The organism is Cupriavidus necator A5-1 (genome assembly GCF_000744095.1).
In the GTDB taxonomy this organism is placed as follows: Bacteria; Pseudomonadota; Gammaproteobacteria; order Burkholderiales; family Burkholderiaceae; genus Cupriavidus; species Cupriavidus necator_A.
On sequence record NZ_JQLI01000001.1, the window covers coordinates 2,180,487 to 2,238,157 of the forward strand.

Consider the following 57,671-nt stretch of genomic DNA (forward strand, 5'->3'; position numbering starts at 1 on the left):
CCAGCAGGTCAGCGATTCGCTGACGGTGGCTTCGGCAGACCTGACTGCGCAGCAGACCATCACGGTCAACATCGTCGGTTCCAACGACCATGCCGCTATCACGGCGTCGGGCAGCGAGGACACGTCGGTGACCGAAGCGGGCGGCGCGGCCAACGGCGTTCTTGGCGATGCCTCCGCCAGCGGCGCGCTGACCGTCAGCGATGTCGATACCGGCGAAGCACACTTTACCGCGGTGCTACCGGGCAGCCTGGCCGGGAAATATGGCAGCTTCACGTTTGACAGCAATACCGGCGCCTGGAGCTATACGCTGGACAACAGCAAGGCTGACGCATTGACCGCTGGCCAGCAGGTCAGCGATTCGCTGACGGTGGTTTCGGCAGACCAGACCGCGCAGCAGACCATCACGGTCAACATCACCGGCGCCAACGACTACGCCGCCATCACGGCGTCGGGCAGCGAGGACACGTCGGTGACCGAAGCGGGCGGCGCGGCCAACGGCGTTCTTGGCGATGCCTCCGCCAGCGGCACGCTGACCGTCAGCGATGTCGATACCGGCGAAGCACACTTTACCGCGGTGCTACCGGGCAGCCTGGCCGGGAAATATGGCAGCTTCACGTTTGACAGCAATACCGGTGCGTGGACCTACACGCTGGACAACAGCAAGGCTGATGCATTGACCGCGGGCCAGCAGGTCAGCGATTCGCTGAAGGTGGCTTCGGCCGACCAGACCGCGCAGCAGACCATCACGGTCAACATCACCGGCGCGAACGACCACGCCACCATCGCGGCATCGGTCAGCGAGGACACCTCGCTGACCGAAGCTGGCGGGGCAGCCAATGCCAATGCCGGAGACGCCTCCGCCAGCGGCACGCTGACCGTCAGCGATGTCGATACCGGCGAAGCACACTTTGCTGCGGTGTCGCCGGCCAGTCTGGTCGGGCAGTACGGCACCTTTACGTTCGACTCCGGTTCCGGTACGTGGACCTACACCCTGGACAACAGCAAGGCTGATGGGCTGACCGCTGGTCAGCAGGCCAGTGATTCGCTGACGGTGGCTTCCGCCGACCTGACCGCGCACCGGACCATCACGGTCAACATCACCGGCGCCAACGACCACGCCGCCATCACGGCGTCGGGCAGCGAGGACACGTCGGTGACCGAAGCGGGCGGCGCGGCCAATGCGATCGCTGGCGACGTCTCCGCCAGCGGCACGCTGACAGTCAGCGATGTCGATAACGGCGAAGCGCACTTCGCTGCCGTGCCGCCGGACAGTCTGGTCGGGCAGTACGGCACCTTCACCTTCGACAGCAATACCGGGGCGTGGACCTATACGCTCGACAACAGTAAAGCTGACGCGCTGACCGCGGCGCAGCAAGTCAGCGATTCGCTGACCGTCTCATCGGCCGACCTGACCGCACAGCAAACCATCACGGTAAACATCGCTGGCGCTAACGACCATGCCACCATCACGGCGTCGGCGAGCGAAGATACCTCGGTGGCCGAAGCAGGCGGCGCAGGAAACGCCGTCCCTGGCGATGTGTCGGCCAGCGGCACGCTGATCGTCAGCGATATCGACAGGGGCGAAGCGCACTTTGCCGCCGTGGCGCCGGCAAGCCTGGCCGGGCAGTACGGAACTTTCACGTTCGACAGCAGTACCGGAGCGTGGACCTATACGCTGGACAACAGCAAGGCTGACGCGTTGACCGCGGGCCAACAGGCCAGCGATTCGCTGACGGTGGTTTCGGCAGACCAGACCGCGCAGCAGACCATCACGGTCAACATCACCGGCGCCAACGACCACGCCACCATCACGGCTTCGGGCAGCGAGGACACGTCGGTGACCGAATCGGGCGGCGCGGCCAATGCGATTGCTGGCGACGCCTCCGCCAGCGGCACGCTGACAGTCAGCGATGTCGATACCGGCGAAGCACACTTTACCACGGTGCTACCGGGCAGCCTGGCTGGGAAATATGGCAGCTTCACGTTCGACAGCAATACCGGCGCCTGGAGCTATACGCTGGACAACAGCAAGGCCAATGCATTGACCGCAGCCCAGCACGTCAGCGATTCACTGACGGTGGCTTCGTTCGACCATACCGCGCAGCAGACTATCACCGTCAACATCACCGGCGCAAATGACTACGCCACGATCACGTCGTCAGCCAGCGAGGACACCTCGGTGACCGAGGCCGGTGGGGCAGGAAATGCCATTCCCGGCGACCCTTCGGCCAGCGGCACGCTGATCGTCAGCGATATCGATAGCGGCGAAGCGCACTTTGCCACCGTGGCGCCGGCAAGCCTGGCCGGGCAGTATGGGACTTTCACGTTCGACAGCAGTACTGGCGCCTGGACCTACACGCTGGACAACAGCAAGGCCCAGTCCCTCGGCGCGGGCCAGCATGTGACCGACTCGCTGTCCGTGCAGTCGGCCGATCTCACCGCCACCCAGGCGATCACCGTCAACATCACCGGCACCAACGATGCTGCGGTGAACGCCGTGCCCCTGGCGCAGGTGGTCAACGAAGATACGCCATTGGTGTTCCGTACCGCCAACGGCAATGCACTCAGCATATCTGACGTGGACAACGCGAGCCACACCGTGACACTGAGCGCAAGCCACGGCGCGATCACGCTCAGCGGCGTTGCCGGGCTGCAGTTCCTGTCGGGCGACGGCACCGCGGACAGCACCATGACATTCACGGGCAGCGATGCGGCAATCAATGCTGCGCTGAATGGCATGAGCTTCCTTGGCGAGAAAGATTACGCAGGCACTGCATCGTTGCAGATGCAGACCAACGATGGCGCTTCGGTCGATACCGATACGGTGGCGATTGCGCTCAATCCCGTCAACGATGCGCCGGTGGCAGCAGGGGACGTTGTCTATGTATCGAATAGCACCAGCAACATCCTGATTCCGGTGAGCGCGCTGCTTGGCAATGATGTCGATATCGACGGACGAGCCTTGTCTATTACTGCGGTCGATTCCGCCTCCGGCACGGTTTCCGGCCTCAGGCTTGTCACTGAAAGCAATGGCACCTTCATCGAGTTCGACAGTGACAACAAGTCGACGTCGGGCAGCTTCAGCTATACCGTCTCCGACGGCGCAGGTGGCACCAGCACGGCGACGGTGACCGTCAACGTTATGGACAAGAACAGTTCTGCCGGCTTTTCGCTTGAGAATCTCAGTTACCAGGCGTCTTATCTGGATGGTGGCGGCAATTCCGACACCATGACTGGTGCCGGCGTGGGTGACGTCTTCATTGGCGGCGGCGCTGCCGACACCCTCAACGGCGGAACCGGCGACGACGTCTTGCGAGGGGGCGCCAGTAACGATGTCATTGACGGCGGGTTGGGCATCGACATGCTGGATTTCTCCGATGCAACCGGCGCGATCACGTTTAGCCTGACGCAGAGCAGTAGCGGGACCCAGGTCACTCTGGGTGGCGGGCTGGGTAAAGACACCTACAGCAATATTGAGGGGGTGATCGGGTCGGCCTACAACGATACGCTCACCGGCAGCTCCGCCAACGATATTATCCGCGCTGGCGCCGGCAACGACACCATCAATGGCGGTGCGGGCATCGACCTGCTGGATTTCTCCGATGCCACCGGGGCCGTGAATATTTCGCTGACACAGAGCAGCACAGACGCCACGGTGAACCTGAGCGCAGTCGGACTTGGCACGGATACCTACAGGAACATGGAAGGCGTGGTCGGCTCGGCCTTCAGCGACAATCTCATTGGCTCGAGTGGCAACGACGTGCTGCGTGGTGGCGCCGGCGACGACAACCTGGCTGGTGGCAGCGGCAACGATACCCTGATTGGCGGCGCCGGTGTCGACATTCTCACCGGCGGTGCAGGCAGCGATACCTTCGCCTTTCTCCGGGCCGACCCGGCCTCGGTGGACAAGATCACCGATTTTGACCGTGCGCCCGCGGCTGCGGGCGGCGATGTGTTGGATTTGTCTGATCTGCTCTCCGGCGTCACCGTTACCGCTGCCAATGCCGGGCAGTTCGTCCGCCTGTCGGAGGTCGATGGCAATACCGTGGTCAGCCTGGACCGCGATGGCAGTGGCACGGCCGCCGCATTCCAGGACGTTGCCGTGCTGCAGGGCGTGGTAGGGCTGGATCTCAACACGCTGTTGAGCAACGGCAATATCCACACGGTCTGAGGCGTACGGCCGGTGGCGGGTTCAGAAAGGAAACAGCAGCACGGCAGCAACCGGACTCCGGTGAAGTTAAAAACCATAATAAACGGGTAGCGCACCGCTTTCCGTATCGCGCAGGCAAGCCGATACGCGGCAGCGGGTGCGCCCGAGTGGGGGAAGCATGACAACGACAGGGTGCCGGCTGGCACACGTACTGCTATGGGCTGCCATGGTGGTGCCGCATCACGCGGCAGCCCAGGCGCTGCGCCAGGCAGTCGAGCAAGCCGTGCACACCAATCCCGAAGTGCTCGCGGCGGGCAGCCGCCGGCTGGCCGCGGACGAGGGGTTGACGCAGGCGCGCGCCGGCTACCTGCCGCGCGTCGATGTCAACGCCGCCACCGGCCGCGTCCGCCTGGACAGCCACAGCACGCGCCTGATGGGCCTGTCCGATGCTTCCTATGCCAGCCACGCGGCCGGCGTGACGATCTCGCAGATGCTGTTCGACGGCTTTGCCACCAGCAGCGACGTGGAGCGCCAGGGCGCACGGATCGACGGCGCGGCTTACCGGGTCGGTGCGACGGCCGAAGACATCGCGCTGCGCACGGTCGGCGTCTACGTGGAGGTGCTGCGCCGCCAGGAAACGGTAGCCATCGGCGTGGCCAATCTGGAAGCGCACCAGCACATCTACGACCAGATCCGGCTTGGCGCCGACAACGGGGTGCTGCGCCGTGCCGACCTGTACCAGGCCGAGAGCCGCCTGGCGCTGGCCAAGGCCAGCCTGCGGGCCGAGCAGGGCAGCCTGCAGGACGCGGTGACGGCGTTCCTGCGCGTGGTCGGCGCGACGCCGCAGGCATTGTCCAGGCCGGAATCGCTGTCGGCGGTATTGCCCGCCACCGAACGGGAGGCGCAGCAGGTGGCAAGCGCCAGCCATCCCGCGTTGGGTGCCGGGCAGGCCGATATCGCCGAAGCGCAGGCCGGCCGCTCGCTGGCCAAGGCGGCGCTGTGGCCGAGGCTGGATCTGGAGGTCGGCGTGGCGCGCGACCGTGACCGCGTGCTCGGCACCACCGACGAGCGCAGCGTGATGCTGCGCGTGCGCTACAACCTGTTCCGTGGCAATGCCGACAAGGCGCGCATCAATGAGGCCGGCTACCAGGTACAGGAAGCCGAACAGAACCTGGACCGGCTGCGCCGGCAGGTGCAGGAAAGCGTGTCCCAGGCCTATAACGCCTACCTGACCGCGCAGGACCGGCTGGCGAGCCTCGGGCAATACGTCGAGGCCAGCGATGCCACGCGCCTCAGCTACGGCAAGCAGTTCCGGATCGGGCAGCGCAGCCTGCTTGACCTGCTCAATGCCGAGAACGAGTACTTCAGCGCCCGCACCGCCTTCGTGACCGGCCAATACACCGAGCTGGCCAGCCAGTACCGCATCCTTGCCGGCATGGGCTTGCTGCTGGCGACGCTGCAGGTGCCGCTGCCCCGGGAGGGGATGATCCAGGTCGGCCAACGGACCGGGTCGACGGCCGGCCAGCGCTAGCGCGCGGCCGCCTGCCGCAGAAGCTTGCCTCAGCCCGGCACGCCCTCGCCCCGCATCCCCCGCAGGCGGTACTCGCCCGGGGCCACGCCCGTCCATTTCTTGAACGCGCGATGGAAGGTGCTCGGCTCCGAGAAGCCGAGCCGCAGCGCCACATCCTGCAGCGTCATGCCCGGCCGTTCCAGCATGCCGATGGCGACGTCGCGGCGCAGGCTGTCCTTGATGCTCTGGTAGCCGCGGCCTTCGTCGCGCAGCCGGCGGCGCAGGGTCTGCGGCGTCAGCCGCAGCAACTGGGCCATTTGCTCCAGCGAGGGCAGTTCGTCGTCCAGGTGCGAGCGCAGGTGCTGGCGGATGCGCTCGGCCAGGCAGCAGTTGTCGCGGTAGCGGATCAGCAGGTTGCGCGGGGTCTCGCACAGGAACTCGCGCAGGCTGGCGGCGTCCTGCATCACCGGCAGGCGCAGGCAGGCGGCGTCGAAATGCAGTGCGGTGACGGGCTGGCCGTAGTGCACGGCGGCCTTGAACACGCGCTCGGTGTCGGTGCCGCCCTGCGAGGGCGCGGCGCTCAGGTCGACGCGGCGCAGCGGGATATGCTGCGCCACCAGCCAGCTGACCAGCGCATAGCCATGGAAGACAAAGGTCGACTCGGCAAAGCTGCGGCAGGCCGAGGCCGGCACGCGCGGGTGCAGCTCCACCGTGGCGGTCTGGCCGTCGGCGCTCAGGTGCAGGCGCGGCGCGAAGGCGTCGACATGCAGCCGGTACAGGCGCATCCCGGTGCGGATGGCGTCTTCGAGCGTGGCGCAGTGGACCAGGCTGGCGCAGACCTGGGCGAACACGCCCGGCGTGACCGGCCGGTCCAGCAAGCCCCACAGCTCGTCGCGCGTGACGCGGCGCAGCGTGCGGATCAGCGCGGCGTACTGGCCCTGGGTAACGCGCGCGCTGGGCGAGGCCAGCAGGGCCGGCGAAATGCCGGCGCGGCGCAGCAGCGCGTCGATGTCCAGGCCGAGCCGCCGCGCGCCCAGCAGGATGTGGTCGACATGCTTGGTCGCGATGGTGTGGCGCGCCGGCGTGACCGTGGCGGGCGACGGCTCGGCAGGTCGAACCAGAGGCTTGTCCAGCGGGGCCGGCAGCGGACCGGCGATGTGCAGCTTACCCCGCACGGGCGGTCGGTGCGATGACAGGGCGGCGCTATGCATGGGTCTCCTGGTCGGGGTGACGCGCCGGCGCCAGGTAGGGCGCGGCGGTCATATTCGCGGGCTTGGCCGGTTTTTTTGCCACCTTAGCAAGCCGCGCGCGCACCGCACAATCGGGATTTGCCAAAGGCTGTCTTCCGCCTGAACGATTCGGCCAATCATTTTGGCGGGTCTGGTCATTGTCCAAGCACTGCAGCATCGCGCACTCTCCGGCTCATAACACGGACACCTGCGGGCAGCACTGCCCGCACGCCGACAAGAGAAGGCTGGCACGCACCGGCCAGGCGGGACGCAAAAAGGGGCCAGAGCCCCGCGCCCGCTTCCAGACACCAAAGGAGACAAGCCCATGCAGGAAAATCGTCGTAATGCATTGCGGCGCCTCAGCGCCGGGGTCATGACCGTAGCCGCCGCCGCGGCCGGGATGCTGGCCACAGGTGCCGCCTGGGCACAGGGCGAGTTCCCGTCGAAGCCGGTGCGCCTGGTGGTGCCATACCCGGCCGGCGGCGCCACTGACGTGCTGGCGCGCGCGCTGGCCGACGGCCTCGGCAAGGCCTGGAAGCGCCCGGTGGTGGTAGAGAACCGCCCCGGCGCCAGCAGCATGATCGGCTCCGAAGCGGTGGCCCGCGCCGAAGCCGACGGCCACACCGCGCTGCTGACCATTACCACGCTGGTGCAGGCGCCCAGCCTCTACAGCAAGCCGCCGTTCGACCCGGTCAAGGATCTTGTCGCGGTGTCAGAGCTGGGCACCACCAACCTGGTGTTTGCCGTGCACAGCTCGGTGCCGGCCAACAACCTGAAGGAATTCATCGAACTGGTCCGCTCCAGGCCCAAGCAGTTCTCCTACGGCTCCTACGGCACCGGCTCGAGCGGCCACCTGTATGGCGAGATCTTCAAGGAGTCGGCCAAGCTCGACATGGTGCACGTCTCGTACAAGGGCGAGGCGCCCGAGCTGAACGACCTGCTCGGCGGACAGGTGCCCGCCGCGATCATCTCGGTGATGGGCGCCAAGCCGCATAACGCCACCGGACGCCTGCGCGCGCTGGCGGTCACCGGCGGCGGCCGCTCGCCGCACCTGCCGGACGTGCCCACCTTCCGCGAAGCGGGCGTGGCCGGCATGGACGGGCAGGGCTGGTTCGGCCTGTTCTTGCCCGCCGCCACGCCGCGGCCCATCGTCGACAAGTTCTCGGCCGACGTCAACCGCATCCTCGCCCAGCCCGACGTGCGCAAGCGCATGAACGACCTGGGCATCGTGCTGACCGGCAGCACGCCCGATGCCTTCGCCCAGGTCGTCCAGGCCGACTACGCCCGCTGGGGCAAGGTCATCCGCGTCAACAACATCCGCCTGGATTGAGCCCTGATTGATTCACCTGCTGATCTGCCGCATATGAAGCCTGCTACAAGTCACCACCAGCCGTTCCGCTCTCCTGCCTGGCCCCCCGGCCTGCCGGCCACGCTGCATACGCCGCGCACCAGCCTGTTCTACAACGTCGAGGCCGCGGCGCGCCGCTATCCGGACAAGACCGCGATCCAGTATTTCGGTACCGCGATCACGTACGCGCAGCTCCAGGACGAGATCGAACGCATGGCGGGCTACCTGCAGCAGGCCTGCGGCATCCAGCCGGGCGACCGCGTGGTGCTGTTCAGCCAGAACTGCCCGCAGTACATCATTGCCTACTACGCGATCCTGCGCGCCGAGGGCGTGGTGGTGCCGGCCAACCCGATGTGGCTGGAGGCCGAACTGGCCCACGTGGTTGACGATAGCGGCGCGGTGGCCGCCTTTGCCGGCAGCGAGCTCTACCAGCGCATGGCGCCGCTGCACGGCCCGGCGCTGCGCCATGTGATCGTGCACGACTACGCCGGCATGCTGCGCGAGCACGGTGGCCTGCCGGTGCCGGACTGGCTGTGCGAGCCCGCGCCCGCGCTGCAGGCCGCGTCGTCTGGCGCGATGCCGGTGGCGTGGCACGCAGCGAGCGCGGCCGGGCATCGCCCGCTGCCGCACCAGGCCGGCTACGACACGCTGTGCATGCTGGCCTATACCTCCGGCACCACCGGCAACCCCAAGGGCTGCATGCATACCCACGGCACGCTGATGACCGCGGCGGTGGGCTCGCAGATCTGGCGCAGCAGCACGCCCGAGGCGGTGGTGCTGGCGGTGGCGCCGATGTTCCACCTGCTCGGCATGCAGAACTGCATGAACTCGCCGCTATATCTCGGCGCCACCGTGGTGCTGATGCCGCGCTGGGACCGCGCGCTGGCCGCCGACCTGATCGAGCGCTACCGCGTCTCGGTCTGGGGCGCGCCGCCGGCGATGCTGGTGGACTTCTTCGCGCAGCCCGACCTGGGCAGCCGCGACCTGTCGAGCCTGGCCTACCTCGGTGGCGGCGGCGCGGCCATGCCGGACGCGGTCGCCAACATGCTGCAGGAGCGCTTCAACCTGCCGTACGTCGAAGCCTATGGCATGACCGAGACCGCGTCGTTCCTGCTCTCCAACCCGCGCCACAAGCCCAAGCGCGAGTGCCTGGGCATCGCCACCTTTGGCGTCGATGCGCGCGTGATCGACCCGGAGACGCTGCAGGAACTGCTGCAGGGCCAGACCGGCGAGATCGTCGCCCACGGCGGCCAGGTGATGCTCGGCTACTGGGGCAACCCGGAGGCCAACGAGGCTTCGTTTATCGAGCTCGACGGCAAACGCTTCCTGCGCACCGGCGACCTGGGCTTCATGGACGAAGAGGGCTACTTCTTCATGCGCGATCGCCTCAAGCGCATGATCAACGCCTCCGGCTTCAAGGTGTGGCCGGCCGAGGTGGAGAACCTGCTGTACGCGCACCCTGCCATCCACGAGGCCTGCGTGATCGCCGCGCGCGACGAGCGCCGCGGCGAGACCGTCAAGGCCGTGGTGGCACTGCGCCCCGAAGCGCGCGGCACCGCCGGGGCCGATCCGGAAAGCATCATGGCCTGGTGCCGCGAGCGCCTGGCCGCGTACAAGGTGCCGCGCATCGTCGATCTTGTCGATGCGCTGCCCAAGTCCGCCACCGGCAAGATCCAGTGGCGCGCCCTGCAGGAACGCGAGATGCAGGCGGACAACCCGCGCGCCTGAGCCTCGCCGCGACATAAAGAAAGAAAGAGAGAGACAGCATGCAGCAGAGCAGACGCAACTGGCTGGCGCAGGCCGGCACCCTGGCCGGCGCGGCCGTCCTTGGCAGCGCGGGCACGGCCCTGGCGCAGCAGCCGTATCCGAGCAAGCCGATCCGCATGATCGTGCCGTACCCGGCCGGCGGCGGCACCGACACCGTGGGGCGCCTGATCGGCCAGCGCCTGGCCGAGAGCCTGGGCCAGCCGGTGGTGGTGGAGAACAAGCCCGGCGCCAGCGGCATGCTCGGCAACGACATGGTCGCCAAGGCGCCGGCCGACGGCTACACCATTCTGCTGGCGATCACCGCGCTGATCCAGTCACCCAGCCTGTACAAGCGCATGCCGTACGACGTGGCCAGGGACTTCACGCCGGTGTCGCTGATCGCCAAATCGTCGGACCTGTTCGTGGTGCCCAACCGCGTGCCGGCCAACAACTTGCGCGAGTTCCTGGCGCTGGCCAAGGCGGGCAAGCTCAGCTACGGCTCTTATGGCAACGGTACCTCGTCGCACCTGCATGGCGAGCTGCTCAAGCAGCAGGCCGGTATCGAGCTGACCCACATCCCGTACAAGGGCGCAGCGCCGCTGATCAGCGACCTGCTCGGCGGGCAGGTGGACTCGGCCTTCGTCGACGTGACCTCGGCCAACGCGCACCTGACCAGCAACAAGTTCAAGATCCTTGGCATCACCGGCAGCCAGCGCTATAAGGCGTTGCCCAATGTGCAGACCTTCACCGAACTCGGCTTGCCGGGCTTCGAGCCCAATGGCTGGTTCGGACTGTTCCTGCCGGGCGGCGCGCCCAAGGACGTGACCGCGAAGCTGGCGGCCGAGACCGCGCGCATCGTGCGCCTGCCCGAGGTGACGCAGAAGCTGGCCGGCATGGGCCTGCAACCGGTGGGGTCGACGCCGCAGGAGCTCGCCACGGTGGTCAGCGGCGACACGCCCAAGTGGGCCAAGATCGTGCGCGACGCCAACATCCAGCTCGACTGAGCCAGCCTTTCCGGAGTGCATCCATGGAATACATCCGCTTTGCCGTCGAGGATGGGATCGCCACCCTGACCCTCGACTTCCCCGCGCGCCGCAATGCGCTGTCCATCCCCATGCGCGGCGAGATCGGGGAAGTGATTCGGCAGGTACGTGCCGACGAAAACGTGCGCGCGCTGATCCTGACAGGCGCCGGCACGGAATTCTGCTCGGGCGGCGATATCAGCTCGATGCAGACCGAAATGAGCGCGCCGCAGGGGCGCCGCCGCCTGCAGCAGGCGCACGGCTGGCTGGAAGACCTGATCCAGCTCGATGTGCCGGTGATTGCCGCGGTCGACGGCGCCGCCTATGGCGCCGGCTTCAGTCTGGCGCTGACCGCCGACATCATCCTGGCGACACCCCGGGCGCGCTTCGGCCTGCCGTTCCTGCGCATGGGGCTGATCCCGGATTGTGGCGTGTTCTACACGCTGCCGCGGATTGTCGGCGTGCAGCGCGCCAAGGCACTGATGTTCTCGATGAAGGAGCTCAGTGCCGCGGAAGCGCAAAACCTTGGCATCGTCATGGAAATCGTGCCACAGGAAAGCCTGAGCGCGCGTGCGCAGGCGCTGGCGCGCGCTTTCACCGAAGCCTCGCCGGTGGCGGTCGGCCTGACCAAGCAGGCGTTGAACGCCTCGCTGAACCAGGACCTGCACACCATGCTGGCGATGGAAGCGGACGGGCAGGGCATCGCCTTCTCCACCGACTACCGGATGGAAGCCGCCAACCGCTTCATGGCCAAGCAACCGCTGCGCTATCGCTGGCCCGACTGACTGGACGCGCCGGCCGGTTGATGCATTGCAGCAGCCGGTCGGTTCGCCATCGCACCGTTTACGTATACAGGCATGCGGCCGGCAGGACCGGCTCCGCGGCCTTCCGACTCCTCGTTTACCCTTGCATCAGCACACCAATATGGGATCCCACGACCAGCACGCGGCGCCCGCCGCACGCCAGACCCCCTGGATGACCGAAGACCTGGCCATGTTCCAGGAAACCGTACGCCGCTTCGTCGAGCGCGAACTGGCGCCGAACGAGGCCCGCTGGGCCGAACAGGGCTATATCGACCGCGACATGTGGCGCCGCGCCGGCCAGGCCGGCATCCTGTGCGCCAGCCTCCCGGAGGAGTACGGCGGCGGCGGGGGCAGCTTTGCGCACGAGGCCGTGATCACGCGCGAGATGGCGCGCGCCATCTGCACCAGCCTGGGCAACAACGTGCACAGCGGCATCGTGGCACATTACGTGCTCAACTACGGCACCGAGGCGCAGAAGCGCAAATGGCTGCCACAGATGGCCAGCGGCCAGATGGTGGCCGCCATCGCCATGTCGGAACCTGGCGCGGGTTCCGACCTCAAATCGGTACGCACCCGCGCGGTGCGGGAACAGACCCAGAACGGAGACTGCTATCGCATAAACGGTGCAAAGACTTTTATTACGAACGGTTACCACGCCGACCTGGTTTGCCTGGTCGCCAAGACCGATCCGCAGGCCGGCTCGCGCGGCGTCTCGCTGATCATGATCGAGACGCGCGACCTGCCGGGCTTCCGCCGCGGGCGCATCCTGGAGAAGATCGGGCAGAAGGGCCAGGACACCGCCGAACTCTTCTTCGACGACGTGCTGGTGCCATGCGAGAACCTGCTCGGCGAGCAGGAGGGCCAGGGTTTTTATCAGCTCATGCAGCAGCTGCCGCAGGAGCGGATGATCATCGCCCTCGGCGCGACCGCGTCGATGCAGCGCGCGATCGAGCTCACCACTGAATATGTGCGCGAGCGCAAGGTGTTCGGCCAGCCGCTGGCGAACCTGCAGAACACGCGTTTTCGCCTGGCCGAATGCAAGACCGAGGCGACCATCGCCGCGACTTTCGTCGACGACTGCATGATGCGGCTGATGGCGGGCACGCTCGACGCCGCCACCGCGGCGATGGCGAAGTGGTGGTGCACGCAGAAGAACTGCGAGATCATCGACGAGTGCCTGCAGTTGCACGGCGGCTACGGCTATATGCTGGAATACCCGATCGCGCGAATGTACGCCAACGCACGTGTGGGCAAGATCTACGGCGGCTCCAACGAGATCATGAAGGAGCTGGTGGCGCGCACGCTCTGACGCGCTTCGCTATCAGCAGTGTCCGCGTGCTAGTGCGCGCAGAAGCAAATTCTGAAACTGAGCGAAAGCCGGCACCTGTGCCCGGCTTTTGTGCTTCCGGTTACAAAACCGGCTGTGCACGCTTGGCGGGAAAGGTGTAAGGTGTGTCACAAGCATAGTCAATGGCCCGTCGCGTGCGGGGGCGAAGCGCAGAGCGGAAATCAGCCAAAAGCTGACAGCGAAATCCGGCAGAAAATGCAGCACAGAAACAGCCGTTGCATGGATGCACGATTCGTCAACTCGGCCTCCACCATCGCCGTTATTTGACTATGATGAAGTAAAGACTTCGCAACATGACAGGTGGCCAGGCCGGGGTGGTGCACCGCCAAAGTTGGGGTGAAGTCTTTGGGGTAGAACTACCTTCGCCTCGGACGTGGACTCTGACGGGAGTGAGGTATGGACATTTTCGGCCACTACGCTACGCGCTTCGAAGCTCGCAAGGAAGAGGAATACACCATCCAGGAATACCTGGAAATCTGCAAGAAGGATCCTACTGCCTACGCGACCGCTGCCGAGCGCATGCTTGCCGCGATCGGCCAGCCTGAACTGGTGGATACCCATCATGACCCCAGGCTGTCCCGACTGTTCTTCAACAAGGTCATCCGCATCTATCCGGCCTTCCGCGATTTCTACGGCATGGAGGACACGATCGAGCAGATCGTCTCGTTCTTCAAGCACGCGGCGCAGGGCCTGGAAGAGCGCAAGCAGATCCTGTATCTGCTCGGGCCTCCTGGCGGCGGCAAGTCCTCGCTCGCGGAGAAGCTCAAGGCGTTGATGGAGCAGATCCCCATCTACGCGCTCAAGGGGTCGCCGATCCATGAGTCGCCGCTGGGCCTGTTCGCGCCGGAAGAAGACGGCAAGATCCTCGAAGAGGATTACGGCATTCCGATCCGCTACCTGAACACCATCGCCTCGCCTTGGGCGGTGAAGCGCCTGCATGAGTTCAACGGCGACATCACCAGGTTCCGCGTGGTCAAGCTGCGCCCGTCGGTGCTGTCGCAGATCGCGATCTCGAAGACCGAGCCGGGCGACGAGAATAACCAGGACATCTCGTCGCTGGTGGGCAAGGTGGACATCCGCAAGCTCGAGGACTTCCCGCAGGACGATCCGGACGCGTACTCGTATTCCGGCGGCCTGTGCCTGGCCAACCGCGGCCTGCTCGAGTTCGTCGAAATGTTCAAGGCCCCGATCAAGGTGCTGCACCCCCTGCTGACCGCGACGCAGGAAGGCAACTACAAGGGCACTGAAGGCTTCGGCGCGATCCCGTTCGATGGCATCATCCTGGCGCACTCGAACGAGGCGGAGTGGACGACCTTCAAGTCGGACAAGAACAACGAGGCATTCCTGGACCGTATCTACATCGTCAAGGTGCCATACGTGCTGCGCGTGTCCGACGAGGTGAAGATCTACGACAAGCTGCTGCGCTGCAGTTCGCTGTCGGCTGCGCCGTGTGCGCCCAACACGCTGAAGATGATGGCGCAGTTCGCGGTGCTCACTCGCATCAAGGAGCCCGAGAACTCGAACGTCTTCTCGAAGATGCGCGTCTATGACGGCGAGAGCCTGAAGGACGTGGACCCGAAGGCGAAGTCGTACCAGGAGTACCGCGACTATGCCGGCATCGACGAGGGCATGAACGGGCTGTCGACGCGCTTCGCGTTCAAGGTCCTGTCCAAGGTCTTCAACTTCGACAACACCGAAGTGGCGGCCAACCCGGTGCACCTGTTGTACGTGCTCGAACAGCAGATCGAGCGCGAGCAGTTCCCGCCGGAACAGGAAGCCAAGCTGCTCTCGCACATCAAGGAGTACCTGACCACGCCGTTCGTGGAGTTCATCGGCAAGGAGATCCAGACCGCGTACCTGGAGTCGTATTCCGAATATGGCCAGAACATCTTCGACCGCTATGTAGTGTTCGCCGACCTGTGGATCCAGGACCAGGAGTACCGAGATCCGAATACCGGTGAAATCCTCGACCGCAACGCGCTGAACGACGAGCTGGAGAAAGTGGAAAAACCCGCGGGTATCTCCAACCCGAAGGACTTCCGCAATGAGATCGTCAACTTCGTGCTGCGGGCGCGGGCCAACAACAGTGGCAAGAACCCGGTCTGGACCAGCTATGAAAAGCTGCGGATGGTGATCGAGAAGCGCATGTTCTCCACCACGGAGGACCTGCTGCCGGTGATCTCGTTCAACGCCAAGTCTTCTCGCGAAGACCAGGACAAGCACGAGAACTTCGTCAACCGCATGGTCGAGAAGGGGTACACGCCCAAGCAAGTGAGACTTCTGGTGGAGTGGTATCTGCGCGTAAGAAAATCATCGTAACGGCGCCGCGGAAACAGTCTCTCAACGAGGGCAACATATGGCTACGGTCATCGATCGGCGCGAGAACGGCGGCAACAAGAGTGCCGTCAACCAGCAACGCTTCATCAAACGCTACCGCGAACAGATACGGCAGGCGGTGGCAAAGGCGGTGTCCGGCCGGAAGATCATGGACATCGAGCAGAGCGGCCAGGTGTCCATTCCGGTCAAGGACATCTCCGAACCGATCTTCCACCACGGCGCGGGCGGGCGGCGCGAGTGGATTCACCCTGGCAACAAGAAGTTCGTCAAGGGTGATTCCTTCGACCGCCAGCAGCAGGGCGGTGGCGGGACCGGTTCGCGGGCCAGCGACAGCGGCGAGGGCGAGGACGATTTCGTCTTCACGCTGTCGCGTGAAGATTTCCTGAACTTCTTCTTCGAGGACATGGCGCTGCCGGACCTGGCCAAGCGCCACCTCGCCAAGATCGCCGAGGTGCGCAAGGTGCGCGCCGGCTATTCCATCGACGGCACGCCTTCCAACCTGTCGATCCTGCGCACCATGCGCAGCTCGATCGGGCGGCGCATCGCGTTGTCCAGCCCCTACCAGAAGCGCCTGCGCGAGCTGGAGCTGGCCTACGCCGAGGCGCTGGAAAAGGACGGCCCCTACGCCGAAGGCACGCTCGAGCTGATGGAGAGGATGCGGCACCTGCGTGCCTGCATCGACCGCGTGCCCTTTATCGAGAAGCTCGACCTGCGCTACAACAACCGTGTGCTCAAGAAGCGCCCGCAGGCCCAGGCGGTGATGTTCTGCCTGATGGACGTGTCTGGCTCGATGGACGAGAGCCGCAAGGACCTGGCCAAGCGCTTCTTCATGCTGCTGTACCTGTTCCTGAAGCGCAACTACGAGCGCATCGACGTGGTGTTTATCCGGCATCACACAGTGGCCAAGGAAGTCGAAGAGGAAGACTTCTTCCACTCGCGCGAGTCCGGTGGTACCGTGGTGTCCAGTGCGCTGAAGCTGATGGTGGAAGTGGTCCACGACCGCTATCCGCCCAGCCAGTGGAACATCTACTGCGCGCAGGCCTCCGACGGCGACAACTGGGCTGGCGATTCCGAACTGTGCGGACGCCTGCTGCGCGAGTCGATCCTGCCGCTGGTGCAGTACTACGCATACGTGGAAGTGGCGTCCGAGGAGCCGCAGAACCTCTGGGAAGAGTACCTGACGGTCAAGAACCAGTTCGACCACTTTGCGATGCAGCGCATCATCGGTGCGGACGAGATCTACCCGGTGCTGCACGACCTGTTCCAGAAGCGCGCGGCGTAGACTGGCATCGATGCAGGTCTTCCAGCCGGAAGGCCACAGTGAAGGCAATGGCGCGATAATTCGGCACGGTTGGCTGACCACGCGGCGCGGCGATGCCGTGCGCGCCGGACAGGTCTGCCGCCTTGCCCGGGCAACAAGGGGCGAAGATGGCTTATCTCTCCACGGGTTCGGAATGGACCTTCGAGCTGATCAACCGGTATGACCGCGAGATCGCCCGCATCGCCGGCGAATTCGGGCTGGATACCTATCCCAACCAGATCGAGATCATCACCGCCGAGCAGATGCTCGACGCCTACGCGTCGGCGGGGTTGCCGGTCGGCTACAACCACTGGTCCTACGGCAAGCACTTCCTGGCCTCCGAGCGCAGCTACCAGCGCGGCCATATGGGGTTGGCCTACGAGATCGTCATCAACTCCAACCCCTGCATCGCCTACCTGATGGAGGAGAACACCATGCCGATGCAGGCGCTGACGATCGCGCATGCCTGCTACGGCCATAACTCCTTCTTCAAGGGCAATTACCTGTTCCGCACCTGGACCAACGCGGACGCCATCGTCGACTACCTGCTGTTCGCCAAGAACTACGTGGCCGAGTGCGAGCAGCGTTACGGCGAACGGGAGGTGGAACTGCTGCTGGACTCTTGCCATGCCTTGCAGAACTACGGCGTGGACCGCTACAAGCGGCCCAAGAAGCTGTCCATCACCGAAGAAAAGGCGCGCCAGGCCGATCGCGAAAACTACCTGCAGATGCAGGTCAACGACTTGTGGCGCACGCTGCCCAAGCACCGGCCGCATGCGCTGGCTTCGGACGACGACTCGACGGAGTCGGATATCAACTTCCCGCCAGAGCCGCAGGAGAACCTGCTGTACTTCATCGAGAAGAACGCGCCCAAGCTGGCACCGTGGCAGCGCGAGATCGTGCGCATCGTGCGCAAGATCGCACAGTACTTCTACCCGCAGCGCCAGACCAAGGTGATGAACGAAGGCTGGGCCACGTTCTGGCACTACACCATCATCAACCAGCTCTACGAGGAAAAGCTGGTCAACGACGCGTTCATGATGGAGCTGCTGCAGGCCCACACCAACGTGATCTACCAGCCGCCGTACCACAGCCCGTACTACAGCGGCATGAACCCGTACACGGTGGGCTTCCTGATGTTCCAGGACCTGCGCCGCATGTGCGAGCATCCGACGGAAGAGGACTACCGCTGGGCGCCCGAGATCGCCGGCACTGACTGGCACACCACGCTCGACTTCGCCATGCGCAACTTCAAGGACGAGAGCTTCCTGCTGCAGTTCCTGTCGCCGCGCGTGATCCGCGAACTCAAGCTGTTCTCGGTGCTGGACGACGACCGCGAAGGCAAGCTGCGCGTCACCGCGATCCACGACGACGAAGGCTACCGCGCGATCCGACAGCTGATGGCGGCGCAGTATGACCTGTCGAGCATGGAGCCCAATATCCAGGTCACCAATGTCGATGTCGGCGGCGACCGCTCGCTGACGCTGCGGCACCTGCAGAACGACCGCCGGCCGCTGGCGCACAACTTCGACGAGGTGATACGGCACGTGACGCGGCTGTGGGGCTTCACGGTGCGGCTCGAGGTTGCGTATGAGGACGGCCGCACCGAACTCAAATACGAGTGCAAGCCTGAACGCAAGCACCGCCGGCCACATGGCGGCCTGAGCCTGGCCGCCTAATTGGCTGACTCGCTGGCGGGCTGGCGCCCGCCAGCGACTTACGCGGCCTGCGCGGGCTCGCTCCAGCTCCGCACAAGTTCCACCGCGTTGCGGCCTTCGCTGGCACACACTTCCTCGCCGAGCACCCGGCTCCACCACCGCTCCGAACCGTCCGCCACGCGCCACGCGTGCAGGCGGCGCGTATAGAGTTGCAGGTCGTACTCCTCCGTAATCCCGATCGCGCCGTGCACGGCGTGGGCGATGGCCGCCACCGGCGTCACCGCATCGCTCGCGCGCAGCTTGCCGAAGGCCGCGCGCAGCGGGTCGGGCTCGCCGGTACTGCTGTCGCAAGCCAGTTGTGCGGCGACGCGCGCTGCGGCGACATGCTCGGCCATCTCGCTGACCTGGTGCTGGATCGCCTGGAACTTGCCGATGGCGCGGCCGAACTGCTGGCGGTCGTTGGCGTATTGCAGCGTCAGGTCGAGCACGCGCGACAGCGCACCGGCCAGTTGCGCGGCGTGCAGGCAGGCGCCGAGCGTGCGCAGCGTGCCTTCCGGCAGCGTGAAGGCCGCCGGCGCTACGCCATCGGGGCGTGGCACTCGCAGCGTCAGGTCGGCGTGCGTTCCGGTGGCCTGGGCGTGCGCGTCGGCCGCAGACAGCAGCAGGCAGCGCTCGCCATCCTGCAGCAGGAACCACTGCGCGTGGCGCGCGTCCGCAACCAGCGCTGCGGCGGCATCGTTTTCAAAGCCGGCGAGGGCGATCGGGCCGGCGGGCAGGGCGATGCCATTGACGTGCAGCAGCGCGCGCGCAAAGATCGTCTGCGCGAGCGGCAGCGGCAGGGCGTGGTGGCCAGTGACAAAGAGCACCGGCGCCAGTTCGCGCAGCGGCAGCGCGGCGCCGCCGGCGGCTTCGGGCAGCAGGCAGTCGGCAAAGCCGCTGTCCAGCAACGCTTGCCACAGCGGCTGCGGATCGGCCTGGTGTTCCAGCGCGCGCACCGTGGCGGGCGGGCAGCAGTCGCGCAGCAGCGCATCGAGGGCGTGGGAGTAGGCGTTATGCATGATGAGGTCTCGTGGGATGAGTGCGGTGGCGGTTCAACGCAGGCCCAGCCCGCGCGCGATCATGCCGCGCAGGATCTCGCGCGTGCCGCCGCGCAGCGAATACGATGGCGCGATCTGCGTGACGTAGGCGAGCGTGCGGTACAGCGCCGCATCGGCTGCCAGTGCGGGTTCGTCGCCTAGTGCCGCTTCCACCAGCGCAGGAATCGACTGTTCGAAGGTGGTGCCGAGATCCTTGACCAGCGCGGCCTCGACCACTGGACTCTCACCGGCCGCAAGGCGCGCCGTCACCGCCAATGACATCGCACGCAGCACCGCCAGGTGGCCGGCCAGCCGGCCCGCGGTCACGGTGTCGCGGCGTGCTGGCGGCAGGCGGCGCATCGCGTCGAGCCAGGTATCGAGCAGCACCACGCTGGAGTACAGGCGTTCCGGCCCGCTACGTTCGAACGCGAGTTCCGCATTGACCTGCTCCCAGCCGCTGCCTTCCTGGCCGACCAGCGCGTCGGCGGCCAGCACCACGTCGTCGAAGGTGACCTCCGAGAAATGCGCATCGCCGGCCAAGTCGCGGATCGGCCGTACCGTGACGCCAGGCGCGTGCAGGTCGACGATGAACTGCGACAGCCCGGCTTGCCGGTCCTGCGGCGTGCCCGAGGTGCGCACCAGCGCGATCATGAAGTGGCAGCGGTCGGCGTTGGTCGTCCAGATCTTGCGGCCGGTCAGGCGCCATGAACCGTCCGGCTGGCGCACCGCGCGCGTGGCCACGCTGGCCAGGTCCGAGCCGGAGTTGGGCTCGCTCATGCCGATGCAGAAGAACGCCTCGCCGCGGCAGATCGCCGGAAGGTAGCGCGCCTTCTGCGCATCGTTGCCGAAGCGCAGGATCAGCGGGCCGCTCTGGCGGTCGGCGATCCAGTGCGCCGATACCGGCGCGCCGCAGGCCAACAGTTCCTCCACCAGCACGAAGCGCGAGAACGGGTCCAGCCCCGCGCCGCCGAATTGCGCCGGAAGCGTGATGCCGACCCAGCCGCGCGCGGCCAGCGCGCGGCTGAAGGCGGCGTCGAAGCCCATCCAGGAGCGGGCGCGGGTTTCGGGCGGCAGGGAGGGCAGGTGCTCGTCAAGAAAGGCTCGGATCTCGCTGCGGAATGCTATGGCGTGTGGTGGCAGGGTGGTGAGGCTGAAAGTGGAAAGCAATGCGGTCACGGTGAATTCCTGTGGCTTGATACTGCGAAAGCTGTTTCAGATGCCCGCGCTTTGCTCCCCTCTCCCGCTTGCGGGAGAGGGGCAGGGGGAGAGGGTAGGCGGTGGCATACCGCTGCGCATGACTTCGTTGACATGCCGGCCCTCTCCCCAACCCTCTCCCGCAAGCGGGTGAGGGAGCACGCAATCGGTCGGCAAGACGTTGCAGCGAAGCACGCACCGTCGCGTGATGCCGTTTGTCCGCGACAAGCGTATGCGCGCGCTGGCCGTCACCAGTGCCGATCACGCAGCCGCATGGGTCAGCGTCCCGCCAGCAGCCGGCGCGCGGTATAGGTCATGACCCTTTCGTCGCGCTGGTTGAACACCTCGATACGCGAATCCACCACCGCCCGGCCGCTGCGCGAAGTCGGCCGGATGCCGGTCACGGTCACGGTGGCACGGATGGTGTCGCCCACCATCACCGGCGCGTGGATCTGCTGCGTCAGCTCCAGCATCGCCAGCCCGGTGCCCTGGATCATGGTCTGCAGGATGAAGCCTTCGATCAGCGTGTAGGTCAGCGCCGCCGGCACTGGCCGGCCCTGGATCGCGCCGCCGTCGTAGCCGGCTTCGATAAAGATGGCCTCGACCATGCCGGTGACCGAGATAAAGTTGACCAGGTCGGTCTCGGTCACGGTGCGGGAGAAGGTGCGGAAGGCCTGGCCCTCCTTCAGGTCCTGCCAGTAGAAGCCCTGCCCCAGCCGGGGCAGTTCTCGTTCCTCCAGGCGGGGCAGTTCGGTCTGCATCATGGTGTCTCCTCGGTGGATGGGGGTTGGCTGCAGCGCGCCGCACCGGTCTGTTGCAGGCGCGCGATCTCGTCGGCGCACAGTCCCGCCTGCGCCAGCACGCTGGCGGTGTGCTCGCCCAGCCGCGGCGGGATGCCCAGCGGCGCGCGCTCGCCGTCGAAGCGTACCGGCGCGCCCGGAAAGCGTAGCGTGCCCATGGCCGCATCGTCGAGCGTCTCGAAGAAGCCCGTGGCGACCAGGTGCGGATCGTCGGGCAGGTCGTCGAGTTCGTTGATGCGCGCCACCGGGATCTGCAGGCGTTCGCACAGCACCAGCCAGTGCCCGGTGGTGTGTTGGCCCACGATCTCGCCGGTGATCTCGTACAGCGTCTCGATATGCCGCGTGCGCGCGGCGATATCGGCAAAGCGCGTGTCGGCGGCCAGTTCGGGGCGCTGCGCGGCGTGGAAGAAGTCGCGCCAGTGGCTGTCCGTGTACGGCATCATGCAGACGTAGCCGTCGGCGCTCCGGTACGGGCGGCGCAGCGGCGCCAGTACGCGCGGATAGCCGCTGGGCCCGCGCGGCGGCTCGAAATGACGGCCGTAGAAATGCTCGACCAGGTTGAAGGCGACCATGGACTCGAACATCGGCACTTCCACCAGCGTGCCCTTGCCGCCGGCATCGGGCGCGCGCCGCGCCCGCCCGGCCAGCGCCGCGCAGACGGAGAGCGCGGCCACCAGCCCGCTGGTCTTGTCCGCGGCGATGGTCGGGAAATAGCGGCTCTCGCCGGTCTGCGCCGCCATCAGCGCCGCATTGCCGGCCAGGCCCTGGATGATGTCGTCGTACGCCGGCCGGCCGCCGTAGGGGCCGTCCTCGGCAAAGCCCAGCAGGCTGACAAAGACCAGGTCAGGATGGCGCGCCATCACGTCATCCGGCGCCAGCCCCAGCGCCGCCAGCTTCTGCGGGCGCATGCTGTGCATCAGCACATCGGCGCCGGCCAGCACGCGATCCAGCGCCGCCTGCGCGGCCGGCTGCTTCAGGTCCAGCACCACGCTGCGCTTGCTGCGGTTGACCCCAAGGAAGATCGCCGCCATGCCCGGCTCGGTGGCGGGGCCGGTGCGGCGCGTGGAATCGCCCTCGGGCGGCTCGACCTTGATCACTTCGGCGCCCAGGTCCGCCAGCCACTGGCTGGCGTACGGCCCCATCACCACGGTGGACAAATCGACCACGCGGATGCCTGCGAGCGGCAGCATGTTGTTGTCTCCGATCTTTGTACTGTGGGGCACAGCGTAGATCAGCGGAGCCGTCTGGTCTAATATTAGTTTTTTAGAAATCGATATATGTGGGATATCAGGCCGTCATGGACCTTCGCCAACTGCAGCAATTCGTCGCCCTGGCCGAGACCGGCAACTTCCACCGCGCCGCCGAGCGCCTGCACATGGCGCAGCCGCCACTGTCGATCTCGATCCGCAAGCTCGAGGAGCAGCTCGGCACCGCGCTGTTCGTGCGCACCTCGCGCGGCGTGCGGCTGACGCAGGCGGGGGAGGCGGCATTGCACGACGCGCGCCGCGCGCTGTTCCACGCGCAGCAGGCGCGCGCCGCGGCGATGGCGGCGGGGCAGGGCGAGCGCGGCGCGCTGCGCATCGGCTTTGTCGGCTCGGCCACCTATGCGCTGCTGCCCAAGCTGATCCCGGCGTTCCGGGCGGCGCATCCGGGGATCGAGCTGATCCTGCATGAATCGACGACCGCATCGATCCTGGACCGGCTGCAGAAGCACCAGCTCGACGCCGGCCTGGTGCGCTTCCCGATCCTGAGCAGCGGCGACTATTCGCTGACGCCGCTGGAGAATGACGTGTTCGTGGCCGCGGTGCCGGCCGACAGCCCGCTGGCGCGCGAGGAATCGATCCCGCTGCGCGCGCTCGCGGCCGAGCCCTTCATCATGTATCCGGCGGAGCAAGTGCCCAACCTGCATGCCGTGGCGATGATGCTGTGCCAGCAGGCGGGGTTTGTCCCGCGCGTCGCGCAGGAGGCGGTGCAGGTGCAGACCCAGGTCAGCCTGGTGGAGAGCGGCCTGGGCGTGGCGCTGGTGCCCAGCGTGGCGGCGCGCTACGCCAACCGGCGCGTGCGCTTCCTGCCGCTGTCCAGCCCGCGGCCCGCGGGGCGCATCGGTATCGCGCTGGCGGCGCGGCCGGACGCTGGCGACCGCCAGGTGCAGCGCTTCCTGGCCGCGGCGCAGGCGGCGGTCGGCGACGGGGAGTAAGGAGGCGGCTCAGGCGACCCGCGTCGGACGCGGCGCGCGCGGCCGGATGGCCGGCGTCACGCCGGCACGCTCCAGGTTCACGCCCGGCAGCAGGTGCAGCAGGCGCACCAGTTCGGACTGGCGATGCGTGCCGGTCTTGCGCAGCGTGTCGCGGATGTGCACGCGCACGGTATGGGGCGAGAGGAATTCCCGCTCGGCGATCTCATTGAGCGTTTCGCCAGCCGCCAGGCGGATCGCGATGATGCTTTCCTTGCGCGACAGCCCGAACAGTGAAGTCAGTACACCGGCATCGAGCACGGAGCGCGATTCCGAATTGCCCAGCAGCATCATCGCCGCCGGCAGTTGCCACGGGCCTTCCACCGGCTGGCGCGACACCAGCGGCGTGACGATGATCGGCACCGGCTGGCCGCCGGAGGTGATATGCATCCATGAGCCCGAGGCCGCATCGGCGCCGCGGCCGCGCACCGCGCCGTCGAGCAGCCGGCGCAGCACCGCCTGCAGCGCGTCGCTGTGGGCGCGCAGCACGCCGTCCTGCAGCGACAGGTTGCTGTCGGCCTGCACCAGCGCCTCGGCCCAGCTGTTGGCGTAGCGCACGCGCAGGTCGGCCTGCAGCACCATCACGCCGAAGTCCAGCGTATCGAGCCCGGCCAGTCCCAGGCTGGCCAGCCCGCTCAGTTCGAAATTGCGCTGCTGCATCCGCGCCGCGCGCACCCAATGCGGCATCACATGCCCCAGGCGCCGCTCGCGCTGGCCCGCGCTGATGCTGCCGGCGCTGGTGCCGCTCATCAGCACGCAGACTTCGGCGTTCTCGATGAGGCGCATGCCCTGTTCCAGCCCGCTGCAAGCCAGCGTGGCCGCGGCCGGGGCAATCACACTGCCGTCATGCGAGGCCGCGACCGTGGCTTGCGCCAGTTCCGGCACATCGGACGGGGCACAGCAGGGGCCGCCGTGGGGCAGGTCGAGCGGGCCGGGCAGCCACCCGGGCGCGCTGACGCCGCTGGTGAAGCAGCCGTGCGGGGTCACGCCCAGGCGGGCATGGCCCGCGAGCTTGTCCCAGATCAGGTAGCGGGGGCTGCCGGTGGAGGTGTAGCGGGAGAAGAGGTCGAGGGCGGCGGGCATGGCCGCGACGTCCAGCGCTGACTCATAGATGGAGTCGACCAGGCGATGAAAGTCCTCGTCCGTAGTCGGGTGTTCGCCCATGTTCACATTCCCCCCGGTGGCAAACGCCTCTTGCTCTGCGCCACGGCAAGTGGCCATCCTCTTGTGTTATCGGTTCCGTTCTGGCGTTCTGTATATGCGCCGATACGGCTGCTGCGGGCAACGCGCCTGGCCAGGCGGGTGCGGTATGCCAATCATGCCAAACAATGTTGTTTGTTTTACCCCCCGTGTCGAGGGGGAAAACCCGGATTGTCGGCGTTGGCCGGCCGCTCTTGTCCGTGCGGGGCCTGATACCGCTGCGCCGCGATGGTAATCGCCGAGCCGGAAATTTCAAAATTTTCAGCGCTGAAATAGTGCCAGGCGTTTCGCGCGCGCCACAGGCGGCGGGCGCAATGATCGCGTCATATAGGGGGTAAAAAAACTCGGCGTACCCGTTTCTGCGTGCCGCTCGCGCCTGCTATTGTTGTGCGGGATTCACATTAACCGCGCCGGCAAGTTGCGCCACGCCGCCATCGACCTGGATCGTCAGGCTGGGCGAGGCCATGCGAATGCCGTGGGCGTCGAAATTGCGCTTGAGCCGTACGTTGAAGGCGCGCGTGATTTCCCCCTGCGTCAGCGGCCGGGTCTTGAACTGCGCCATCACCACCGGACCGCTGGGGTCAAAGCGGTCCAGTCCCTGGATATCCAGCCCCGACAACAGGTTGCGCGCGTAGCGATGGTCGCGCGCGATCTCGGCGCCGGTGGCGCGGATCAGTTCCACCGCCCGGTCCAGGTCGCTCTGGTAGCTGATGCCGATACTGAACACCGCGTAGCCATAGCCGCGCGACAGGTTCTTGACTGCCTTGATCTGGCTGTACGGCAGCGTATGCAGCGCGCCGCGTCCGTCGCGCAGCTTGACCGTGCGGATGGTCATGCCTTCGACCACGCCGGCGTGGTCAGGCAGTTCGATCGAGTCGCCGATGGCGATGGTGTCCTCGACCACGATAAAGAGCCCCGTGATCAGGTCCTGCACCAGGCTCTGCGCGCCGAAGCCGATCGCCAGCCCGACCACGCCCGCGCCGGCCAGCAGCGGCGTCACGTTGACGCCCAGGTTGGCCAGCACCGCAATCACCGCGATCACCAGCAGCGCGATAAACGAGGCATTGCGCACCAGCGGCAGGATGGTCCTGGCACGCATGCCGGGTTGCGCGCCGCGCCCGTGCACCGGAGACAGCGTCTGCATGATGGCGGTGTCGATCAGCAGCCAGACCAGCCACGCCAGCAGCACGGTGCTGATCACGCTGAACACCGTCTCGGTGATATGGCGGCCCGCGGCCGACGATTCGGCCAGCCGCACCAGCGACGTGTCCCAGATGCGCATAATCATTTCCAGGAAAATCGCCCAGATCAGCACGCGCACCAGCGCCATCGCAAAGCGGCCGAAGCGCCGCAGGTAGGCCGAGCGCCGGCGGTCGCGGATGCGCGGCGCGCGCGCCGTGGCCTTGGGCGAGCGCCTGGCGACCATGGTCAGCAGCAGCGCGGCGACGAACAGCGCCACGGACGCCACCGTGCGGCGCAGGAACACGTCGGCATGGCCGGTGGCCAGGATGGTGCCGATCACCGACGCTACCACCACCGCCAGCACCGGCAGGTGCCATGCCTGGCCCGCAAGCCGCAACAGGTCGGTCACGGCCGGATGCGCCTGGCGGAAGGCCAGTGGCCGCTGGCCGATCAGCTGGCCGATCTGCCGGCGGAAACACAGCGCGAACAGGCCGATGCCCAGCGCCGCGGCGATATTGGCGGTAGTGGACACCAGCGCCGCGAAGTTGGTGCCGAGCGCGGCGGTCACGCGGCCGTCGGTGGCGCTGTCGCCCAGTGCCGCCAGTGCGCCGGTACAGAACAAGAGCCACGGCGAGCGCGCCAGCAACTGCCGTACCGCGAGTTGCCGGTGGGCGCTGCGGAACAGCACGAAGATGACCTGGCACATCGCCGCCGCGAGCGCACCCGCCACGATCGCATACGCGACCAGCACACCGGCAACGCTCGCCGGCGACTGGGCAAAGGTGCGGTTGGCCATCAGCATCGTGAGCCCGAAGGCTACCACCCACGGTCCGATATGGCGCAGCATGTAGACGCCGATGTCGACCCAGGAGGGCAGTTCGGGCAGCTTGCCGCGCTCGGCGCGCACTGGTGGCTTGGAAGCGCGCCGGAGCCGGATGCGGTGGCCGATCTCCCAAAGCGCAAAGCCGCATATCGCCCACACTGCCAGCACCAGCGCGAATTCGCGCAGCGACGCCAGCGCCGTGCGCGTACCGTTGAGGGTGAGCGCGGCACGCCATTCCTCACCCGCGAAGCGCATGTGCCAGCGCCAGTACTGCCTCGCGCCTTGGTCCTCGCGCAAGTGCAAGTCGACCTCGTCCAGCACTTTGGCCACGGCGGTGATCAGCCCGGGCGCCGACGCGTCGGCCTCGGCAGCCGCCGCGGAGGCGGGTGCCGCGGCAGAGGCATCCAGGCCGCGCCGCATGGCCTGCAGTTGCCCCACCAGGGCGCGCCGCTCGCGATCGTTCTGCAGGGTGGCGATGACCTGGTCCAGCGACTGCGCCAGCGGCACGCTGGCCGGCGCAGCAGGCGCGCTGGCGGGCGCCGGCTTGGCCGCCTGCGGCAGCAGCGCGGCGAGCGGACCGGCCGGTGCGGCGCGGGCCGCTGGCGCAAACAGCAGCGCGCACAGCAACGTCATCAGCAAGATCATCTGCAAGCTCGGCGCCGCCGGCGTGGCGCCAGGCAGCGGCAGACGAGTGTGGGCATTGCGTTCGGTTTTGCGCATGGCTTGAAATCCGTTGCCGGGTCCGGCGTGCCGCTGTCGGCCCGGCGGTGGGAAGGGCCGTCGATCGCGTCACTGTAGCGCATCGGCCGCGACTCGACCGGGTGACGCCGAGGGCGCGTGGCCGCGGTGGCGCACTGCGCAAACATGTCGGCGCGCGCGCGTCGCTGCCATGCCACCTCGCGTTCGTCGCTTCGGACGATGCGTGTGGGGGCCCGATGCACGAAATTCGAACCCACTCCGGCACAGGCGTCATTTCTCCTGGCACATGCCGGCAACATCGAAACCGCGGGGCCGCACGCATCCGGCGCGGCCTGGCGAGGGACAAGAGACAAAGGACAGACGGCATGGAACTCAATGCATCGGTATCGGCAGTGGTGACGGGCGGGGCCTCGGGCCTGGGCGCGGCAACGGCCCGCGCGCTGGCGGCGCACGGCGTGCGCGTGGCGCTGTTCGACCTCAACGTGGAAAGGGGCGAAGCGCTGGCGCGCGAGCTGGGCGGTGTGTTCTGCCAGGTCAACGTCACCTCCGAAGCCGAGGTCGAAGTCGGGTTTGCCAAGGCGCGTGCCGCGATCGGCCAGGAACGCATCCTGGTCAACTGCGCCGGCACCGGCAACGCCATCAAGACCGCTTCGCGTTCCAAGGAAGCGCCGGACCAGATCAAGCACTTCCCGACCGATGCCTTCGAACGCATCATCCAGATCAACCTGATCGGCACCTTCCGCTGCATCGCGCGTTCGGCCGCGGGCATGCTGACGCTGGATGCGGCCGACGGCGAGCGCGGCGTGATCATCAACACCGCGTCGGTGGCGGCGCAGGACGGCCAGATGGGGCAGGCCGCGTATTCGGCATCGAAGGCAGGCGTGGTCGGCATGACCCTGCCGATCGCGCGCGACCTCGCGGGCGAGGGCATTCGCGTCAATACCATCCTGCCGGGCATCTTCAATACGCCGCTGCTGCAGGGCGCGGCCGAGAACGTCAAGGCCGCGCTGGCCGCATCCGTGCCGTTCCCCAAGCGCCTGGGACAGCCGGAGGAGTTTGCCTCGCTGGCCGTGGAGATGTGCCGCAACGGCTATTTCAACGGCGAGTCGGTGCGCCTGGACGGCGCCATCCGCATGGCGCCGCGCTGAGCACGAGGCAACCCTGGTTGCACGATGACAATCACGGAGACGCGGATGGATCTCAGCTACCTGGCGACACTGCCCCACGCCGTGCGTCATTTCGCCCGGCTGCGGCCCGATGCCGTCGCGTATGCGTTCGAGGGCCGGCAGACCAGCTATGCCGACTTCGAGCGCAATACCGACCGGGTCGCGCAGGCCCTGCTGGCGGAAGGCGTCGGCGCCGGCGACCGCATCGGCTACATCGGCAAGAACAGCGACCACTACTTTGAACTGCTGCTGGGCGCGGCCAAGACCGGTGCGGTGATGACGCCGGCGAGCTGGCGCCTGGCGCCGCCCGAGGTGGAATTCATCCTCGGCCATTGCGATGCCGTGGTGCTCTTCGTCGGGCCGGAGTCGGCGGCGATGGCCAGGAACCTGCTGCCGGCGTTGCCGATGGTGCGCAAGGTGGTGATGATGGAGCCGTGCGCCGACCAGGGCGATGCACCGTGCTACACCGACTGGCGCGACGCGCAGCCGGCCACGGCGCCCGTGCACCAGCCTGCCGCGCTCGACGTGGTGCTGCAGCTCTACACGTCGGGTACCACCGGACGGCCCAAGGGCGCGATGCTTACGCACCGCAACCTGACCATCGGCACCGAGGTCAGCGAGCGCGAGAGCATCCCCTGGTCGCACTGGACCGCGGACGACATTTCGCTGGTGGCGATGCCGGTGGCGCATATCGGCGGCTCAGGCTGGGGGCTGCGCAACCTGCTGTCCGGCGCCAAGGGCGTGGTGGCGCGCGAGTTCGACCCGCGCGCGGTGCTCGACTTCATCGAGCAGGAACGCATCAGCAAGCTCTTCATGGTGCCGGCCGCGATGCAGATCGTGCTGCGCGACCCGCGCGCGCGGCAGGTGGACTACTCGCGCCTGAAGTACTTGCTGTACGGCGCCGCGCCGATCCCGGCGGCGCTGCTGCGCGAGGGCATCGAGGTGTTCGGCTGCGGCTTCGTGCAGCAATACGGCATGACCGAGACCACCGGCACCATCGTGGCGCTGCCCCCTGAAGACCACACCACCGAGGAAGTACCGCGCATGCGCGCCGCCGGCAAGCCGCTGCCGGGTGTCGAGTTGAAGGTAGTGGATTATGAAGGGCGCGAGCTGGCGCCAGGCGAAGTCGGCGAAGTGGTGGTGCGCTCGCAGCACAACATGGCCGGCTACTGGAAGCAGCCCGAAGAAACCGCGCGTGCCATCGACGCCGACGGCTGGCTGCGCACCGGCGACGCCGGCTATATGGATGCCGAGGGCTACCTGTACATCCACGACCGCGTCAAGGACATGATCATCAGCGGCGGCGAGAACGTCTATCCGGCCGAGGTCGAGAGCGCGATCTACGGCCACCCGCAGGTGGCGGACGTGGCGGTGATCGGGGTGCCGGACGAGAAGTGGGGCGAGGCGGTCAAGGCCATCGTCGTGCTCAAGCCCGGACAGGAAGCCGACCGCGACGGCATCATCGCGTGGACGCGGCAACGGCTGGCGGGCTTCAAGGTGCCCAAGAGCATCGACTTCGTCGACGCGCTGCCGCGCAACCCGTCGGGCAAGCTGCTGCGCCGCAAGTTGCGGGAGCCGTATTGGGAGGGGATGAGCCGGCAGGTGAATTGAGGCCGGCATGCCTGAAGTCAAAAGCCCGCCGACATCGGCGGGCTTTTGCTTTGTGTGGGGCATTGGCCCATGCCGTCACGCATCCTCACGCGCGGCACGCCTCAGTCGGCCTGGATGCCGAACTCCTTCACGATCTTCGTATAGCGCGTAGTGTCCGCCGTAATCAGCTTCGACAGCGTTGCCGGCTCGCCGCCCGCGGGCGTCACCGCAATGGTCGCCATGCGCGCCACCACGTCTGGCATCTTCAGGATCTCGTTGACGTGGGTGTTGAGCGTGCGCACCAGATCGGCCGGCATGTTCCTGGGCCCGAGCAGTGCCTGCCACGCGCCGATCTCCACATCCTTGTAGCCGAGCTCGGCCAGCGTGGGCACGTTGGGCGCGAACGGCGAGCGCTTCAGGTCAGCCACCGCCAGCGGCACCAGGCTGCCGTTGCCCACGTACTGCGCGACCGCGCCGTAGGTGACGTAGGTGACCGGCACCTGGCCGCCGATCACGTCGACGATGGCCGGAGCGAGGCCGCGGTAGGGCACCTGGCTGATCTTGATGCCGGCGGACTTGTTGAACAGCTCGCCCATGATGTGCATCGGCGACCCGTTGCCCGGCGTGGCGTAGGTCTCGACCTTGCCGGCCTTGGCGCGCGCCACCAGGTCGCTGACCTTGGTGATGCCGGTGCCCTTGTTGACCACCACGAACAGCGACTGCGTGCCGATCTGCGCGACCGGCGTGAAGTCGTGCTGCACGTCGTAGCTGGCGCCGGTGCCGGCCTTGAGCACCAGCGGTGCGATGGCGACGGTGTTGGGTGCCAGCAGCAGCGTGTAGCCGTCCGGATTGGCGCGCGCCACGTAGGCGCTGCCGATGGTGCCGGCGGCGCCGGTGCGGTTTTCCACCACCACCGACTGCTTCAGGCGCGGGGCGAGCTTCTCCGCGAACAGGCGGGCCAGGACGTCGACGTCGCCGCCGGCCGGATAGGCGACGACGATGGTGATGGGCTTGTTCGGGTATGCGCCCTGGGCCAGGGCAGTGCCGGTGGCGGTGGCGACCAGCGCGGTCGCGGCGGCCAGCGTGGCGAGTACTTTGCGGCGTGCAGACTTCATGATGTTCAGACCTCGGGAAAACTGGGCGCCCGGCAGGGCCGGGGCCGCATGGCTGGGGAGAGCCCGGCGCCTGCGCGGCGCCGGGCGACCGCCGGACTCAGAAAATGTGCTTGATGCCGACCATCGAGCCCCACTGGTTCTCGCCCGGACGCGGGTTCGAACCGGGCGAGCCACCGCTGACCGACATCGCCAGCTGCCCGCCGTTGTTGATAAAGCCGGCGGTGGCATACACCGAGGTGCGCTTGCTGAAGCTGTACATCGCGCGCAGCGTATACAGCATGGCCTGGTTGTCGCTGCCGTGGTAGTTCAGGAAGTAGACCTGGCCGGCCAGGTTGACCGCGGGCGTGATGTCGTAGGACACGCCGGCGTAGTACAGGTCGCTGATCGGCGTGGGGCTGCCTTCGTTGTCGCGGCGGATCCAGCCGGCGCCGAGCTTGGTGCGCTTGAGCAGCATGTAGCCGCCCACCGAGAGGCGGTCGTCGGTCAGGCTGCTGTTGGTCAGGCCGCCGAACGCGCCAGGGCCGCCGCGCTGCGAGTCATATGCCGCGGTCACGCCCCAGGTCTTGTTGTCATAGCCGATCATGGCCGACCACTCGCGGCACGCCTTCTTGTCGGCGGGGTTCTCGCCGGCGCAGTTGGTGCCGGAGGGGCTGGGGCCGGCGTTGACCGCGTCGCGCCCGAAGCTGTAGGTGGCGCCGACCACCAGGCCGCTGAAGTTGGCCTTGTACGACACCGCGTTATCGGCGCGCGTATTGGGCAGGTAGCTGTCGAGCGAGCCCGAGCCGTACACGTTGGGGCCCAGGATATCGCTGTCGAGCGTGGCCCAGAACAGCATGGTGTACTGGCGGCCAAACGACAGCTGCCCATACTGGTTGGTCAGGCCCACCAGCGCCTGGCGCCCGAACAGGCGTCCGCCCTGGTTGGAGGTGCCCGAGTCCGGCGAGAAGCCCGACTCCAGCACGAAGATGCTCTTCAGGCCGCCGCCCAGGTCTTCGGTGCCGCGGATGCCCCAGCGCGAGGGCACGGTGGCGGTCAGGTTGGGCATGCGCACCAGGCCGTCGCCGTTGGCGCCGACATTGCTCACGTACTCGACACCCGTATCGATGACCCCGTACAGGGTGACCGAGGATTGCGCCGAGGCCAGCAGGGGGAAAGCCGCGGCCAGGCCCGCGGCGATTCGTGCAAGTTTCATCTACCAGTTTCCTTCCGTTTTCCGTCTTTGTCGTCTTGTTGTCCGCTGCCACTGCGGATGGCGGCTGCGAATGCTGTTTCGGCCTCTTCTGTGTTTTATATATGAAACATCAAACAACATAAGAAACGTTAGGCAAAATATAGCCGCGAGTTTCCACAATTGGTGAGGAGGGTTATCCCTAGTGAGGCCGCGCCATGACGGCTGCCGCTGGCTCTGCGTGGAGGTTTTGGGCCGCCCTATCGTTAACCCTCATCCCGGTTGCACCCCGATGCACCTATGCTTCAAAAGTTTTATTCTCAAACCTAAGTTTTATATATGGAACAAAATCCCCGTCGCATGCCAGCCCAGCCAGACCGGCAGTTGCTGGAAGCCCTCGATAAAGGGTTTGCGGAGCGCGTCGCGCAGGTCGGGCAGGGCGGTGAGCAGGTGGCCTACCGCAGCGGCGGCACCAGCGGCCCCGTGATCGTGCTGCTGCACGGCATCAGTTCCGGCGCGGCTTCGTGGCTGTCGTGCGCCAGCCTGCTGGCCGCGCAGGCGCGGGTGATCGCGTGGGACGCGCCGGGCTACGGCAACTCGACGCCGCTGGCCCAGCCACGGCCGCTGGCGGCGGACTATGCGATGCGGCTCGGCGGACTGCTGCAGACGCTCGGCGTGCAGCCAGCGCTGATCGTCGGCCACTCGCTCGGCGCGCTGATGGCGGCGGCCTATGTCGCCAGTGCGCGCAAGCTGCCGGCGCGACTGCTGTTGCTCAGCGTGGCGCAGGGCTACGGCGGCCCGGGCAAGGAAGCGCAGGCAAAGGAGGTGGCGCGCCAGCGGCTGGAAGCGCTCGAATCGCTCGGCGTCGAGGGCCTGGCGCAGCGCGGCCCGGCCCGCTTGCTGAGCGAGGAGGCGGATCCCGCGGCCCAGGTCTGGGTACGCTGGAACATGCAGCGGCTGAACCCGGACGGCTACCGGCAGGCGGTGGCCATGCTGTGCGGCGACGATATCGATGCCTACCTGGCGCGCCGCCCGTCAGCGCTGCCGACGCAGATCGCCTGCGGCAGCCGCGACGTGGTCACCACGCCGCCCGCCTGCGGCACGCTGGCCGAACGCTTTGGCCTGCCGTTCTCGCTGATCCCGGATGCCGGCCACGCCTGCTATATCGAGCAGGCGGCCGCCACCGCCCGCCTGATCCGGGCCGCTTTGCCTGCCGACCAGGCGTCTTAATCCTGACCCGATAGCGGCGGTGCCTCGCATCGCCGCCAGCGGCGCGCACGTTGCGCCACCCATCCCCACATCGCTCCGCCTTCCGCGGGTTAACCCCAGTCAATTTTTAAGGCGACGTTGTCTATAGTCGTACCTGTGTTCAATATCTAAACCAGTGTTTCATTAGTAAAACACGACGGACGCAAAGCAAGGCGTATCCGGACGACGTTGGAACACGGTCCCCCCAGCTGCAAGACATGGAGCAAAGCGCAATGGAAAGCCTCTCGTACAACCCGAACCTGGTGCCCTGGGAGCGTCCGGCGCCGAATAACGTCGCAGGCAAGGGCCATATCGAGCAACCCGGCAAGGTCGCCAACATCGTCTGGCAGACCCGCGCCAGCGCCCCGAGCGCCTACGAGAACGCGCTGGGCGATGCCCTGGAAGCCGCGTTCGAGGGCGGCGCGCAGAACCCGCAGGACATCGTGCGCGCCTTCAATGCCGCCGGCTTCCTCGGCGTCGACGGCCAGCCCTGGACCGAAGAGCGCTTCCTGGCCGAAATGCGCCGGCTCGGCGCCTGAGCCCGCCCTCCACGAACCGCGTCGTAGCGAGAACAACATGGAATCGAACAAGCAAGCCCGCGCCGAAGCCCGCCTGAACACCGGCCTGCGCAACTACTGGTACCCCGTCGCCGCCTCGTGGGCGGTGTCCCACGCCCCGATCGGCATCACCCGCCTGAGCCAGAACATCGTGCTGTGGCGCGACGGCGCCGGCCAGGTCCACGCGCTCGAAGACCGCTGCCCGCACCGCGGCGCGCGCCTGTCGATGGGCTGGAACCTGGGCGACCGCGTCGCCTGCTGGTACCACGGCGTCGAAGTCGGCGGAGATGGCCAGGTCAAGAGCGTGCCGGCAGTCGAGAGCTGCCCGCTGGAAGGCCGCACCTGCGTGCGCAGCTACCCGGTGCAGGAACAGGCCGGCGCGATCTTCCTGTGGTTCGGCGACCAGGCCCCGCAAGGCGAGGGCAGCCCCGACGAGCTGCGCCTGCCGGAGGAACTGGTCAGCGAAGAACACAGCCACTTCCTGTGCGTGGCGCACTGGGATTGCAACTACCGTTATGCCATCGACAACGTGATGGACCCGATGCACGGCGCTTATCTGCATGCGGTGTCGCACTCGATGGCCAGCGGCGAGAAGTCCGCCGTGATGCAGATCCGCGAAACCGCGCACGGCCTGGTGTTCGAGAAAACCGGCCAGCGCGGCGTCAACTTCGACTGGGTCGAGTTCGGCGAGACCGGCACGCTGTGGCTGCGCCTGGCGATCCCGTACCGCGCCAAGGTCGGCCCCGGCGGCCCGTTCGGCATCGTCGGCATGGCCACGCCGGTCGATGAAGACCACTGCATGGTGTTCTTCTGGCGCACCCGCCACGTGCAGGGCTGGGAGCGCGATGTGTGGCGCTTCCTGTATCGCAACCGCCTGGAGCAGCTGCACTGGGATGTGCTGGAGCAGGACCGCGTGGTGCTGGAAATGATGGCCCCGAATGCGCGCGATCACGAGATGCTTTACCAGCACGATGCCGGCATCACGCGCGTGCGCCGTCTGCTCAAGCGCCGCGCCGAGCAGGAGGTCGCCGACGAGCCGGTCGCCATGCTGAAGCCTGCCCAATCCGCCGGAGCCGCCAGCCATGCCTGAGGCGATCCGCAACGACACGCTGCTGGCCGGGCGCAAGGTGCTGGTCACCGGCGCCGCGCGCGGCCTGGGCCTGGCCTTCGTCAAGGCGCTGGCTGAAGCCGGCGCCGCGGTGGCGATGGCCGACATCCTTGCCGAGCGCCTGCAGCAGGAAGCCGACGCGCTGCGCGCGGCCGGCCTGAAGGTAGTGCAGGTGCCGGTAGACCTGGCCGATCCCGCCTCGGTGCAGGCCTGCGCCGACGCCGCGGTCAAGACCCTGGGCGGCCTCGACGGCCTGGTCAACAACGCCGCCGTGACCGACTCCGGCGGGCGCGACGCCAGCACCATCGACGTCGCCACCTGGGACCGCGTGATGAACGTCAACGTGCGCGGCACCTGGCTGATGACCACCGCCTGCCTGCCGGCGCTGCGCGCCAGCGGCCGTGGCGCGGTCGTCAACCTGGCCTCGGACACGCCGCTGTGGGGCGCACCCAACCTGCTGGCCTACGTGGCCAGCAAGAGCGCCATCATCGGCATGACCCGCTCGCTCGCCCGCGAACTGGGCAAGGACCAGATCACCGTCAATGCGGTGGCGCCGGGCCTGACGCTGGTGGAAGCGACCGAATACGTGCCTCAGCATCGCCACGACCTGTACCGCGAGCAGCGCGCGATCTCGCGCGAGCAGCTGCCCGACGACGTCTGCGGCGCGGTGCTGTTCGCACTCTCCGATCTTGCCCGCTTCGTGACCGGCCAGACCCTGGCGGTCAACGGCGGCTTTGTCATGCATTGATCCAACTGATCCACTGAAAACAGAAGGAATCCAAATGAGCGATCTTTCCCAACAAGCCAACATCAAGCGTTCCTGGGAACAACCGGACGGCGCCTCGTTCGACCAGTGGATGGAAAGCCGCGTCGCGCGCTTCGCCACGCGCAAGTACGACTGGGACGCGCTGAAGTTCCAGGCCGACTACGACCCCAAGTACCGCCGCGCGCAGATGCGCTACCTCGGCACCGGCGGCACCGGCGTGGCCGCTGACACCAACACCGTGCCGTCGGAGAACTTCACCTTCTCGACGATGATTATCCCGGCCGGCCATGAAGGCCCGTCGCATATCCACACCGACGTGGAAGAGGTGTTCTTCATCCTGCGCGGCAAGGTCAAGCTGATCCTGGAAAAGGATGGCGAGCGCTACGAAACCATCCTAACCGACCGCGACCTGGTCTCGGTGCCGCCGGGCGTCTACCGCGAGGAAATCAATATCGGCGAGGAAGACGCGCTGATGTGCGTGATGCTCGGCGCCAAGAAGCCGATCACGCCGACGTACCCGCCCGAGCATCCGCTGACGAAGATCAAGCGCTGATGCCGGCATCCGCCCGTCCGCAAGCACTGACCATGAGCACAAACGCAATCCCGGCTACGCAAGCCGCTGCCAACGAAACCCCGGACAAGTACATCGTCCCGGGCCTGGAGCGCGGCCTGCGCCTGCTCGGCGAGTTCAGCAGTAAGGACCGCACCCTGTCGGCCGCGGAACTGGCGCGCCGGCTCAAGGTGCCGCGCTCGACCGTGTTCCGCCTGCTGGCTACGCTGGAAATGCTGGGCTTCGTCGAGCGTGCCGACGGCGGCCGGGATTTCCGGCTGGGCATGGCGGTACTGCGGCTCGGGTTTGAGTACCTGGCATCGCTGGAGCTGACCGAGCTCGGCCGCCCCGTGCTGGAGCGGTTGCGCGACGAGATCGGCTACCCCACCAACCTCGTGGTGCGCGACGGGCGTTCGATCGTCTATGTGGCCAAGGCGGTGTCGCCGCGGCCGTTCGCGAGCTCGGTCAACGTCGGCACGCGGCTGCCGGCGCATGCCACGGTGCTGGGGCGCGTGCTGCTCGAGGACCTGTCGCTGGCGGAGTTGCGCGCGCTGTATCCGGAGACACATCTCGACGTTTTCTCCGACAGCACGCCGCGTACGGTCGATGAACTGCACGAGATCGTCCAGCGCGACCGCGAACGCGGCTACGTGCTGCAGGAAGGCTTCTTCGAAGCCAGCATCTCCACCATCGCGGCGCCTGTGCGCGACCGCTGCGGCAAGGTGGTGGCGGCGCTGGGCGCCACCATCCCCGCCGCGCATATCGATCCGGACCAGCTGGATGTGATGGTGGAGAAGGTGAGGGATACCGCGGGCGAGCTGTCGCGCCTGCTCGACTACCGCCCGTCTGCCTCCGGCAAGGTGGTGAATCTGTATCGGGAGTGAGGACAATGTCCATGATTGAAATCGACGGCAAGGTTGCCGTCGTTACCGGCGGGTCCTCCGGCATCGGGCTGGCGACCGTCGAACTGCTGCTCGAAGCGGGCGCCGCCGTGGCCATGTGCGGCCGCGATGAAGCCCGACTGCGCAGCGCCGAAGCGCAGTTGCGCGAGAAATTCCCCGGGTGCCGGCTCTATGCCGCCACCTGCGACGTGCTCAAGCCTGAACAGGTCGCCGCCTTTGCCGCCGCCGTGCAGGCCACGCTGGGCAACGTCGACATGCTGGTCAACAACGCCGGCCAGGGCCGTGTGTCGACCTTTGCCAATACCGAGGACGCGGCCTGGATGGAAGAACTGCAGCTCAAGTTCTTCTCCGTGATCCACCCGACGCGGGCCTTCCTGCCGCAGCTCGAGAAGTCGGGCCAGGGCGCGATCGTCTGCGTCAACTCGCTGCTGGCGCAGCAGCCGGAGCCGCACATGGTCGCGACCTCCGCCGCGCGCGCCGGCGTGCTCAACTTGGTGCGCTCGATGGCCACCGAGTTCGCGCCGAAGGGTGTCCGCGTCAACGGCATCCTGATCGGGCTGGTCGAATCGGGCCAGTGGCGCCGCCGCTTCGAGGCGCGTCCCGAAGAAGACCGCCACCTGGACTGGGCCGCATGGACCGCGCGCCTGGCCCTGCAGAAACATATTCCCCTTGGCCGCCTGGGCCTGCCCGTCGAGGCAGCCCGCGCCATCCTGTTCCTTGCCTCGCCGTTGTCTTCGTACACCACGGGCAGCCATATCGATATCTCCGGAGGACACTCCCGTCATGCCTAATCAGCAACAGTACGAACAACAACAGGTCACCGTGGGCTGCGCCATCACGGCGTTTCTCGAACAGTGCGGCGTCAAGGCTGCATTTGGTGTGATCTCGATCCACAACATGCCGATCCTCGACGCCATGGGCGAGCGCGGCAAGATCCGCTTCGTGCCAGCGCGCGGTGAAGCGGGCGGCACCAACATGGCCGATGCCTATGCCCGCACCACCGGCGGCCTGGGCGTGTGCCTGACCAGCACCGGCACCGCCGCCGGCAATGCCGCCGGCGCCATGGTTGAGGCGCTGACCGCCGGCACGCCGCTGCTGCACATCACCGGCCAGATCGAGACCCCGTACCTCGACCAGAGCCTCGCCTACATCCACGAAGCACCGGACCAGCTCACCATGCTGAAGGCCGTGTCGAAGGCCGCGTTTCGCATCCGCAGTGCCGACACCGCCATCAGCACCATCAAGCTGGCGGTGCAGACAGCGCTGACGGCGCCGACCGGCCCGGTCAGCGTGGAGATCCCCATCGACATCCAGGCCGCGCTGATCGACCTGCCGGCCGACCTGCAGCCGCTGCCGGTGCCGAAGCACGTGCCGTCGGCCCACGCGCTGGACGCGCTGGCGGAGCGCCTGGCCAATGCCAAGCGTCCGCTGCTGTGGCTGGGCGGCGGTGCGCGCCACGCCTCGGCGCAGGTGCGCCGCCTGATGGACCTGGGCTTCGGCGTGGTCACCAGCACGCAAGGCCGCGGCATCGTGCCGGAAGACGATCCCCGTTCGCTGGGTGCCTTCAACCTGCACAAGCCGGTCGAGAACTTCTACCAGACCTGCGACGCGATGCTGGTGGTGGGCTCGCGCCTGCGCGGCAATGAAACGCTGAAGTACGAACTGAAGCTGCCGCGTCCGCTGCTGCGCATCGACGCCGACCCGGCCGCCGAAGGCCGCTGCTACCAGAGCGACTACTTTGTCAGCGGCGACGCCGCGCTGGCGCTGGATGCGCTGGCAGATCGACTTGAAAAGCGAATGAAGATCGACCCGGCCTTCGCCGCCGACCTGCGCCGCGCGCACGACACCGCCGTCAACGGCCTGGTCGACGGCCTCGGCCCGTACTCGGCGCTAGTGCAGGCGCTGCAGGAAGCGGTCGGCCGCAACTTCAACTGGGTGCGCGACGTGACCGTGTCGAACAGCACCTGGGGCAATCGCCAGCTGCGCGTCTTCGACTCGCGTGCCGGCGTGCATGCGCTGGGCGGCGGCATCGGCCAGGGCCTGGCGATGGGCATCGGCGCCGCCATCGGCGCCGCGGCGACGGCCTCGGGCAAGAAGACCTTCACGCTGGCCGGCGACGGCGGCTTCATCCTGAACCTGGGTGAGCTGGCGACTGCCGTGCAGGAGCGCGCCGACATGGTGATCGTGCTGATGAACGACAAGGGCTACGGCGTGATCAAGAACATCCAGGACGCGCAGTACGGCGGCCGCCGCCACTACGTGGACCTGCACACGCCTGACTACGCCGCGCTGGCGAAGTCGCTGTCGCTGCGCCATGCCCGCGTCAGCAGCCTGGCCGATGTCGGCACGGCGCTGGAGCAGGCCACGGTCGAGCCCGGCCCGTTCCTGCTGGAAATCGACATGCTGTCGATCGGCTCGTTCAAGACCGCGTTTGCCGGCCCCCCGGTGAACAAGGACAAGGAAGAGCCGGCACGTGAACAATCTACGGTAACTGCATAACAAGGAAGGGAGCCCGCAAATGCTGCATGTGTCCATGGTTGGCTGCGGCGCGATCGGCCGCGGCGTGATGGAGTTGCTCAAGAGCGATCCGGACGTGGTCTTCGACGTGGTGATCGTGCCGGAGCACACAATGGACGAGGCCCGCGGCGCGGTCTCCGCGCTGGCGCCGCGCGCCCGCGTGGCGACGCACCTGGACGACCAGCGTCCCGACCTGTTGGTCGAGTGCGCCGGCCACCATGCGCTGGAGGAGCACATCGTGCCGGCGCTGGAGCGCGGCATCCCTTGCATGGTGGTGTCGGTGGGCGCGCTGTCCGAACCCGGCATGGCCGAGCGGCTGGAAGCGGCTGCGCGCCGCGGCGGCACGCAGGTGCAGCTGTTGTCGGGTGCGATCGGTGCGATCGATGCGCTGGCCGCGGCGCGTGTCGGCGGGCTGGATGAAGTGATCTACACCGGCCGCAAGCCGGCGCGCGCCTGGACCGGCACGCCGGCTGAGCAGCTCTTTGACCTGAATGCCTTGACCGAGGTGACGGTGATCTTCGAAGGCAGCGCGCGCGATGCCGCGCGGCTGTACCCGAAGAACGCCAATGTCGCCGCCACGGTGTCGCTGGCCGGGCTTGGACTGGACCGCACGTCGGTGAAGCTATTGGCCGATCCGCATGCGGTGGAGAACGTGCATCACGTGGAAGCGCGGGGTGTGTTTGGGGGCTTCGAGCTGACGATGCGTGGCAAGCCGCTCGCGGCGAATCCGAAGACTTCGGCGCTGACGGTATTTAGTGTGGTGCGGGCGCTGGGAAATCGGGCGCACGCGGTATCGATTTAAAGGACACGCTGAGGCGCCAACGATCGCTGCGTGTTTTCTCCCCTCTCCCGCAAGCGGGAGAGGGGAGTCCCGCCGCAGAAAGGGAAAGCGCATCGCAGCGAGATAACGCAGTAAGGCCCGCAGCAACACACCGCAGGCAAAGACAGACTTAGCAGGCAACGACATGAAACACCAAGAAGTACTCCCCATCTGCATCGCCGGCGAATGGCGACTCGGCACCGGCGACCGCTACGCCACGCGCTACCCCGCCACCGGCGAAGTCGTGGCCGAGCTCAACGCCGCCAGCCTTGCCGACGTCGAAGAAGCGGTGCAGGGCGCCCAAAACGCCTTCCTCACCAGCGGCTGGGCCCAGCGCAAGCCGCACGAGCGTGCTGCCGTCCTCTATCGCGTTGCCGAGTTGATCCGCGCGCAAGCGGAGCCGCTCGCCCAGCGCCAGCGCCTCGACAACGGCAAGCCGATCAGCGAAACCCGCGCCCTGGTGGCCAGCGCCGCCGGCACCTTCCAGTTCTTCGCCGCCGCTTGCGAGACGCTGGAAGAAACCATCACGCCGCAGCGCGGCGACTGCCTGACCATGAGCGTCTACGAGCCGATGGGCGTGGTCGCGGCGATCACGCCGTGGAACTCGCCGATCGCCAGCGAGGCGCAGAAGATGGCGCCGGCGCTCGCCGCCGGCAATGCGGTGGTGGTCAAGCCCGCCGAGGTCACGCCGCTGATGGCGCTGGAACTGGCGCGCATCTGCGAAGAGGCCGGCGTGCCCAAGGGCCTGGTCAGCGTGCTGCCAGGCAAGGGCTCGGTGATCGGCGACGCCATCACCAAGCATCCGCTGGTGCGCCGCGTGTCGTTCACCGGCGGCACCACCACCGGCAAGCACATCGCCCATATCGCCGCCGACAAGATGATGCCGGTGTCGCTGGAGCTGGGCGGCAAGTCGCCGACCATGGTGTTCGACGATGCCGAGCTGGACCACGCGGTCAACGGCGTGCTGTACGGCATCTTCAGCTCGTCGGGCGAGTCGTGCATCGCCGGCTCGCGGCTGTTCGTCGCGCGCTCGCAGTACGAGGCCTTTATCGACCGCCTCGCCGCAGGCGCCGCGCACCTGCGCGTGGGCGATCCTGCCGATGAGCGCACCCAGATGGGCCCGCTGATCACCGACCGCCACCGCGACAGCATCGAGTCGTACGTCGCCGCAGGCGTGGAGGAGGGCGGCCAGCTGCGCACCGGCGGCCTGCGCCCCGACGTCGCTGGCCTGCCCAACGGCTATTTCTACACGCCGACCATCATCGAAGGGCTGGATAACAACGCCCGCATCTGCCAGGAAGAAATCTTCGGGCCGGTGTTGGTGGCGATCCCGTTCGACGACGAGGACGACCTGATCGCGCAGGCCAACGACAGCGTCTACGCGCTGGCCGCCGGCATCTGGACGCGCGACTACAAACGCGCCTGGCGCGTGGCACGGGCCGTGCAGGCGGGCAATGTGTGGATCAACACCTACAAGCAGTTCTCGATCGCGACGCCGTTCGGCGGCTGGCGCGACAGCGGCCTGGGCCGCGAGAAGGGACGGCTTGGCATCCTGCAGTACATGGAGCAGAAGAGCGTGTACTGGGGCCTGAACGAACAACCGCTGCCGTGGGCCAACCACTGAACCCGGCAGGCTGGAGCAAGCAATGATCAAGGTATTGGGGATCGACGAGATCGTCTACGGCGCGGATGACTTTGACGCCTGCCGCGGCTTTTTCACCGACTGGGGCCTGGCCATCAAGCGCGACGACGCGCAGGGCCTGGATTTTGAAACACTGAACGGCTGCCGCGTGCTGGTGCGCCGTATCGATGACGCCACGTTGCCGCCGGCGATCGAAGCCGGCCCGACGCTGCGCGAAGTGGTGTGGGGCGTGGACTCGCAGGCATCGCTCGACCATCTCGCGGACGCGATTGCCGACGCGCCAGATTTCGTGAAGCAGGGCGAGGGCGATACGCTGCGCGTCGGCTGCACCGACCCGAACGGCCTGGCCGTGCGCTTCCAGGTGACCCGCAAGCATGACGTGCAGGTCGAATGCGCGCTGATGAACACGTGGAACGACAAGCCGCGCCTGAACCAGCGCAGCCCGATCTACGACCACGCCACGCCGATCGAGGTGGGCCACGTGGTGTTCTTCGTGAAAGACGTAAAAGCCACGGAGCGCTTCTATGTCGAGAAATTCGGCTTCGTGCCGTCGGACCGCTATCCGGACCGCGGTGCCTTCCTGCGCTGCACGCCGGAGGGCGGCCACCACGACCTGTTCCTGCTGCAGCTGCCGGAACCGAAGAGCGGCCTGAACCACGTCGCCTTCACCGTGCGCGACATCCACGAGGTCTTCGGCGGCGGCATGCACGTATCGCGCAAGGGCTGGGACACGCAGCTCGGCCCGGGCCGCCACCCGATCTCGTCGGCCTATTTCTGGTACTTCAAGAACCCGGCCGGCGGCCTGATCGAGTACTACGCCGACGAAGACCAGCTCGACGAGCACTGGGAGCCACGCGCCTTCGAGCCTGGCCCGACCATGTTCGCCGAGTGGGCGATCGAGGGCGGCATCGACGGCAATACGCGCCGCCAGAAGAACGCGGGCGGACCGGCAGGCAAGTTCCTGACCGAGAAGCGGTAAGTCAGCAGCAAGCAGAAGCGAAGGAAGCAGCATGAGTGCCCACCAGTCCCTGACCCTGCGTGTCCAGGCCATGCGTTACGAAGCGCGCGGCGTGGTCAGCATCGAACTGCAAGATCCCGAAGGGAAGACCCTGCCCGAGTACAGCCCGGGCGCCCATATCGACCTGCACCTGGGCAACGGCCTGGTGCGCAGCTACTCGCTGTGCGGTGCGCCGGAAGTGCGCCAGCGCTATACCGTGGGCGTGCTGCTGGACCGCGGCAGCCGCGGCGGCTCGCGCTATGTGCACGAGCAGCTGCGCGTGGGCACCACGCTGACCGTGGGCGCGCCGCGCAACAATTTTGCGCTGGACGAGTCCGCCGCGCACACCGTGCTGGTCGCCGGCGGCATCGGCGTCACGCCGATCGTCTGCATGGCGCGCCGGCTGGCTGAACTGGGCAAGTCGTTCACGCTGCTGTACTGTGCGCGTTCGCGCGCCGAGGCGGCGTTTGTCGAACAACTGTCGGCGCATGGCGATGCGGTGCGCTTCCACTTCGACGACGAGGCTGGCGTACCGCCGGACCTGAAGGCGATGCTGGCCGGTCAGGGTGCGCAAACGCACTTCTACTGCTGCGGCCCCGGCCCGATGCTGAAGGCGTTCGAAGCTGCCTGCGAAGCGCACGGTTATCCGAATGTCCATATCGAGCGCTTTGCCGCCGATCCGTCGACCGAGGCCGTGCAGGAGGGCGAATACGTGGTGTCGCTGTCGCGCACCGGTAGCACCGTCAAGGTCCCGTCGGGCAAGTCGCTGCTGGACGCACTGCTCGATGCCGGCGTGGAGATGGATTACAGCTGCCGCGAAGGCGTGTGCGGCTCGTGCGAGACCGCGGTGCTGGAAGGCTGCCCGGACCACCGCGACAGCGTGCTGAGCAACAGCGAGCGGGCCAGCAACAAGACCATGATGGTGTGCGTGTCTGGCTGCAAGGGCAGCAAGCTGGTGCTGGACCTGTAGCCGCTGCTCGACCTGCAATTTCCCGATTGGGTGCTCCCCTCTCCCGCTAGCGGGAGAGGGGAGCAAACCTCCCGCAAGCCGGGGGCCCACCAAAGAATCAAACCGAGAAGCCCCGTGTTGACCCAGAGACAAGACGCAGCGCCGCCCGGCGCGCTGGTGGCCGCCACCGCAGGTATCGTGACCACCGCCGACAGTGCCACCCAGGGCGCCGCCACGGCAACCGCCCGTACCGGCCCCGTCACCCGCGGCAACATCATCGCCCGCATCGAACGCATGCCGGGCAATGCCATGCATATCCGCGCCCGGCTGCTGATCGGCCTGGCCACGTTCTTCGACGGCTTCGATGTCATCGCCATTGCCGCCACGCTGCCGCTGCTGATCGCGCAGTGGTCGCTGACGCCGGGCCAGATCGGCTTCCTGATCGCGGCGCCTTCGGTCGGCCAGCTGGTCGGCGCGCTGCTGTTCCCGGGGTTGGCCGAGCGCTTCGGCCGGCTGCGCTCGATCGGCTGGAGCGCGGGCATCATCGGCCTGATGAGCATTGCCTGCGGCTTCGCGCCGTCGTTCGAGATATTCTTGCTGCTGCGCATCGTGCAGGGCCTCGGCCTTGGCGGTGAGCTGCCGGTGGCCGCCACCTATATCAACGAAGTCACGCGCGCGCATGGCCGCGGGCGCTTCGTGCTGCTGTACGAGGTGGTGTTCCCGATCGGCCTGATGGTGTCCAACGGCGTTGGCGCCTGGCTGGTGCCGCACTACGGCTGGGAGGTGATGTACTTCATCGGCGGCGTGCCGCTGGTGCTGTTCTTTATCCTGCGCCGCGTAATCCCCGAATCGCCGCGCTGGCTGGCAGAGAAGGGCAGGCTGGAAGAAGCGGATGCCGCACTGCGTGCGTTCGAGGCGCGCGCCAAGGGTCCGCTGCCGCCGCCGGCCAATGCCAGCACCTACGACCGCATGACCCAGCACCCGCGCCGGCGCGTGCGCGACCTCGTCAGCAAGCCTTATATCGGCCGCACGCTGGCGGTATGGATGTTGTGGGCGACCTGCGGCTTTATCCAGTACGGGCTGTCGACGTGGCTGCCTACGGTCTACAAGACCGTCTACCACGCGCCGCTGCAACTGGCGCTGAACCTTGCCGCCGGTGCCTCGGTGCTGGGCGTGGTCGGTTCGCTGGTATGCGCGATGATCGTCGACAAGGTCGGGCGCAAGCCGGTCATCAACGTGTCTTTCCTGCTATGCGCACTGTCCCTGGTGCTGGCGGGCGTGTTCCACGCTTCGTCGGTGTACATGGTGGCGACTTTCTGCGCGCTGGCGATGGGCTTCCTCGCGAGCGGCTTTATCACCGCCTATGTCTATACGCCGGAGCTGTACCCGACCAGCGTGCGCGCGATGGGCTGCGGCCTGGGCGGCGCCTGGCTGAAGCTGGCGGCGATCTTTGCGCCCGGGTTGATTGCCGGCACCATCGGCAGTGGCAACCTCAGCGTCGCCTTCTTTGCGCTGGCGGTGGTACCGGCGCTGGCGGCCATCACCGTGCATTTCCTGGGCATCGAGACCAAGGGTCGGGTGCTGGAGGAACTGGAGGTCTGACCGGGGCTCGTCCCGTTCCCTTGGGGGCCGCCCACGTAATCGGGGGCGCCCCTTTTTCTTTCCGCGGGGCGCTCAGTTCATCCGCGCCCCGGTAACCGCCACCACCTTGGCCCAGCGTGCGATCTCGCCCTGCAGGAACTGCGTGAACTGCGCGGCATCGTTGCCCACCGGCACCAGCCCTTCGCCGGTCAGGCGCTTGCGCATGGCCGGCGATGCCACCGCGGCGCGCACGGCTTTCTCCAGTTGCGCAACCAGGTCCGCCGGCATGCCGGCCGGGCCGAGCAGGCCATACCACGAGCTGTAATCGAAATTGGGTACCACGTCGGCGATCGGTGCGATCTGCGGGAACGTGGCCAGCCGCTTCAGGCTGCTGACGCCCAGGCCCTTGACCCGGCCGGCCTGGAGCAGGGGCTGCACGGTGGCGACATTGCCCAGCAGCAGGTCGGCCTGGCCGGCGACCACGTCGGCCACCGCAGGGCCCGCGCCCTTGTACGGCACGCTGACCAGGTCGATGCCGGCGTCGTGCTTGAGCATCTCGCCGGCCAGGTGGTTGGCGCTGCCGAGGCCGGCCACGGCGATGCTGAGCTTGCCGGGTTTGGACTTGGCCAGCGCGATCAGCTCGCGCACGTTGTTCACGCCCAGGTCGGGCCGCGACACCAGCAGCAGCGGCGAACTGGCGATCAGCGAGATCGGCGTGAAGTCCTTGATCGGGTCGAACGGCTTTTTGTCGAACAGCGCGGGGTTGATGGCGTGGCTGGTGTAGCTGAGCAGCAGCGTGCCGCCGTCCGGCTCGGCCTTGGCCACCGCGGTTGCCGCGATATTGCCGGCCGCGCCGCCGCGATTCTCGACGATAAAGGGATGCTTGAGGCGTTGCTCCAGTTCAGCGGCCAGCGCACGGGCCACCAGGTCGGTGCCGCCGCCGGGCGTGGCGCCGACCAGCAGCTTGGTCACGGCCGGGGCGGCCTGCAGGGTGCCGGGCAGGATCGTGCTGGCGGTCAGTAACGCCAGGAATTCGCGTCGTTGCATGTTTTGTCTCCATTTCTCTATTTATGTGTCTGGGCGATGGGGGCATCGTTGCGGGGCGCGTCCGATCTGCCTCAGGTGGGCGGAAAGCCATACAGCAGCGCCGGGTTGTCGACCAGGATACGCCGGCGCACCTCCGCATCCGGGATCCAGCGGATGAACTCGTCGATCAGCGCGCCGTCGTCGGGCACCTGCTGCGGGGCGTTCAGCGCGGGGTGGGGCCAGTTGGTGCCGAACAGCAGGCGATCGGGACGGGTCGCGACCAGCGCGGCAACGATCGGTGCCATGTCGGCATGGCCGGGGCCGGCATCGGAGCGGCGGTACCAGCTCGAGATCTTGGTCCAGCAGTCCTCGCGCTCGCGCAGCAGCCGCAGCATGGCCTGGAAGCCACGGTTGCCCGGGCCTTCGGTGCCGCGCACGCAGCCCATGTGGTCGAACACCAGCGGCACCGGCAGCCGCATCAGCTGCGGCTCCAGCTCGGCGATCTCGTCGGCATGCAGCACATGCACCTGCACATGCCAGCCGAACGGGTGGATGCGCTCGGCGAAGTGTGCGATGGCCTGGGTGCCGCCATAGCCCTTCACGTGCGTGGAAACGCGAACGCCCCGCATGCCGCCGGCATGCAGGGCCTGGATTTCGGCCGCGCTGATGTCAGGATGGAGCCCGGCCACGCCGCGCGCCCGGTCCTGGCCGAGCGCGGCGATGACGTCGAGCGTGAGCCGGTTGTCGGCGCCGTAGACGCTGGCGCTGACCTGCACGGTGCGCGTCAGCCCGACCTGCCGGCACATCGCCAGGTATTGCTTCAGCGTCGCGGGCGCGGGCGTGTACGAGCGCTCCGCCACCAGCGGGTAGCAGCGCGGATCGTCGTAGACGTGGCAGTGGCAGTCGGTCGACCCGGGCGGCAGCGTCCAGGCCGGGCGCGATACCTGCGCGCGCGGCGGCAGGCAGACTGCGGGCTGCGCAACAGTTGGCTGCGTCATGCGCCCTCCTAATTCGAGGCGGTGATGTGGGCGTCGCGGATCACCTGGCCCCACTTGGCGGTCTCGCGCCGCAGCGTCTTGTCGAAGTCGGCGGGCGGGCCGGCCTGCACGTCGGCGCCGAGTTCGCGGAACTGCTTGGCCGTGCTGTCTTGCGACAGCGTCTTCTGCAGCGCCGCGTTGACCCGTGCCAGCACTTCAGGCGGCGTGCCCTTGGGGAACATCAGGCCGGTGGTGGTGGCGGCCTCGAAGCCCGGCAGGCCGGATTCGGCCAGCGTGGGCAGGTCCGGCATCAGCGACGAGCGCTGCGCGGTGGTCACGCCCAGCGCCTTGAGCTTGCCGGCGCGGATCTGCGTCAGCGTGGAGGCGAGCTGGTCGAAGGTCAGGTCGACATGGCCGCCCAGCAGGTCGGCCACGGCCAGGCTGCTGCCCTTGTACGGCACGTGCAGCAGCTTGATGCCGCTCTGCTTCTGGAAGTACTCGCCGGTCAGGTGCGCTGCGGTGCCCACGCCCGCGGTGGCCAGCGTCAGCTTGCCGGGGCGCGTGCGCGCGTAGGCGATGAACTCGGCCAGCGTGGTAGCGGGCACCTTGGGGCTGACCACCAGCACCAGCGGCGCGCGCGAGATCGGCCCGGCCGAAACCAGGTCGCGCTCGGGCGTCAGCGTGGCGGCGGGGTTCAGCGCCTTCAGCGGCGCCAGTGCGCCGGTGGACGCGAGCAACGCGGTGTAGCCGTCGGGTGCGGAACGGGCCACCAATTCAGCGCCGACCAGGCCGGCGGCGCCGGCGCGGTTCTCCACCACCACGGTCTGGCCGAGCGACTCGGACAGGCCCGCGGCGATGATGCGCGCGGTGGCATCGATATTGCCGCCGGGCGGGAAGGGCACGACCAGCTTGATCGGCTTGTCGGGATAGGCGGCAGCCGCGGTGGTGGCGGCTGCGCAGAGCAAGGCGCCGAACACGGCGCGCAGGCGGTTGATCATGGTTGTCTCCCCGAAGGTCTTTCTGGATCTAATAATGGTGGCGATAATGCGGCGGCGCGTGCCGTCAGTCGTCTTCCGCGTAGCGGCGGCCGGCCTCGAGTAGTGGGGGCGTGCCGATCAGCCGGTTCAGGGCATCGAAGTCGTTCATTTCCTCCATGAAGGCGCGCGTGCTGCCGTCGGCCTTGAGCCCGGCAAAATAGCGCTGCAGCTGGTGCGAGAGGAAGCGCACGGTGCCGCCCGGGTAGATCACGATGCGGTAGCCGCGCTCGCCCAGTTCGGCTGCGCTCTGGATCGGCGTCTTGCCGCCCTCGACCATATTGGCCAGTAGCGGCACGCGTGCGCCGAAGCGGCCGCAGACGCGGTCCATGTCGGCGGCGGACACCACCGCCTCGATGAAGAGCGCATCGACGCCGCAGGCCAGGTAGGCCTCGGCGCGCTCGATGGCGGCGTCCAGGCCTTCCACCGCGACGGCGTCGGTACGCGCCAGGATCAGCGTGTCGGCGTCATGGCGCGCGTCGAGTGCGGCGCGCAGCTTGCCGCACATCTCGCGCACCGACACCAGCGACTTGCCGACGAGGTGGCCGCAGCGCTTGGGGAAGCTTTGGTCCTCGAGCTGGATCATCGCGGCACCGGCGCGCTCGAAGGCGCGCACCGTGCGCTGCGTGTTGAGTGCATTGCCGTAGCCGGTGTCGCCGTCGACGATCACCGGCAGCGACACGCGGTCGGTGATGCGCGCCAGCACGTCGGCGGTCTCGGTGGCCGTGGTCAGGCCCACGTCGGAGCGGCCCAGCAGCGTGTAGGCGACCGCGCCGCCCGACAGGTACAGCGCTTCGAAGCCGGCCTGCTCGGCCAGCAAGGCGCTGAGCGCATCGTAGACGCCCGGAGCCAGCACCGGCTCGCGCCGGCACAGGCGTTCTTTCAGCGAAAGAGCTTGCATGCCGGCGCCGCTCATGCCGTGGCTCCCTCGGCGACCTTAGCCGCATGTTCGGCCAGGATGCGCGCCATGTCTTCCTGAAGCAACTGCGGGCGCCAGATCTCGAACAGCATGCCGAGCGCGGCCGCCTGGCGCTTCTCATAGTCGAGGAATGCCTCCGTGATCTCGCTGCCGCGCACGCCGCCGCGCACCGATCCGGCACGCACGTCGCCGTAGTACTCCTTCCAGTCGTCGGGCAGCGGCTGCGAACCCGGCACCGCCAGCCACAGGCGGAACAGGTGGCGTTTGCGATCCGGCTCTTCATAGTCTTCGAACGGCGTGCGCGAATGCAGCGTGACATAGTTGTTCAGCAGCTGCATGTCGCCTTGCTCCAGCTCCATGGTGAAGCACAGCTGGTCGCTCGGCATCAGTTCGTCGAGCAGGTCCAGCGCCTCGACCTGCGCCGGCGTGAGGCGCGGCAGCTCGGCGAAGTCGCGCTGGGCGGCGTCGGTGTTCTTGCGGTTGGTGCGCGCCGAGAAATACTCGGGGTGGCTGCCGAAGATCGGGCAGCGGTAGTAGGGCGGCTGGCTGGGATCCTGGGTGCCCTGGTAGCTGTGGAAGAAGGTTCCCTTGAGCACCGGGATCAGGTCGGGGCGACGACGCTGCACCTCCTCATACAGGGCGATCGAGCTGATCACCTTGCTGGTGCCGCCTGCGCGGGCAGTGCGGCGGCACAGCAGACCGACCACGTCGCACGAGTCCTGGTGGAAATCCAGCCCGGCATTGGTGTTGTAGCCGCGGCCGCCCTTGACCTTGTATTCGCCGCCTTCGTTGCGCACGTCGTTCATGAACTGGCTGGCGCGATTCTGCGTGCGGCCCACGCCCATGTACAGGCTCATGCCCCAGTAGGCCAGGCGCGATTCTTCCTCGGTCCATTCGTCGACCGGGAAGCCCTTGACCAGGCACATGCCCCAGCCACCCTGGGTGACGTCGATGGCGCGCTTGAGCACTGCGCGCGCGGCGTCGTTGAGCGGGAAGTCGGCCTGTTCCATCTCCAGCAGCGGCTTGTTCAGCGCCTTGGCGTGGTTGAGGGCTTCGCGCATGCCCTGGATTTCTGCCTCGTTCATGCGCAGGACCCAGGAGCGGTCCTCACGGGCTTGCTGGGCGGTCCAGGCGACGGGGCGTTGCGATGCGGCGATGGGTGACATGTCGGAGGGCTCCTTCGGGTGTTTGGGCATGACGTTGGAAGCAAGTCTAGCGACGTCGCCTATCATTAGAAAAGCGAACATATTTGAGTTACTTCATAAGAGTTTTTGATGAAGATTGAGACCTTCCATACGCTCGAGGGTGTGCTGCAGACCGGCACCTTTGCCGGCGCCGCGCGCCAGGCCAACGTCACGCCCAGCGCCGTCAGCATGCAGATGAAGCAACTTGAGCAGTACCTGGGCAAGCCGCTGTTCGACCGTTCCGGGCTGCAGGCGCGGCCCAACCAGCTAGCGCACGACGTGGCCGACACCATGCGCCAGGCGCTGCAGAACCTGGAGGCCCTGCGCGCCGGCAGCGGGCTGGCGGTGGAAGGGGTGGTGCGGCTGGGGGTGATCGAGTCGCTGCAGCCGGTCGTGCTGCCCGGCATCGTGCGTTATGTGCGCGAGCGGCATCCCAGGCTGGAGTTGCGCCTGGTGCGCGGCCGCAGCAGCACGCTGACGGCATCGGTCAAGGCGGGGGATATCGATGCGGCGCTGGTGGCGCAACCGGCAGGCGGCGGCTCGGCGCGGCTGCGCTGGACGCCCATGATGCGGCGCGAACTGATGCTGATCGCACCACCCGCGTCCACCGAGACCAACGTGGCCTCGCTGTTCCGGCTGTACGACTGGATCCGCTACGACCGCAATACGGTGTCAGGGGCGATGGCGGCACAGTATGTGCACACGCATGTGTCCGAAATCCGCGGCACGCTGGAATTCGACAGTGCCCCGGCGATCGTGGCGATGGTCAGTGCGGGGCTGGGTGTGTCGATCCTGCAGGGGCCCGATCCGACGCTGGTGCAGAACTATCCGGTGCGGCTGGTGCGGCTGGGCCGCGCGGCACCGGTGCTGACGCTGTCGATGGTGACGCGCAAGGGCGATGATGACAACCGCTCGGTCGCGGCTGTGCGCGACGCCATGCGGATGACGTTGGCTTCGTACCAGCGCCAGAACGTGGCGGCGCGGCACTGAGCCGTCGGAGGTAAGGGCCGGGGTCCGGCACCGGCAAGCCGGTTCTTTGACGGCTCCAGCGGCGCAGTTCCTCCGGGAACCATTTCTCTTGTCAGGCCTGCGCGCGCAACAGCTTGCGCAACCCCTGATAGACCGCCTCGCGCTCTTCCGGCGAAAGCTGCCGGATCACCTGCGCCTGCCCCCGCCGCGCCAGCGGCATCACCTGGTCGTGCAGCGCGGCGCCGGCTTCCGTAATCGCGCAAATCAGCTTCTTGCGCGGCGTGTTGCCTGTCGAGGTCAGGTGCACCAGCCCGCGCTCTTCCAGCAGCCGCAGCGTGCGGCTTACCAGCGCCTTGTCCGAGGTTGATTGCTCCACCAGCTCCGCAAAGGGCAGTTCGCGCGCGTGCGCCAGCAACGCCAGGATGCGCCACTCCGGCACGGTCAGCCCGAACTGCTCGGCATAAGGCTTGGTCACCGTGCTGCGCAGCGCGGTGACCAGCTGGCTCAGCATCGTGGTCAGGAAGTTGTCGACGGTCAGGCCGCTGCCGGCCTCGTCGAGGTCGGTCCAGGGGCTGGCAGGGGTGTCTGGCGCGGGCTGGCCCTTCGCGGGGGCGGCGTCACGGGGCATGCGGTCCTCTTGTTCGAATCTGTCGGCAATGGAGTGTCAGGGCCGATTGGCGGGCCAGATTGTCTCACATGAGGCATCCAACTCCGCTGGGTCTGTCGCTATCGCTACCTGCAAAAAAAACGTCAATATCGGTGGATGTCAACTAGGGTTTAACGTAAGTTGAGTTGTCAACAACAGCGACCTAGCATGTGTATGTTCCTGATGTGAATGTGAGTTTCACTAATAAAACAACCGAAGTGTTGTGACCCCCAAGCCAACCCTGTTTCCGCCGTGCGCACAACAACCCAGTCCACACCGCGATGCCCCCACAGGAGCTGTTGATGAGACAAGACCGCCCCCGCCGTATCTTCCTTGCCGCCACTGCCATGGCCGCCTTCGCGCTGGCCGCAGGCAGCCCGCTGGCAAGCGCCGCCTGGCCCGCCAAGACCGTGACCATGGTCGTCGCCTATCCGCCCGGCGGCGACACCGACGCCATGGCACGCCTGTATGCCGACAAGCTGTCCGCGCGCCTGAAGCAGCCGGTGATCGTCGAGAACCGCCCCGGCGCCGGCGGCGTGGTCGGCGCGAGCATTGTCAGCCGCGCGCAGCCCGACGGCTACACGCTGCTGTACACGCCCAACCCGTTCACCCTCGCACCGATGGTGCTCAAGCTCGCGCCCGCGGCCAGCTATGACCCGCTGCACGGCTTCACCCCGGTGATCCAGACCGCGGTGCAGGCGGTGCTGCTGGTGGCCAACCCGGCGGCGGGCGTGAAGACCGTCGGCGAGATGGTCGCCGCGGCCAAGGGCGGCAAGGCGCTGACCTATGGCAGCCCCGGCGCCGGTTCGCCGATGCATATTGCCGGCGAGATGCTTAACCGCGCCGCCGGCGTGAAGATCCAGCACGTGCCGTACAAGGGCGTGGCCCCCGCGGTCAACGACGTGGTGGCGGGGCATGTGAACTTTGCCTATGTCACGCTGGGCCCGGTGGCGCAGTACATCAACACCGGCCGGCTGATCCCGCTGGCGATCACCGACGCCAAGCGCTCGCCGCTGCTGCCCAACGTGCCGACGCTGGCCGAGCTTGGCTACAAGGACGTGGTGGTCGGCGCCTGGCACGGCGTGATGGCGCCCAAGGGCACGCCGCCCGAGGTGGTCAAGGTGTTGAACCAGCAGCTCAACGACGTGATCCGCCTGCCCGACGTGACCGAGAAGATGGCGACCTTCGGCGCGATCCCGGTGGGCGGTGCGCCGGCCGCGCTGGAAAACGTCAACGCTGGCGACTACGAACGGCTGGGCAAGGTCATCCGCGACCTGGCGATCACCGCGGAATGACGCAGGCCAGCGCATCGCATTCATGCATTCAGACAAGCAGGGGGCCGGCATGAGCAAGGCCATCGTGGGAACCTCCACGCCGCAGGTGACCGCGCGGGAAAAGGTCATGGGGCGTGCCCAATATGCCGGCGACATCAAGCTGCCCGGCATGCTGCACGCCAAGGTGCTGCGCAGCCCGCGCCCGCATGCGCGCATCGTCGGTATCGACACCTCGGCAGCGAAGGCGCTGCCCGGCGTGAAGCTGGTGGTCACCGGGCATGACGTGCCCACGCGCCACTGGGGCCCGCACCGCAAGGAGCAGCGCATCCTGGCCTGCGGCGTGGTGCGTCATGTCGGCGAGGAAGTCGCGGCGGTGGTCGCGGTCAGCGAGGAAATCGCGCGCGATGCGCTCGACCTCATCCGCATCGAATATGCGCCGCTGCCGGCGCTGCTGACGCCGGAAGCGGCGCTGGCCGAGGGCGCGCCGGAACTCCACGCCGGCACGCGCAATATCGGCCATGAGATGCGGATCGAACGTGGCGACGTGGAGTCGGGCTTTGCCGCCGCGGCCGCAGTGTACGAGGCCACCTACGACATGCATTCGCAGTACCCCGGCTACCTGGAGCCGATGGCCTCGGTCGCGGCGCAGGACGGCAACGGGCGGCTGACGCTATGGGCCTCGACCCAATCGGTGTTCCTGGCCCGCGCCCGGCTGGCCGAGGCGCTGGACCGGCCGGCATCGACCATCCGCGTAGTGCAGGCTACCACCGGCGGCGGCTTCGGCGCCAAGATCGTCGAGGAGAACAACAGCCTGATCTGCGCCTTCCTGGCGAGCCGGCTGGAGCGCCCGGTGCGGCTGGTCAACAGCCGTCTGGAAGACTTCCAGGGCGCGCGCGCCAGCGTGCCGATGAAGGTGTGGCTGCGCATGGGGCTGTCGGCCGACGGCGTGATCCTTGCCAAGGACGTGCGCATCGTTGCCGAATGCGGCGCGTACTCGGGCCTGGCCGGCGACGTGATGCACGTCACCGCGATGCGCAGCGACAATATGCACCGCGTGCAGAACGTGCGCTCGCATGCGGTGATGGCCTATACCAGCAACCCGCCGCGCGGCGCCTTCCGCGGCTTTGGCGGGCAGCAGATGCAGTTCCCGCTGAACTGCCACCTGACCGTGCTGGCCGGCATGATCGGCATGGATCCGGTGGAGGTGCACAAGCGCAATGCGATCGGCGCGGGCGAAGCCAGCGTGCATGGCTGGAAGATCAGCAGCACCGGCATGGCCGAGTGCCTGGACATGACCCGCAAGGCCATCGGCTGGGACCAGAAACGCGCCGCCCCGCGCGGCACCGGCACGCGCCGGCGCGGCGTCGGGATTGCCGCGGCGATGCACGTCAGCGGCAACCGCACGCTGGGCAACTGGGACGGCTCGACCATCCTGCTCAAGGTCAACGAAGATGGCCGCGTGATGCTGCAGACCAGCGAATGCGATATGGGGCAGGGCGCCAACACCATGCTCAGCCAGATCTGCGCGCAGGAACTGAACATCCCGTTGTCGCATGTGACCGTGATGGCGCCCGACACCGATACCGCGCCATTCTGCCTGGGCTCGCTGGCCTCGCGCGTGACCATCATCTCCGGCAATGCGGTGCTGCGCGCTGCGCGCGAGGCGCGGCAGAAACTGCTGGCAGTGGCGGCGGAAAAGCTCGGTGTGGAGGCGGAGCGGCTGGTGATCGCCGACGGCCGCATCAGCGCGCCGGACCAGCCGGACAAGTCCGCCACGCTGGCCGAGATCGCGCGGCTGCATATCTTCCGCCACGGCGGCGAGGGCATCCACGTGCGCGCCACCTATGACGCGCCCACGGTGATGCATGACGCCGACTACTACGGCAACGTAGCGCCCGCGCACTCGTTCGCGGTGCAGGCGGTGGAAGTGGAAGTCGACACCGGCACCGGCCAGGTCACCGTGATCGACAGCTTTGTCGCCGACGACTGCGGCAAGGCGATCAACCCCCTCGCGGTGCACGGCCAGACCCACGGCGCCACCGTGCAGGCGATCGGCTGGACCCTGTACGAGAACCTGCAATACGAGGATGGCCGCCTGATGAACGGCAACTTTGCCGACTACACCATGCCTACCGCCGATGCGGTGCCGATGCTGCGCACCGACGTGGTCGAGTCGAACGATCCCAATGGCCCGTATGGCGCCAAGGGCGCCAGTGAAACGGCGATCCTGCCGGGTGCGGCGGCGATCGCCAATGCGGTCTTCGACGCCGTGGGCGTGCGCATCCAGTCGCTTCCGATCACGCCGGAGAAGGTGCTGGCGGGTCTGCGCGAACTGCGGGAACAGGGAGCAGCCCATGCGTGATTTCGAATTCCTGGAGCCGGCGACCGTGGCCGAGGCCAGCCGCATGCTGGCCGACCTGGGCGACAACTGTCGCATCTTCGCCGGAGGCACCGCGCTGATGCTGGGCATGCGCCAGCGCATGCTGACGCCGAGCCACCTGGTGTCGCTGGGGCGGCTGGACGCGCTGCGCGGGATCAGCTTCGATGCGCGCGAGGGCCTGCGCATCGGCGCACTGACGCTGCATGCCGAGGTAGCGCGCTCGCCGCTGGTGCAGGCGCATTACCCGATGCTGGCCAGCATGGCCGCGCGCGTGGCGAATCCGCAGGTGCGCAACCAGGGCACGCTTGGCGGCAACCTCTGCTATGCCGACCCCGCCACCGATCCGCCCGGCTGCCTGATGGCGCTCGGCGCGCAGATCGTTGTCAGCGGCGGCAACGGCGAGCGCGTGATCGACATCGAGGACTTCCTGGTCGACTACTACGTCACCGCGCTGGCGCCGGACGAGGTGGTCACGCAGATCCGCCTGCCCGCGCCGGACGCAGGTGCCGACGGCCGCTATGCGCGCTTCCTGCGCACGGCCGCCGAGCACAGGCCACTGGCAAGCGTGGCGCTGGCGGTGCGACGCGAAGGCACGTTCTGCGTCGAAGCGCGGCTGGCGGTAGGTGCGTCCACGCCGATCCCGGCCCGCCTGCGCCGCGCCGAAGCGCTGCTCTCCGGCAAGGCCGTCACCGCGGACCTGGCCGAGGAAGCGGCCGCCATCGTCGCCGCGGACATCAACGCAGTCTCGGACATGCGCGGGTCCGAAAGCTACCGGCGCGAAATGGTGCGGGTCGTCGCGCGCCGCACCATCGCCGAGTTGTTCGGCGCGGCATCGGAGTAAGGAGTCCTCATGAACAAAGTCAGCACCGAACTCACCGTCAACGGTGAAGAACACCAGGTGGAAGTGCCAGCCCGGCGCCTGCTCTCC

Annotated in this window: 46 protein-coding genes (2 of these 46 cut by a window edge); 31 read left to right on the plus strand and 15 right to left on the minus strand. The window is 67.4% G+C overall.

Going from position 1 to position 57,671, the window contains the following annotated elements:
• Together K307_RS44820 and K307_RS09615 are read left to right on the plus strand one after the other, a co-directional pair.
• Window positions 1-4,171, plus strand: partial view of a beta strand repeat-containing protein gene (locus K307_RS44820; protein WP_063771671.1) — the end only. 4,199 nt of this gene lie to the left of the window's left edge; 4,171 of the gene's 8,370 nt are visible here — the last part of the coding sequence; the start codon falls outside the window, past its left edge; the stop codon is at window positions 4,169-4,171.
• A 157-nt stretch (window positions 4,172-4,328) separates the two neighbouring features.
• Window positions 4,329-5,681 (plus strand): TolC family outer membrane protein, encoded by a 1,353-nt coding sequence (locus K307_RS09615; protein ID WP_042877781.1) that lies wholly within the window; start codon window positions 4,329-4,331, stop codon window positions 5,679-5,681.
• Window positions 5,682-5,710: 29 nt separating this feature from the next.
• Here K307_RS09615 and K307_RS09620 read toward each other — a convergent pair whose 3' ends face one another.
• The gene (locus K307_RS09620) at window positions 5,711-6,871 is read right to left on the minus strand and encodes an AraC family transcriptional regulator (RefSeq protein ID WP_042877782.1); all 1,161 of its coding nucleotides are present in this window, start codon (window positions 6,869-6,871) and stop codon (window positions 5,711-5,713) included.
• Between the two features lie 343 nt (window positions 6,872-7,214).
• Between K307_RS09620 and K307_RS09625 the strand changes: the two genes are divergently transcribed.
• The 8 genes from K307_RS09625 to K307_RS09660 all read left to right on the plus strand — a co-directional run bounded on the left by K307_RS09625 (window position 7,215) and on the right by K307_RS09660 (window position 18,472).
• On the plus strand, window positions 7,215-8,219 hold the full coding sequence (locus tag K307_RS09625) for a tripartite tricarboxylate transporter substrate binding protein (RefSeq protein WP_042877784.1): 1,005 nt from the start codon (window positions 7,215-7,217) through the stop codon (window positions 8,217-8,219).
• 33 nt (window positions 8,220-8,252) lie between these two features.
• Window positions 8,253-9,965, plus strand: coding sequence for a long-chain fatty acid--CoA ligase (locus K307_RS09630; RefSeq protein WP_042877786.1), 1,713 nt, complete (start codon window positions 8,253-8,255; stop codon window positions 9,963-9,965).
• Between the two features lie 38 nt (window positions 9,966-10,003).
• Window positions 10,004-10,987 (plus strand): Bug family tripartite tricarboxylate transporter substrate binding protein, encoded by a 984-nt coding sequence (locus K307_RS09635; protein ID WP_042877788.1) that lies wholly within the window; start codon window positions 10,004-10,006, stop codon window positions 10,985-10,987.
• Window positions 10,988-11,010: 23 nt separating this feature from the next.
• Entirely contained in the window at window positions 11,011-11,790 is a 780-nt protein-coding gene (locus K307_RS09640) for an enoyl-CoA hydratase/isomerase family protein (protein ID WP_042877789.1), read from the plus strand.
• A 139-nt stretch (window positions 11,791-11,929) separates the two neighbouring features.
• The gene (locus tag K307_RS09645) at window positions 11,930-13,117 is read left to right on the plus strand and encodes an acyl-CoA dehydrogenase family protein (protein ID WP_042877791.1); all 1,188 of its coding nucleotides are present in this window, start codon (window positions 11,930-11,932) and stop codon (window positions 13,115-13,117) included.
• Window positions 13,118-13,552: 435 nt separating this feature from the next.
• Entirely contained in the window at window positions 13,553-15,475 is a 1,923-nt protein-coding gene (locus tag K307_RS09650) for a PrkA family serine protein kinase (protein WP_042877793.1), read from the plus strand.
• Window positions 15,476-15,512: 37 nt separating this feature from the next.
• Window positions 15,513-16,775, plus strand: a complete 1,263-nt coding sequence (locus K307_RS09655) for a YeaH/YhbH family protein (RefSeq protein WP_042877794.1) — start codon at window positions 15,513-15,515, stop codon at window positions 16,773-16,775.
• A 146-nt stretch (window positions 16,776-16,921) separates the two neighbouring features.
• Entirely contained in the window at window positions 16,922-18,472 is a 1,551-nt protein-coding gene (locus K307_RS09660; RefSeq protein WP_042877796.1) for a SpoVR family protein, read from the plus strand.
• 38 nt (window positions 18,473-18,510) lie between these two features.
• Here K307_RS09660 and K307_RS09665 read toward each other — a convergent pair whose 3' ends face one another.
• The 4 genes from K307_RS09665 to K307_RS09680 all read right to left on the minus strand — a co-directional run bounded on the left by K307_RS09665 (window position 18,511) and on the right by K307_RS09680 (window position 22,711).
• Entirely contained in the window at window positions 18,511-19,509 is a 999-nt protein-coding gene (locus tag K307_RS09665; RefSeq protein ID WP_042877798.1) for an acyl-CoA dehydrogenase family protein, read from the minus strand.
• A 33-nt stretch (window positions 19,510-19,542) separates the two neighbouring features.
• Window positions 19,543-20,703 carry an acyl-CoA dehydrogenase family protein gene (locus K307_RS09670; protein WP_042877800.1) on the minus strand — a complete coding sequence of 387 codons (1,161 nt, stop codon included), beginning with the start codon at window positions 20,701-20,703 and terminating at the stop codon, window positions 19,543-19,545.
• Window positions 20,704-20,999: 296 nt separating this feature from the next.
• On the minus strand, window positions 21,000-21,485 hold the full coding sequence (locus K307_RS09675; protein ID WP_230625618.1) for a MaoC family dehydratase: 486 nt from the start codon (window positions 21,483-21,485) through the stop codon (window positions 21,000-21,002).
• Window positions 21,482-22,711, minus strand: a complete 1,230-nt coding sequence (locus tag K307_RS09680; protein WP_042877803.1) for a CaiB/BaiF CoA transferase family protein — start codon at window positions 22,709-22,711, stop codon at window positions 21,482-21,484. Before K307_RS09680 ends, K307_RS09675 begins: the two co-directional genes overlap by 4 nt.
• Before the next feature lie 107 nt (window positions 22,712-22,818).
• Here K307_RS09680 and K307_RS09685 point away from each other — a divergent pair, with 107 nt between their 5' ends.
• Window positions 22,819-23,718, plus strand: coding sequence for a LysR family transcriptional regulator (locus K307_RS09685; RefSeq protein WP_042877804.1), 900 nt, complete (start codon window positions 22,819-22,821; stop codon window positions 23,716-23,718).
• Window positions 23,719-23,727: 9 nt separating this feature from the next.
• On the opposite strand, the gene K307_RS09690 is transcribed toward K307_RS09685, so the two are convergent.
• Together K307_RS09690 and K307_RS09695 are read right to left on the minus strand one after the other, a co-directional pair.
• Window positions 23,728-24,918 (minus strand): helix-turn-helix transcriptional regulator, encoded by a 1,191-nt coding sequence (locus tag K307_RS09690; RefSeq protein ID WP_042877806.1) that lies wholly within the window; start codon window positions 24,916-24,918, stop codon window positions 23,728-23,730.
• 415 nt (window positions 24,919-25,333) lie between these two features.
• Window positions 25,334-27,604, minus strand: a complete 2,271-nt coding sequence (locus K307_RS09695) for a mechanosensitive ion channel family protein (RefSeq protein WP_155301214.1) — start codon at window positions 27,602-27,604, stop codon at window positions 25,334-25,336.
• Window positions 27,605-28,023: 419 nt separating this feature from the next.
• Here K307_RS09695 and K307_RS09700 point away from each other — a divergent pair, with 419 nt between their 5' ends.
• Together K307_RS09700 and K307_RS09705 are read left to right on the plus strand one after the other, a co-directional pair.
• A complete protein-coding gene (locus tag K307_RS09700) occupies window positions 28,024-28,806 on the plus strand; it encodes an SDR family NAD(P)-dependent oxidoreductase (RefSeq protein WP_042877809.1) in 783 nt (260 codons plus the stop codon).
• A gap of 45 nt (window positions 28,807-28,851) precedes the next feature.
• Entirely contained in the window at window positions 28,852-30,435 is a 1,584-nt protein-coding gene (locus K307_RS09705; protein ID WP_042877811.1) for a fatty acid--CoA ligase, read from the plus strand.
• Between the two features lie 101 nt (window positions 30,436-30,536).
• Here the strand turns inward: K307_RS09705 and K307_RS09710 are convergent, their stop codons facing one another.
• Together K307_RS09710 and K307_RS09715 are read right to left on the minus strand one after the other, a co-directional pair.
• Window positions 30,537-31,529, minus strand: coding sequence for a Bug family tripartite tricarboxylate transporter substrate binding protein (locus tag K307_RS09710; RefSeq protein ID WP_042877813.1), 993 nt, complete (start codon window positions 31,527-31,529; stop codon window positions 30,537-30,539).
• 97 nt (window positions 31,530-31,626) lie between these two features.
• Window positions 31,627-32,721, minus strand: a complete 1,095-nt coding sequence (locus K307_RS09715) for a porin (protein ID WP_042877815.1) — start codon at window positions 32,719-32,721, stop codon at window positions 31,627-31,629.
• 315 nt (window positions 32,722-33,036) lie between these two features.
• On the opposite strand from K307_RS09715, the gene K307_RS09720 reads away from it, so the two are divergent.
• The 13 genes from K307_RS09720 (at window position 33,037) to K307_RS09780 (ending at window position 46,355) form a co-directional block, all read left to right on the plus strand.
• The gene (locus K307_RS09720; RefSeq protein ID WP_051974793.1) at window positions 33,037-33,927 is read left to right on the plus strand and encodes an alpha/beta fold hydrolase; all 891 of its coding nucleotides are present in this window, start codon (window positions 33,037-33,039) and stop codon (window positions 33,925-33,927) included.
• Window positions 33,928-34,178: 251 nt separating this feature from the next.
• Complete coding sequence (locus K307_RS09725) at window positions 34,179-34,484, plus strand: recombinase-like helix-turn-helix domain-containing protein (protein ID WP_419187112.1); 306 nt, start codon at window positions 34,179-34,181, stop codon at window positions 34,482-34,484.
• Window positions 34,485-34,521: 37 nt separating this feature from the next.
• On the plus strand, window positions 34,522-35,592 hold the full coding sequence (locus tag K307_RS09730; RefSeq protein ID WP_042877820.1) for an aromatic ring-hydroxylating oxygenase subunit alpha: 1,071 nt from the start codon (window positions 34,522-34,524) through the stop codon (window positions 35,590-35,592).
• Window positions 35,585-36,358: an SDR family oxidoreductase gene (locus K307_RS09735; protein WP_042877822.1), complete on the plus strand. Its 774-nt coding sequence runs from the start codon at window positions 35,585-35,587 to the stop codon at window positions 36,356-36,358. Before K307_RS09730 ends, K307_RS09735 begins: the two co-directional genes overlap by 8 nt.
• A gap of 34 nt (window positions 36,359-36,392) precedes the next feature.
• The gene (locus K307_RS09740) at window positions 36,393-36,929 is read left to right on the plus strand and encodes a cupin domain-containing protein (protein WP_042877824.1); all 537 of its coding nucleotides are present in this window, start codon (window positions 36,393-36,395) and stop codon (window positions 36,927-36,929) included.
• A gap of 32 nt (window positions 36,930-36,961) precedes the next feature.
• Window positions 36,962-37,810, plus strand: coding sequence for an IclR family transcriptional regulator (locus K307_RS09745; RefSeq protein ID WP_042881725.1), 849 nt, complete (start codon window positions 36,962-36,964; stop codon window positions 37,808-37,810).
• Window positions 37,811-37,815: 5 nt separating this feature from the next.
• On the plus strand, window positions 37,816-38,619 hold the full coding sequence (locus tag K307_RS09750; protein ID WP_042877826.1) for an SDR family oxidoreductase: 804 nt from the start codon (window positions 37,816-37,818) through the stop codon (window positions 38,617-38,619).
• Complete coding sequence (locus tag K307_RS09755; protein ID WP_042877828.1) at window positions 38,612-40,327, plus strand: thiamine pyrophosphate-binding protein; 1,716 nt, start codon at window positions 38,612-38,614, stop codon at window positions 40,325-40,327. Before K307_RS09750 ends, K307_RS09755 begins: the two co-directional genes overlap by 8 nt.
• 19 nt (window positions 40,328-40,346) lie before the next feature.
• Window positions 40,347-41,147, plus strand: a complete 801-nt coding sequence (locus K307_RS09760; protein WP_042877830.1) for an aspartate dehydrogenase — start codon at window positions 40,347-40,349, stop codon at window positions 41,145-41,147.
• Window positions 41,148-41,310: 163 nt separating this feature from the next.
• Window positions 41,311-42,789 (plus strand): aldehyde dehydrogenase, encoded by a 1,479-nt coding sequence (locus K307_RS09765; RefSeq protein WP_042877832.1) that lies wholly within the window; start codon window positions 41,311-41,313, stop codon window positions 42,787-42,789.
• Between the two features lie 22 nt (window positions 42,790-42,811).
• Window positions 42,812-43,786 (plus strand): VOC family protein, encoded by a 975-nt coding sequence (locus K307_RS09770; protein WP_042877833.1) that lies wholly within the window; start codon window positions 42,812-42,814, stop codon window positions 43,784-43,786.
• Window positions 43,787-43,817: 31 nt separating this feature from the next.
• The gene (locus K307_RS09775; protein WP_042877835.1) at window positions 43,818-44,774 is read left to right on the plus strand and encodes a PDR/VanB family oxidoreductase; all 957 of its coding nucleotides are present in this window, start codon (window positions 43,818-43,820) and stop codon (window positions 44,772-44,774) included.
• A 177-nt stretch (window positions 44,775-44,951) separates the two neighbouring features.
• Window positions 44,952-46,355, plus strand: coding sequence for an MFS transporter (locus tag K307_RS09780; protein ID WP_080745122.1), 1,404 nt, complete (start codon window positions 44,952-44,954; stop codon window positions 46,353-46,355).
• 72 nt (window positions 46,356-46,427) lie between these two features.
• On the opposite strand, the gene K307_RS09785 is transcribed toward K307_RS09780, so the two are convergent.
• The 5 genes from K307_RS09785 to K307_RS09805 form a co-directional block, all read right to left on the minus strand.
• A complete protein-coding gene (locus K307_RS09785; RefSeq protein WP_042877837.1) occupies window positions 46,428-47,381 on the minus strand; it encodes a tripartite tricarboxylate transporter substrate binding protein in 954 nt (317 codons plus the stop codon).
• Window positions 47,382-47,452: 71 nt separating this feature from the next.
• On the minus strand, window positions 47,453-48,358 hold the full coding sequence (locus K307_RS09790; protein WP_042877839.1) for an amidohydrolase family protein: 906 nt from the start codon (window positions 48,356-48,358) through the stop codon (window positions 47,453-47,455).
• A gap of 8 nt (window positions 48,359-48,366) precedes the next feature.
• Window positions 48,367-49,335 carry a Bug family tripartite tricarboxylate transporter substrate binding protein gene (locus tag K307_RS09795; RefSeq protein ID WP_051974794.1) on the minus strand — a complete coding sequence of 323 codons (969 nt, stop codon included), beginning with the start codon at window positions 49,333-49,335 and terminating at the stop codon, window positions 48,367-48,369.
• Window positions 49,336-49,399: 64 nt separating this feature from the next.
• The gene (locus tag K307_RS09800) at window positions 49,400-50,272 is read right to left on the minus strand and encodes an isocitrate lyase/PEP mutase family protein (RefSeq protein ID WP_042881732.1); all 873 of its coding nucleotides are present in this window, start codon (window positions 50,270-50,272) and stop codon (window positions 49,400-49,402) included.
• Window positions 50,273-50,283: 11 nt separating this feature from the next.
• Window positions 50,284-51,456, minus strand: coding sequence for a TauD/TfdA family dioxygenase (locus K307_RS09805; RefSeq protein ID WP_042877842.1), 1,173 nt, complete (start codon window positions 51,454-51,456; stop codon window positions 50,284-50,286).
• Window positions 51,457-51,564: 108 nt separating this feature from the next.
• Here K307_RS09805 and K307_RS09810 point away from each other — a divergent pair, with 108 nt between their 5' ends.
• Window positions 51,565-52,464 (plus strand): LysR family transcriptional regulator, encoded by a 900-nt coding sequence (locus K307_RS09810; RefSeq protein ID WP_042877843.1) that lies wholly within the window; start codon window positions 51,565-51,567, stop codon window positions 52,462-52,464.
• Between the two features lie 91 nt (window positions 52,465-52,555).
• Here the strand turns inward: K307_RS09810 and K307_RS09815 are convergent, their stop codons facing one another.
• Window positions 52,556-53,071, minus strand: a complete 516-nt coding sequence (locus tag K307_RS09815) for a MarR family winged helix-turn-helix transcriptional regulator (RefSeq protein ID WP_042877845.1) — start codon at window positions 53,069-53,071, stop codon at window positions 52,556-52,558.
• Window positions 53,072-53,391: 320 nt separating this feature from the next.
• Here K307_RS09815 and K307_RS09820 point away from each other — a divergent pair, with 320 nt between their 5' ends.
• The 4 genes in view from K307_RS09820 to K307_RS09835 are tightly spaced (at most 49 nt apart) and all read left to right on the plus strand, a layout consistent with a single transcriptional unit that may run on beyond the window.
• The gene (locus K307_RS09820) at window positions 53,392-54,384 is read left to right on the plus strand and encodes a tripartite tricarboxylate transporter substrate binding protein (protein WP_042877847.1); all 993 of its coding nucleotides are present in this window, start codon (window positions 53,392-53,394) and stop codon (window positions 54,382-54,384) included.
• A gap of 49 nt (window positions 54,385-54,433) precedes the next feature.
• Window positions 54,434-56,725 carry a xanthine dehydrogenase family protein molybdopterin-binding subunit gene (locus K307_RS09825; RefSeq protein WP_042881734.1) on the plus strand — a complete coding sequence of 764 codons (2,292 nt, stop codon included), beginning with the start codon at window positions 54,434-54,436 and terminating at the stop codon, window positions 56,723-56,725.
• Window positions 56,718-57,584 carry an FAD binding domain-containing protein gene (locus tag K307_RS09830; protein WP_042877850.1) on the plus strand — a complete coding sequence of 289 codons (867 nt, stop codon included), beginning with the start codon at window positions 56,718-56,720 and terminating at the stop codon, window positions 57,582-57,584. The genes K307_RS09825 and K307_RS09830 overlap by 8 nt, the downstream gene beginning before the upstream one ends.
• A 9-nt stretch (window positions 57,585-57,593) precedes the next feature.
• Window positions 57,594-57,671 carry the start of a (2Fe-2S)-binding protein gene (locus K307_RS09835; protein ID WP_042877852.1) on the plus strand. 399 nt of this gene lie beyond the right edge of the window, so 78 of the gene's 477 nt are visible here — the first part of the coding sequence; the start codon lies at window positions 57,594-57,596; the stop codon falls past the right edge of the window.

Coding starts and splice junctions, on each gene's coding strand:
- K307_RS09615 (WP_042877781.1), top strand. CDS start 4,329: ATGACAACGACAGGGTGCCGGCTGGCACACGTACTGCTATGGGCTGCC.
- K307_RS09620 (WP_042877782.1), bottom strand. CDS start 6,871: ATGCATAGCGCCGCCCTGTCATCGCACCGACCGCCCGTGCGGGGTAAG.
- K307_RS09625 (WP_042877784.1), top strand. CDS start 7,215: ATGCAGGAAAATCGTCGTAATGCATTGCGGCGCCTCAGCGCCGGGGTC.
- K307_RS09630 (WP_042877786.1), top strand. CDS start 8,253: ATGAAGCCTGCTACAAGTCACCACCAGCCGTTCCGCTCTCCTGCCTGG.
- K307_RS09635 (WP_042877788.1), top strand. CDS start 10,004: ATGCAGCAGAGCAGACGCAACTGGCTGGCGCAGGCCGGCACCCTGGCC.
- K307_RS09640 (WP_042877789.1), top strand. CDS start 11,011: ATGGAATACATCCGCTTTGCCGTCGAGGATGGGATCGCCACCCTGACC.
- K307_RS09645 (WP_042877791.1), top strand. CDS start 11,930: ATGGGATCCCACGACCAGCACGCGGCGCCCGCCGCACGCCAGACCCCC.
- K307_RS09650 (WP_042877793.1), top strand. CDS start 13,553: ATGGACATTTTCGGCCACTACGCTACGCGCTTCGAAGCTCGCAAGGAA.
- K307_RS09655 (WP_042877794.1), top strand. CDS start 15,513: ATGGCTACGGTCATCGATCGGCGCGAGAACGGCGGCAACAAGAGTGCC.
- K307_RS09660 (WP_042877796.1), top strand. CDS start 16,922: ATGGCTTATCTCTCCACGGGTTCGGAATGGACCTTCGAGCTGATCAAC.
- K307_RS09665 (WP_042877798.1), bottom strand. CDS start 19,509: ATGCATAACGCCTACTCCCACGCCCTCGATGCGCTGCTGCGCGACTGC.
- K307_RS09675 (WP_230625618.1), bottom strand. CDS start 21,485: ATGATGCAGACCGAACTGCCCCGCCTGGAGGAACGAGAACTGCCCCGG.
- K307_RS09680 (WP_042877803.1), bottom strand. CDS start 22,711: ATGCTGCCGCTCGCAGGCATCCGCGTGGTCGATTTGTCCACCGTGGTG.
- K307_RS09685 (WP_042877804.1), top strand. CDS start 22,819: ATGGACCTTCGCCAACTGCAGCAATTCGTCGCCCTGGCCGAGACCGGC.
- K307_RS09690 (WP_042877806.1), bottom strand. CDS start 24,918: ATGGGCGAACACCCGACTACGGACGAGGACTTTCATCGCCTGGTCGAC.
- K307_RS09695 (WP_155301214.1), bottom strand. CDS start 27,604: ATGATCTTGCTGATGACGTTGCTGTGCGCGCTGCTGTTTGCGCCAGCG.
- K307_RS09700 (WP_042877809.1), top strand. CDS start 28,024: ATGGAACTCAATGCATCGGTATCGGCAGTGGTGACGGGCGGGGCCTCG.
- K307_RS09705 (WP_042877811.1), top strand. CDS start 28,852: ATGGATCTCAGCTACCTGGCGACACTGCCCCACGCCGTGCGTCATTTC.
- K307_RS09710 (WP_042877813.1), bottom strand. CDS start 31,529: ATGAAGTCTGCACGCCGCAAAGTACTCGCCACGCTGGCCGCCGCGACC.
- K307_RS09715 (WP_042877815.1), bottom strand. CDS start 32,721: ATGAAACTTGCACGAATCGCCGCGGGCCTGGCCGCGGCTTTCCCCCTG.
- K307_RS09720 (WP_051974793.1), top strand. CDS start 33,037: ATGGAACAAAATCCCCGTCGCATGCCAGCCCAGCCAGACCGGCAGTTG.
- K307_RS09725 (WP_419187112.1), top strand. CDS start 34,179: ATGGAAAGCCTCTCGTACAACCCGAACCTGGTGCCCTGGGAGCGTCCG.
- K307_RS09730 (WP_042877820.1), top strand. CDS start 34,522: ATGGAATCGAACAAGCAAGCCCGCGCCGAAGCCCGCCTGAACACCGGC.
- K307_RS09735 (WP_042877822.1), top strand. CDS start 35,585: ATGCCTGAGGCGATCCGCAACGACACGCTGCTGGCCGGGCGCAAGGTG.
- K307_RS09740 (WP_042877824.1), top strand. CDS start 36,393: ATGAGCGATCTTTCCCAACAAGCCAACATCAAGCGTTCCTGGGAACAA.
- K307_RS09745 (WP_042881725.1), top strand. CDS start 36,962: ATGAGCACAAACGCAATCCCGGCTACGCAAGCCGCTGCCAACGAAACC.
- K307_RS09750 (WP_042877826.1), top strand. CDS start 37,816: ATGTCCATGATTGAAATCGACGGCAAGGTTGCCGTCGTTACCGGCGGG.
- K307_RS09755 (WP_042877828.1), top strand. CDS start 38,612: ATGCCTAATCAGCAACAGTACGAACAACAACAGGTCACCGTGGGCTGC.
- K307_RS09760 (WP_042877830.1), top strand. CDS start 40,347: ATGCTGCATGTGTCCATGGTTGGCTGCGGCGCGATCGGCCGCGGCGTG.
- K307_RS09765 (WP_042877832.1), top strand. CDS start 41,311: ATGAAACACCAAGAAGTACTCCCCATCTGCATCGCCGGCGAATGGCGA.
- K307_RS09770 (WP_042877833.1), top strand. CDS start 42,812: ATGATCAAGGTATTGGGGATCGACGAGATCGTCTACGGCGCGGATGAC.
- K307_RS09775 (WP_042877835.1), top strand. CDS start 43,818: ATGAGTGCCCACCAGTCCCTGACCCTGCGTGTCCAGGCCATGCGTTAC.
- K307_RS09785 (WP_042877837.1), bottom strand. CDS start 47,381: ATGCAACGACGCGAATTCCTGGCGTTACTGACCGCCAGCACGATCCTG.
- K307_RS09790 (WP_042877839.1), bottom strand. CDS start 48,358: ATGACGCAGCCAACTGTTGCGCAGCCCGCAGTCTGCCTGCCGCCGCGC.
- K307_RS09795 (WP_051974794.1), bottom strand. CDS start 49,335: ATGATCAACCGCCTGCGCGCCGTGTTCGGCGCCTTGCTCTGCGCAGCC.
- K307_RS09800 (WP_042881732.1), bottom strand. CDS start 50,272: ATGCAAGCTCTTTCGCTGAAAGAACGCCTGTGCCGGCGCGAGCCGGTG.
- K307_RS09805 (WP_042877842.1), bottom strand. CDS start 51,456: ATGTCACCCATCGCCGCATCGCAACGCCCCGTCGCCTGGACCGCCCAG.
- K307_RS09810 (WP_042877843.1), top strand. CDS start 51,565: ATGAAGATTGAGACCTTCCATACGCTCGAGGGTGTGCTGCAGACCGGC.
- K307_RS09815 (WP_042877845.1), bottom strand. CDS start 53,071: ATGCCCCGTGACGCCGCCCCCGCGAAGGGCCAGCCCGCGCCAGACACC.
- K307_RS09820 (WP_042877847.1), top strand. CDS start 53,392: ATGAGACAAGACCGCCCCCGCCGTATCTTCCTTGCCGCCACTGCCATG.
- K307_RS09825 (WP_042881734.1), top strand. CDS start 54,434: ATGAGCAAGGCCATCGTGGGAACCTCCACGCCGCAGGTGACCGCGCGG.
- K307_RS09830 (WP_042877850.1), top strand. CDS start 56,718: ATGCGTGATTTCGAATTCCTGGAGCCGGCGACCGTGGCCGAGGCCAGC.